The sequence below is a fragment of the Micromonospora sp. WMMD812 genome, assembly GCF_027497215.1.
GTDB lineage: Bacteria > Actinomycetota > Actinomycetes > Mycobacteriales > Micromonosporaceae > Micromonospora.
The window spans coordinates 5886108-5942421 of sequence record NZ_CP114904.1 but is presented as its reverse complement, the minus strand read 5'-3'; the positions used below and the strand labels follow the sequence as shown (position 1 = coordinate 5942421).

The 56314-nt window shown below is 74.4% G+C and carries 52 protein-coding genes, 1 tRNA gene and 1 pseudogene (1 of these 54 running past the window's edge); 24 read left to right on the top strand and 30 right to left on the bottom strand.

What is annotated here, in order from left to right; translation table 11 throughout:
- The 3 genes from O7603_RS27515 to O7603_RS27505 form a co-directional block, all read left to right on the top strand.
- Positions 1–290: the 3' end of a mechanosensitive ion channel family protein gene (locus O7603_RS27515; protein ID WP_281576834.1), read on the top strand. The gene continues 733 nt to the left of window position 1, outside the view; only the last 290 of its 1023 coding nucleotides appear in the window; its start codon lies beyond the left edge, outside the window; it ends in the stop codon at positions 288–290.
- A gap of 237 nt (positions 291–527) precedes the next feature.
- Positions 528–1949 carry an MFS transporter gene (locus O7603_RS27510; protein ID WP_281572638.1) on the top strand — a complete coding sequence of 474 codons (1422 nt, stop codon included), beginning with the start codon at positions 528–530 and terminating at the stop codon, positions 1947–1949.
- 108 nt (positions 1950–2057) lie between these two features.
- Complete coding sequence (locus O7603_RS27505) at positions 2058–2477, top strand: globin (protein WP_281572637.1); 420 nt, start codon at positions 2058–2060, stop codon at positions 2475–2477.
- Between the two features lie 61 nt (positions 2478–2538).
- Here the strand turns inward: O7603_RS27505 and O7603_RS27500 are convergent, their stop codons facing one another.
- The 4 genes from O7603_RS27500 to ettA form a co-directional block, all read right to left on the bottom strand.
- Complete coding sequence (locus O7603_RS27500) at positions 2539–3123, bottom strand: YbjN domain-containing protein (protein WP_281572636.1); 585 nt, start codon at positions 3121–3123, stop codon at positions 2539–2541.
- A 131-nt stretch (positions 3124–3254) separates the two neighbouring features.
- Positions 3255–3989, bottom strand: a complete 735-nt coding sequence (locus tag O7603_RS27495; protein WP_281572635.1) for a hypothetical protein — start codon at positions 3987–3989, stop codon at positions 3255–3257.
- 134 nt (positions 3990–4123) lie between these two features.
- Positions 4124–4570, bottom strand: a complete 447-nt coding sequence (locus O7603_RS27490) for a thioesterase family protein (RefSeq protein ID WP_281572634.1) — start codon at positions 4568–4570, stop codon at positions 4124–4126.
- 2 nt (positions 4571–4572) lie between these two features.
- Positions 4573–6249, bottom strand: coding sequence for an energy-dependent translational throttle protein EttA (gene ettA / locus O7603_RS27485; RefSeq protein WP_281572633.1), 1677 nt, complete (start codon positions 6247–6249; stop codon positions 4573–4575).
- 410 nt (positions 6250–6659) lie between these two features.
- Between ettA and O7603_RS27480 the strand changes: the two genes are divergently transcribed.
- Together O7603_RS27480 and otsB are read left to right on the top strand one after the other, a co-directional pair.
- Positions 6660–8060, top strand: coding sequence for a trehalose-6-phosphate synthase (locus O7603_RS27480; RefSeq protein WP_281572632.1), 1401 nt, complete (start codon positions 6660–6662; stop codon positions 8058–8060).
- A gap of 41 nt (positions 8061–8101) precedes the next feature.
- Positions 8102–10666 (top strand): trehalose-phosphatase, encoded by a 2565-nt coding sequence (gene otsB / locus O7603_RS27475; RefSeq protein WP_281576833.1) that lies wholly within the window; start codon positions 8102–8104, stop codon positions 10664–10666.
- A 124-nt stretch (positions 10667–10790) separates the two neighbouring features.
- Here otsB and cobA read toward each other — a convergent pair whose 3' ends face one another.
- Genes cobA through cobC form a run of 3 tightly spaced genes read right to left on the bottom strand, consistent with a single transcriptional unit; the run spans position 10791 to position 14163 of the window.
- Positions 10791–12020, bottom strand: coding sequence for a uroporphyrinogen-III C-methyltransferase (gene cobA, locus O7603_RS27470; protein ID WP_281572631.1), 1230 nt, complete (start codon positions 12018–12020; stop codon positions 10791–10793).
- Positions 12017–13102, bottom strand: coding sequence for a nicotinate-nucleotide--dimethylbenzimidazole phosphoribosyltransferase (cobT, locus tag O7603_RS27465; protein WP_281576832.1), 1086 nt, complete (start codon positions 13100–13102; stop codon positions 12017–12019). Before cobT ends, cobA begins: the two co-directional genes overlap by 4 nt.
- Positions 13102–14163 carry an Rv2231c family pyridoxal phosphate-dependent protein CobC gene (gene cobC, locus O7603_RS27460; RefSeq protein ID WP_281572630.1) on the bottom strand — a complete coding sequence of 354 codons (1062 nt, stop codon included), beginning with the start codon at positions 14161–14163 and terminating at the stop codon, positions 13102–13104. The genes cobT and cobC overlap by 1 nt, the downstream gene beginning before the upstream one ends.
- 132 nt (positions 14164–14295) lie before the next feature.
- Here cobC and O7603_RS27455 point away from each other — a divergent pair, with 132 nt between their 5' ends.
- A complete protein-coding gene (locus tag O7603_RS27455) occupies positions 14296–16428 on the top strand; it encodes a transglycosylase domain-containing protein (protein ID WP_281572629.1) in 2133 nt (710 codons plus the stop codon).
- Between the two features lie 40 nt (positions 16429–16468).
- Here the strand turns inward: O7603_RS27455 and O7603_RS27450 are convergent, their stop codons facing one another.
- Together O7603_RS27450 and O7603_RS27445 are read right to left on the bottom strand one after the other, a co-directional pair.
- On the bottom strand, positions 16469–17038 hold the full coding sequence (locus tag O7603_RS27450; RefSeq protein ID WP_281572628.1) for a GNAT family protein: 570 nt from the start codon (positions 17036–17038) through the stop codon (positions 16469–16471).
- Positions 17035–18438, bottom strand: coding sequence for a cobyrinate a,c-diamide synthase (locus tag O7603_RS27445; RefSeq protein ID WP_281572627.1), 1404 nt, complete (start codon positions 18436–18438; stop codon positions 17035–17037). The genes O7603_RS27450 and O7603_RS27445 overlap by 4 nt, the downstream gene beginning before the upstream one ends.
- Before the next feature lie 166 nt (positions 18439–18604).
- On the opposite strand from O7603_RS27445, the gene O7603_RS27440 reads away from it, so the two are divergent.
- The gene (locus O7603_RS27440; RefSeq protein ID WP_281572626.1) at positions 18605–19426 is read left to right on the top strand and encodes an SURF1 family protein; all 822 of its coding nucleotides are present in this window, start codon (positions 18605–18607) and stop codon (positions 19424–19426) included.
- A gap of 62 nt (positions 19427–19488) precedes the next feature.
- On the opposite strand, the gene O7603_RS27435 is transcribed toward O7603_RS27440, so the two are convergent.
- The 4 genes from O7603_RS27435 to O7603_RS27420 form a co-directional block, all read right to left on the bottom strand.
- On the bottom strand, positions 19489–21072 hold the full coding sequence (locus O7603_RS27435; RefSeq protein WP_281572625.1) for an ATP-dependent DNA ligase: 1584 nt from the start codon (positions 21070–21072) through the stop codon (positions 19489–19491).
- 124 nt (positions 21073–21196) lie between these two features.
- Positions 21197–21403, bottom strand: a complete 207-nt coding sequence (locus O7603_RS27430) for a hypothetical protein (protein ID WP_281572624.1) — start codon at positions 21401–21403, stop codon at positions 21197–21199.
- A 126-nt stretch (positions 21404–21529) separates the two neighbouring features.
- Positions 21530–22882, bottom strand: a complete 1353-nt coding sequence (locus O7603_RS27425; RefSeq protein WP_281576831.1) for a dipeptidase — start codon at positions 22880–22882, stop codon at positions 21530–21532.
- A 271-nt stretch (positions 22883–23153) separates the two neighbouring features.
- Positions 23154–23780, bottom strand: coding sequence for a hypothetical protein (locus O7603_RS27420; protein WP_281576830.1), 627 nt, complete (start codon positions 23778–23780; stop codon positions 23154–23156).
- 290 nt (positions 23781–24070) lie between these two features.
- On the opposite strand from O7603_RS27420, the gene O7603_RS27415 reads away from it, so the two are divergent.
- A complete protein-coding gene (locus O7603_RS27415) occupies positions 24071–24472 on the top strand; it encodes a rhodanese-like domain-containing protein (RefSeq protein WP_281576829.1) in 402 nt (133 codons plus the stop codon).
- 133 nt (positions 24473–24605) lie between these two features.
- Here O7603_RS27415 and O7603_RS27410 read toward each other — a convergent pair whose 3' ends face one another.
- The 3 genes from O7603_RS27410 to O7603_RS27400 all read right to left on the bottom strand — a co-directional run bounded on the left by O7603_RS27410 (position 24606) and on the right by O7603_RS27400 (position 28182).
- Positions 24606–26147 carry a cobyric acid synthase gene (locus O7603_RS27410; RefSeq protein ID WP_281572623.1) on the bottom strand — a complete coding sequence of 514 codons (1542 nt, stop codon included), beginning with the start codon at positions 26145–26147 and terminating at the stop codon, positions 24606–24608.
- Positions 26144–27157 (bottom strand): cobalamin biosynthesis protein, encoded by a 1014-nt coding sequence (locus O7603_RS27405; protein WP_281572622.1) that lies wholly within the window; start codon positions 27155–27157, stop codon positions 26144–26146. Before O7603_RS27405 ends, O7603_RS27410 begins: the two co-directional genes overlap by 4 nt.
- A gap of 137 nt (positions 27158–27294) precedes the next feature.
- Positions 27295–28182, bottom strand: a complete 888-nt coding sequence (locus tag O7603_RS27400; RefSeq protein WP_281572621.1) for a single-stranded DNA-binding protein — start codon at positions 28180–28182, stop codon at positions 27295–27297.
- Between the two features lie 288 nt (positions 28183–28470).
- On the opposite strand from O7603_RS27400, the gene O7603_RS27395 reads away from it, so the two are divergent.
- Together O7603_RS27395 and O7603_RS27390 are read left to right on the top strand one after the other, a co-directional pair.
- Entirely contained in the window at positions 28471–28884 is a 414-nt protein-coding gene (locus tag O7603_RS27395; RefSeq protein WP_281572620.1) for an HPF/RaiA family ribosome-associated protein, read from the top strand.
- 106 nt (positions 28885–28990) lie between these two features.
- The gene (locus tag O7603_RS27390; protein ID WP_281572619.1) at positions 28991–30079 is read left to right on the top strand and encodes an alpha/beta hydrolase; all 1089 of its coding nucleotides are present in this window, start codon (positions 28991–28993) and stop codon (positions 30077–30079) included.
- Between the two features lie 261 nt (positions 30080–30340).
- Here the strand turns inward: O7603_RS27390 and O7603_RS27385 are convergent, their stop codons facing one another.
- Complete coding sequence (locus tag O7603_RS27385; protein ID WP_281572618.1) at positions 30341–31045, bottom strand: hypothetical protein; 705 nt, start codon at positions 31043–31045, stop codon at positions 30341–30343.
- A 203-nt stretch (positions 31046–31248) separates the two neighbouring features.
- Between O7603_RS27385 and O7603_RS27380 the strand changes: the two genes are divergently transcribed.
- The 3 genes and pseudogenes from O7603_RS27380 (at position 31249) to O7603_RS27370 (ending at position 32467) form a co-directional block, all read left to right on the top strand.
- Positions 31249–31324 (top strand) — tRNA-Arg (locus O7603_RS27380).
- Positions 31325–31436: 112 nt separating this feature from the next.
- Positions 31437–31787, top strand: a pseudogene (locus tag O7603_RS27375) (hypothetical protein); the annotation flags it as partial.
- A 113-nt stretch (positions 31788–31900) separates the two neighbouring features.
- Positions 31901–32467, top strand: coding sequence for a hypothetical protein (locus O7603_RS27370; RefSeq protein WP_281572617.1), 567 nt, complete (start codon positions 31901–31903; stop codon positions 32465–32467).
- Positions 32468–32569: 102 nt separating this feature from the next.
- Here O7603_RS27370 and O7603_RS27365 read toward each other — a convergent pair whose 3' ends face one another.
- On the bottom strand, positions 32570–33307 hold the full coding sequence (locus O7603_RS27365) for a class I SAM-dependent methyltransferase (RefSeq protein WP_281572616.1): 738 nt from the start codon (positions 33305–33307) through the stop codon (positions 32570–32572).
- 135 nt (positions 33308–33442) lie between these two features.
- On the opposite strand from O7603_RS27365, the gene O7603_RS27360 reads away from it, so the two are divergent.
- Both O7603_RS27360 and O7603_RS27355 read left to right on the top strand, forming a co-directional pair.
- Positions 33443–33988 carry a peroxidase-related enzyme gene (locus tag O7603_RS27360; RefSeq protein WP_281572615.1) on the top strand — a complete coding sequence of 182 codons (546 nt, stop codon included), beginning with the start codon at positions 33443–33445 and terminating at the stop codon, positions 33986–33988.
- Positions 33989–34213: 225 nt separating this feature from the next.
- Positions 34214–35107: a septum formation family protein gene (locus O7603_RS27355; RefSeq protein WP_281572614.1), complete on the top strand. Its 894-nt coding sequence runs from the start codon at positions 34214–34216 to the stop codon at positions 35105–35107.
- Positions 35108–35197: 90 nt separating this feature from the next.
- On the opposite strand, the gene O7603_RS27350 is transcribed toward O7603_RS27355, so the two are convergent.
- Complete coding sequence (locus tag O7603_RS27350) at positions 35198–36184, bottom strand: hypothetical protein (protein ID WP_281572613.1); 987 nt, start codon at positions 36182–36184, stop codon at positions 35198–35200.
- 329 nt (positions 36185–36513) lie between these two features.
- Between O7603_RS27350 and O7603_RS27345 the strand changes: the two genes are divergently transcribed.
- From O7603_RS27345 to O7603_RS27330, 4 genes are all read left to right on the top strand, one after another.
- The gene (locus tag O7603_RS27345; protein WP_281572612.1) at positions 36514–37692 is read left to right on the top strand and encodes an ATP-binding protein; all 1179 of its coding nucleotides are present in this window, start codon (positions 36514–36516) and stop codon (positions 37690–37692) included.
- Positions 37693–37777: 85 nt separating this feature from the next.
- A complete protein-coding gene (locus O7603_RS27340; protein WP_281572611.1) occupies positions 37778–38962 on the top strand; it encodes a hypothetical protein in 1185 nt (394 codons plus the stop codon).
- Positions 38935–39648, top strand: a complete 714-nt coding sequence (locus tag O7603_RS27335; RefSeq protein WP_281572610.1) for a response regulator transcription factor — start codon at positions 38935–38937, stop codon at positions 39646–39648. Before O7603_RS27340 ends, O7603_RS27335 begins: the two co-directional genes overlap by 28 nt.
- A gap of 73 nt (positions 39649–39721) precedes the next feature.
- Positions 39722–40450, top strand: coding sequence for a hypothetical protein (locus O7603_RS27330; protein WP_281572609.1), 729 nt, complete (start codon positions 39722–39724; stop codon positions 40448–40450).
- Here O7603_RS27330 and O7603_RS27325 read toward each other — a convergent pair.
- The 3 genes from O7603_RS27325 to O7603_RS27315 all read right to left on the bottom strand — a co-directional run bounded on the left by O7603_RS27325 (position 40335) and on the right by O7603_RS27315 (position 42804).
- Entirely contained in the window at positions 40335–41312 is a 978-nt protein-coding gene (locus tag O7603_RS27325) for a DJ-1/PfpI family protein (RefSeq protein WP_281572608.1), read from the bottom strand. The genes O7603_RS27330 and O7603_RS27325 overlap by 116 nt on opposite strands.
- A 4-nt stretch (positions 41313–41316) precedes the next feature.
- Positions 41317–41925, bottom strand: coding sequence for an isochorismatase family protein (locus O7603_RS27320; protein ID WP_281572607.1), 609 nt, complete (start codon positions 41923–41925; stop codon positions 41317–41319).
- Between the two features lie 141 nt (positions 41926–42066).
- Positions 42067–42804 (bottom strand): lysophospholipid acyltransferase family protein, encoded by a 738-nt coding sequence (locus O7603_RS27315; RefSeq protein ID WP_281572606.1) that lies wholly within the window; start codon positions 42802–42804, stop codon positions 42067–42069.
- A 202-nt stretch (positions 42805–43006) separates the two neighbouring features.
- Between O7603_RS27315 and O7603_RS27310 the strand changes: the two genes are divergently transcribed.
- Complete coding sequence (locus O7603_RS27310) at positions 43007–43654, top strand: alpha/beta hydrolase (RefSeq protein WP_281572605.1); 648 nt, start codon at positions 43007–43009, stop codon at positions 43652–43654.
- A 95-nt stretch (positions 43655–43749) separates the two neighbouring features.
- Here the strand turns inward: O7603_RS27310 and O7603_RS27305 are convergent, their stop codons facing one another.
- The gene (locus O7603_RS27305; RefSeq protein WP_281572604.1) at positions 43750–45807 is read right to left on the bottom strand and encodes a glycogen debranching N-terminal domain-containing protein; all 2058 of its coding nucleotides are present in this window, start codon (positions 45805–45807) and stop codon (positions 43750–43752) included.
- Positions 45807–46178, bottom strand: a complete 372-nt coding sequence (locus O7603_RS27300) for an SCP2 sterol-binding domain-containing protein (RefSeq protein WP_281572603.1) — start codon at positions 46176–46178, stop codon at positions 45807–45809. Before O7603_RS27300 ends, O7603_RS27305 begins: the two co-directional genes overlap by 1 nt.
- Before the next feature lie 322 nt (positions 46179–46500).
- Between O7603_RS27300 and O7603_RS27295 the strand changes: the two genes are divergently transcribed.
- Positions 46501–47583, top strand: coding sequence for a crosslink repair DNA glycosylase YcaQ family protein (locus tag O7603_RS27295; RefSeq protein ID WP_281572602.1), 1083 nt, complete (start codon positions 46501–46503; stop codon positions 47581–47583).
- Positions 47584–47636: 53 nt separating this feature from the next.
- On the opposite strand, the gene O7603_RS27290 is transcribed toward O7603_RS27295, so the two are convergent.
- The gene (locus O7603_RS27290) at positions 47637–48053 is read right to left on the bottom strand and encodes a CBS domain-containing protein (RefSeq protein WP_281572601.1); all 417 of its coding nucleotides are present in this window, start codon (positions 48051–48053) and stop codon (positions 47637–47639) included.
- Between the two features lie 171 nt (positions 48054–48224).
- Here O7603_RS27290 and O7603_RS27285 point away from each other — a divergent pair, with 171 nt between their 5' ends.
- Positions 48225–48806: a nucleotidyltransferase family protein gene (locus O7603_RS27285; RefSeq protein ID WP_281572600.1), complete on the top strand. Its 582-nt coding sequence runs from the start codon at positions 48225–48227 to the stop codon at positions 48804–48806.
- Positions 48807–48845: 39 nt separating this feature from the next.
- Here the strand turns inward: O7603_RS27285 and O7603_RS27280 are convergent, their stop codons facing one another.
- From O7603_RS27280 to O7603_RS27265, 4 genes are all read right to left on the bottom strand, one after another.
- The gene (locus O7603_RS27280) at positions 48846–49286 is read right to left on the bottom strand and encodes a PPOX class F420-dependent oxidoreductase (protein ID WP_281572599.1); all 441 of its coding nucleotides are present in this window, start codon (positions 49284–49286) and stop codon (positions 48846–48848) included.
- 118 nt (positions 49287–49404) lie between these two features.
- On the bottom strand, positions 49405–50430 hold the full coding sequence (locus O7603_RS27275; protein ID WP_281572598.1) for an aspartate-semialdehyde dehydrogenase: 1026 nt from the start codon (positions 50428–50430) through the stop codon (positions 49405–49407).
- Positions 50431–50773: 343 nt separating this feature from the next.
- The gene (locus O7603_RS27270) at positions 50774–52120 is read right to left on the bottom strand and encodes a pitrilysin family protein (protein ID WP_281572597.1); all 1347 of its coding nucleotides are present in this window, start codon (positions 52118–52120) and stop codon (positions 50774–50776) included.
- The gene (locus O7603_RS27265) at positions 52117–53409 is read right to left on the bottom strand and encodes a pitrilysin family protein (protein ID WP_281572596.1); all 1293 of its coding nucleotides are present in this window, start codon (positions 53407–53409) and stop codon (positions 52117–52119) included. The genes O7603_RS27270 and O7603_RS27265 overlap by 4 nt, the downstream gene beginning before the upstream one ends.
- A 185-nt stretch (positions 53410–53594) precedes the next feature.
- Here O7603_RS27265 and O7603_RS27260 point away from each other — a divergent pair, with 185 nt between their 5' ends.
- Positions 53595–54347, top strand: coding sequence for a phosphodiesterase (locus O7603_RS27260; RefSeq protein ID WP_281572595.1), 753 nt, complete (start codon positions 53595–53597; stop codon positions 54345–54347).
- Here the strand turns inward: O7603_RS27260 and O7603_RS27255 are convergent.
- Positions 54314–54526 carry a hypothetical protein gene (locus O7603_RS27255; RefSeq protein WP_281572594.1) on the bottom strand — a complete coding sequence of 71 codons (213 nt, stop codon included), beginning with the start codon at positions 54524–54526 and terminating at the stop codon, positions 54314–54316. The two genes, O7603_RS27260 and O7603_RS27255, sit on opposite strands and share 34 nt — an antisense overlap.
- A gap of 280 nt (positions 54527–54806) precedes the next feature.
- Between O7603_RS27255 and O7603_RS27250 the strand changes: the two genes are divergently transcribed.
- Entirely contained in the window at positions 54807–55901 is a 1095-nt protein-coding gene (locus O7603_RS27250; protein ID WP_281572593.1) for a 3-deoxy-7-phosphoheptulonate synthase, read from the top strand.
- Positions 55902–56314: the final 413 nt, after the last annotated feature.

Below are 56314 nucleotides of genomic sequence, written 5' to 3'. Positions count from 1 at the left end.
GTACGGCGGCGGCCTCGGTGGCGGTGGACCCGGAGTTGGCGCCGGAGATCGTCGAGGCGCCCGAGGTGCTCGGCGTGGAACAGATGACGGTGGACGGGGCGGTGATCCGGACGGTGGTGAAGACGACCGCGGACGGCCAGTTCTCGGTCGGCCGGGAGCTGCGCCGCCGGCTGGCGGAGGCGCTGGAGAACTCGGGGATCACCGCTCAGATCGCCGCCGCTCGGCTGTTCCCGGGCATGCCGTCCCGGCCGCCGGCGGCCGGTGAGACCGGCCGGGGCGGCGCCACCTGACGGGCGGCGAACCAACCGTCGATCCGGGGGGTCGCGGCCGCGCGGCCCCTCAGGTATCGTCCGTTCGTTCAGTCGGAGATGCGACGATCTATCCGTTCGCCCTAGCCAGTTGTCAGACGATCGGGCAGAATCCGGGGCACGCGTTCCCGCCGGAGCGTGCTGGCGTCCTCGCTGATCGGCAGATCTGACGACAGTTCCCGGGCCGACGCCGTCACGAGTGGCTCGCCCTGGGGAACGATGGAGGCGACGGTGTCCGACGAGCGACCCTCACCGGAAGGGCCGGCCACCTTCCGCGAGGTCTTCGCCCAGCGGGAGTTCCGGGCCGTCTTCACCGCGGGTGCGCTCTCCTGGGTCGGCGACTACCTCGCCAAGGCCGCGGTCACCCTGCTGGTCTACCAGGAGACCAAGTCGGTCGCGCTCTCCGCCGCCGCCTTCGCGGTCAGTTACCTGCCCTGGTTGACCGGCGGCCCGTTGCTCGCCGCGCTCGCCGAGCGCTATCCGTACCGGCGGGTGATGGTGGCGTGCGACGTCATCCGCATGGCGCTGATGCTGCTCATCGCCATTCCGGGCCTGCCGGTTCCGGCCGTGCTGGCGCTGCTCTTCCTCACGACCCTGGCCAACCCGCCGAGCCAGGCCGCCAAGTCCGCGCTGCTGCCGCAGATCCTCGCCGGCGACCGGCTGGTCGTCGGGTTGTCGCTCAACGCCAGCGTCGGTCAGGCCTGCCAGGTCGTCGGCTATCTCATGGGCGCCGCGATCGCCTCCCTCGACCCGGTGGCCGCGCTGCTGATCAACGCGCTCACCTTCGCCGCCTCGGCGGTGCTGGTCCGCGTCGGCGTACAGGACCGGCCGCCGGCGCTGAGCCCGGCGCACCGCACCCACCTGCTGCGGGAGACCGCCCAGGGGTTCGAGATCGTGTTCGGCACGCCGGTGCTCCGGGCGATCGCCGTGCTGGTCTACAGCGCGATGCTCTTCTCGATCGTGCCGGAGGGCCTGGCCGCGGCGTGGGCCAACGCCGACGCCGGCGAGCACCTGAACCCGGGCGCCGCGCAGGCCGTCATCATGGCCGCCAACCCGGTCGGCTTCATCCTCGGCGGGCTGCTGGTCGGGCGGGCGGTGGCCCCGGCCCGGCGGCTGGCCCTCATGCGCCCGCTGGCGGTGGTTGCCCCGCTGACCCTCGTGCCCGCCCTGTTCGACCCGCCGCCGCTGGTGGTGGCCCTGCTCGCCGCCGCCTGCGGGTTCGCCGTCGCGGGCATGCTGCCGACGGCCAACGGCCTCTTCGTGCAGGCCCTGCCCGACGCCTTCCGGGCCCGCGCCTTCGGCGTGATGGCCACCGGGGTCCAGGTGATCCAGGGCCTGGCGGTGCTGGTCACCGGGCTGCTCGCCGAGCGCTTCGCGATCCCGACGGTGGTCGGTGTGTGGAGCGCCGCCGGAGTCCTGCTGATGCTCGTGGCCTCCCTGCGCTGGCCCAGCCCGCAGTCCGTGGACGCCGCCGTGGCGGCCGCGGAGGCGTCGAACGCGGGCTCCGGCACGGGGCCGGCGAACGCGCCCGCCGGCACGGGGACGGCCGACGACCCGGCGGCCGTACGGCCGCGCCCGGCCGTCGATCCGGTCAGCGGCCCGCCCGGCGACGGCGGGCGGCGCCGGCACGCGGTCACCTGAGGCCGCGGGCGAGGGCGACCCGGGCGCCGGCCGCGCGGTGACCCGAGGCACAGCCGCGCCGGGTCCTCCCGTACCGCCGCCCCGGAGGGCGCCTGGCAGGATGGAACGGTGAACCCCGCAGGCGGATCCGACAGTTCCCAGCCGTCGACGACCCTCTTCGACGCGATCGGCGGCGAGCCCACCTTCCGCAAGCTGGTGGACGAGTTCTACGCCGGCGTCGCCACCGACCCGCTGCTGCGACCGATGTATCCCGAGGAGGACCTGGGCCCGGCCGCCGACCGGTTCGCCCTGTTCCTGATGCAGTACTGGGGCGGCCCGAACACCTACTCGGCGCAGCGCGGGCACCCGCGGCTGCGGATGCGGCATGCGCCGTTCCGCATCGGCGCGGCCGAACGGGACGCGTGGCTGCGGCACATGCGCCGGGCGGTCGACCGGCTGGACCTGCCCGAGGAGCACGCCACCGCGCTCTGGGACTACCTGGAGCGGGCCGCGTTCTTCATGGTCAACGTGATGGAGGACCCGGCCTGACGGGTCGGCCGGCGCCACCGGGCGCCCGTGGCCACCGCCCGGCCCGGGGCGGGCGGGCGGTTCAGAGCAGGGCGCCCTCGTCGTGCAGCCAGTCCACGAAGCTGGTGGCCACCGCGGCTCCGCAGTCGAGCATCTCGACCAGGAGCGCGTCGTGCGTTCCCGCGCCCAGCGGCACCTGCAACTCGGCGTAGATCGGCAACTGCCCCCGCTCGGTCGGGTCGCCGATGTAGGCCTTGCAGAACCGGCGGGTGTGGTTCCACTCGTTGACCACCCGGTAGGCGCGGTCTGCCCAGTCCGGCGGGACCGTCGCGTGCGGACGCGCCCGCATCACCAGGATCTCGTCCTCCGGCCCCTCGAGGGTGACCAGGACCGCGTGCCGCTCCCACATGGCCAGCAGGTTCCCGTCGCCGTCGGCCAGGTAGCGCACGTCGAGCAGGTCGAGCGCGTCGCAGACCCGGCCCAGGGAGACCGGCTCGACGGTGGCCGGCATCCCGGCGATCACGGGGCGGTCGTTGGCCGTGCAGTCGTCTCCGGGCTGGCGCGGGGTCGGTGGTCCGACCCGGACGGTGCCCTCCACTGTGATCCCGCTTCGACTTTCCGAATCGCCGCCGCCGGCCGTACCCGGGCGCCATGACCACCACGGCATCGCTCGCGCACCTCACTCCCCAGCGGATCCAGTCGCCTACGGTGCGTTGGATCCGAGGATGGACGGTACCCGGACAGCCGGGTTGAAGCATCCCCCCAACGACCGCCCCAAACCAGAAGGATGACCACTGGTCATCCGTTCGGACGACCCCCTAGGGGCGTGAGGGCAAGATCCGTGGCCTTCTGCGACCAGACCGCTCCGTAAGGTCCCACCAGACCGACCCAACGGCCGGCGACCCGCACCTGGACGTCGGCGGGCGGGCGGGGCGCCTCCGGCGGGCCCACGAACCCCATCCGGACCAGCCCCTGGACCAGCCGTTGGGGCACCTCGACCGGCGCGCTCGGCGCATCGTCCGGAGTGACCAGCACGGCAACGTGGTCGAGCAGGGCGTCGCGCAGGGCCCGCTGGCCCACCGCCCGGCCGGCCACGCCGTGCTCCGTGGCGTCACGCAGGGCGCCGGCCGCCGCGTGGGCGATCCGCCACAGTTCGACGGCGGGCAGCGCCTCCACCGGCCGGCTCACCGACGGCGGCAACGGCCACCGCCACTGCGCGTCCCGGCGCGGCGGCAGCGCCGGACCGGACCGTTCCAGCTCGGCCAGGAGTTCGGCGGCCGCGACACTGACGTCGCCCGCCCGCGGCCCCGGCCCAGCGACCGTCCGCACCACCAGCACCTGCCACGGCAGCCGTGCCCAGAGCGCGACGCGGCCGGCGTCGACCGGGCGCAGCCGGACCGGCGCGGCCGGCTCCAACCGGACCAGCCGGGCCAGGAACGCGCCGGCGTCGGCCACCCCGACGATCCCGTGTCCACCGGCCGGAGCCTCGGCGCCGCCCGGCTGGGGCCGGTCGCCGGGCGTCTCGTCGCCCACGCCGGGCGTCGGGACGGCGCTCCGACCGGCCGGGGCGGGCACGGGCCCCGCACCGGCCGCGTCGGGCACCGCGCCCGGACCGGCCGTGTCGGGCGCCGCCGGGACGGCCCCCGGACCGGCCGGATCCGGCCGGGTCACGCGGGCCCGCCGGCCACGACGTAGGGCGACAGGAACTCGCGCTCGGGCCCGGTGAGCCGCCGCGGCAGCTGCCGGTCCAGGTCGAACGGCACCAGCACCGAGCGAGCCCGGCTGGCCAGGACCTCGCCGTCGTACAGCTCGTAGGCGACGGTGAACCGGGACGGCCGGATCTCCTCCACCCACAGCTCGACACGGACCACCGGCGCGGCGTCGACCACGCCCGGGCCCACGTCGTAGCCGACCGGGCGCAGGTAGTCGACCTCGTGCCGGCGGATGACCACACCCTCGCCGAACGAGTCCACCCCGGCCGCCCGGGCACCGGCAAACATCAACGCCACCCGGGCCTCCTCGTACAGTGTGAGGAAGCGGGAGTTGTTGACGTGGCCGAACGCGTCCAGGTCGGACCACCGCAGGGTGCAGTGGTAGACGAACCGGTCGGACATGCTCAGTCGCGGGTCAGCTTGCGGTACGTCACCCGGTGCGGGCGGGCCGCCTCCGCACCGAGCCGGTCGATCTTGTTCTTCTCGTACGCCTCGAAGTTGCCCTCGAACCAGAACCACTTCGCCGGGTTCTGGTCGTCGCCCTCCCAGGCCAGGATGTGCGTGGCGACCCGGTCCAGGAACATCCGGTCGTGCGAGATGACCACGGCGCAGCCGGGGAACTCCAGCAGCGCGTTCTCCAGGCTGGAGAGCGTCTCCACGTCCAGGTCGTTCGTCGGCTCGTCGAGCAGGATCACGTTGCCGCCGATCTTCAGGGTCAGCGCCAGGTTGAGCCGGTTGCGCTCGCCGCCGGAGAGCACCTTGGTCGGCTTCTGCTGGTCCGGCCCCTTGAAGCCGAACGCGGCGATGTAGGCGCGAGACGGCATCTCGACCTTGCCCACCAGGAGGTGGTCCAGCCCGTCGGAGACGGTCTCCCAGACCGTCTTGTCACCGGCCAGGCCGGCTCGGCTCTGGTCGACGTACGACAGGGAGACGGTCTCGCCGACCCGGACGGACCCGTCGGTCGGCTGCTCCAGCCCGACGATGGTCTTGAACAGGGTGGTCTTGCCGACGCCGTTCGGGCCGATGATGCCGACGATGCCGTTGCGGGGCAGCGAGAAGCTGAGGTTGTCGATCAGCACCCGGTCGCCGAACGCCTTCGTCAGCTTGTTCGCCTCGATGACGGTGCTGCCGAGCCGGGGGCCCGGTGGGATCTGGATCTCCTCGAAGTCCAGCTTGCGGGTGTTCTCCGCCGCGGTGGCCATCTCCTCGTAGCGCTCGAGCCGGGCCTTGGACTTGGTCTGGCGGGCCTTGGCGTTGGAGCGGACCCACTCCAACTCCTCGTCGAGGCGCTTCTTCATCTTGGCGTCGCGCCGGCCCTCGACGGAGAGCCGGGCGGCCTTCTTCTCGAGGTAGGTGGAGTAGTTGCCCTCGTAGCCGATGGCCCGGCCGCGGTCCAGCTCCAGGATCCAGCCCGCCACGTTGTCGAGGAAGTAGCGGTCGTGCGTGATCGCCAGCACCGTGCCGGCGTACTTGGCCAGGTGCTGCTCCAGCCACTGCACGCTCTCCGCGTCCAGGTGGTTGGTGGGCTCGTCGAGCAGCAGCAGGTCGGGCGCCTCCAGCAGCAGCTTGCACAGCGCCACCCGGCGGCGCTCACCACCGGAGAGCTTCGTGACGTCGGCGTCCGGCGGCGGGCAGCGCAGCGCGTCCATGGCCAGCTCGAGTTTGGAGTCGATGTCCCACGCGTCGGCGTTGTCCAGCTCCTCCTGGAGCCGGCCCATCTCTTCCATCAGCTCGTCCGAGTAGTCCGTCGCCATCTGCTCGGCGATCTTGTTGAACCGCTCGAGCTTGGCCTTGGTCTCGGCGACCGCCTCCTCGACGTTGCCGAGGACGGTCTTCGCGTCGTTGAGCGGCGGCTCCTGGGCGAGCATGCCGACGGTGTAGCCGGGCATCAGCCGGGCCTCGCCGTTGCTCGGCCGGTCCAGCCCTGCCATGATCTTGAGGAGGCTGGACTTACCGGCGCCGTTCGGCCCGACCACGCCGATCTTGGCCCCGGGCAGGAAGTTCAGCGTCACGTTGTCCAGCACGACCTTGTCGCCGTGCGCCTTGCGCGCCTTTTCCAGGACGTAGATGAACTGGGCCACGGTGCGGGCTACCTCCGTCGGTTGCGATCGCGAGCTTGCGGGCGTGGCGCGGGCCGCGAACTCCGCCCGCCGCCGCCGGCCGGGAGCCGGCCGCACGCACGCCGTCGTCAATCCTGACAGGTACGGCCCGCTCCGCCCACATCACCCCGCCCCGGGGCGTACGTGGCGAGCCGCGCACACCCGGCGGGCGGTGGTCGTCCCACCGGTGAAGCACCACCCGCCGCACGGCGCGGCGCCGTCGGCGCGACGGCTGCTCAGCGGCGCCCCACCAGGCGGTTGTTGGCAAGATCACGATGCGGGTTCGACCGACGTGGGACGGGTAGGGAACTCCGGCACGGGGCCCCAGACGCCGCAGCTACGCTCAGTACGCTCATCGCGGTTGACCCGTCAGCACCCGGAGGTGGCCGAACGTGACCGTCCGCAGCTCCTTTGTCGTAGTGGCGAACCGCCTGCCGGTCGACGAGGTGAGCACACCCGACGGGCGGCAGTGGCGGCGCAGCCCGGGCGGGCTGGTGACCGCGCTGCACCCCGTCCTCGCCGAGCACCAGGGCACCTGGGTCGGCTGGGCCGGTGGCACCGGCGCCGCTCCCGAGCCGTTCGACCTGGAGGGGATCCGGCTGCACCCGGTGCCGCTCAGCGCCGAGGAACTGGAGCGGTACTACGAGGGGCAGTCCAACGCGACGATCTGGCCGCTCTACCACGACGCCGTCGAGACACCGGCCTACAAGCGCCGCTGGCGGGAGGCGTACCGCCTGGTGAACGCCCGGTTCGCGGAGGCCGCGGCGGACGTGGCGGCCGAGGGCGCCACCGTCTGGGTGCAGGACTACCAGCTCCAACTGGTACCGGCGATGCTCCGCGAACTCCGGCCGGACCTGCGGATCGGCTTCTTCCTGCACATCCCGTTCCCGCCGATCGAGCTGTTCATGCAGATGCCGTTCCGCACCGAGATCCTGCGCGGTCTGCTCGGCGCCGACCTGGTCGGGTTCCAGCAGCGGCTGGCCGCGCAGAACTTCGTCCGGCTGGCCCGGCACCTGCTCGGGCTGCGCTACGAGGGGCAGATGATCCAGGTCGACGGCCGGCAGGTGAAGGCCGGCGCCTTCCCCATCTCGATCGACACCCGGGAGATGGAGCGGATGGCCGCCGACCCGGCGGTGCAGGCCCGGGCCAAGGAGATCCGCGAGGAGTTGGGCAACCCGAAGACCATCATCCTGGGCGTGGACCGGCTCGACTACACCAAGGGCATCGAGCTGCGTCTCAAGGCCTTCCGCGAACTCCTGGCTGACGGAAAACTGACAGTGCCGGACGCGGTAATGGTGCAGGTCGCCACCCCGAGCCGCGAGCGCGTGGAGCACTATCAGGCACTCCGAGTCAAGGTCGAACGCGAGGTTGGTCGGATTAATGGCGAATTCGGCAGGGTTGGCGTACCGGCGGTGCATTATCTGCATCAGTCGTACAGTCGCAGTGAGCTAGCCGCGATGTACGTTGCTGCCGACGTGATGATGGTGACCCCGCTGCGAGACGGGATGAATCTGGTGGCCAAGGAGTACGTCGCATCGCGCGCCGACCAGGGCGGTGCGCTCGTGCTCAGCGAGTTCGCCGGTGCGGCCACGGAGCTGCGCCAGGCGTTTTTGTGCAACCCGCACGACCCGGACGCGGTCAAGGACGCCCTGCTGCGGGCCGTGCACGTGGAGAAGCCGGAGGCCCGCCGCCGCATGCGGACGATGCAACGCCATCTGCGTACCAATGACGTCGGCCACTGGGCCAAGTCGTTCCTCACCGAGCTCGGCGTGCCGGAGGCGGAGGCCGCGTGAACACGCCCGTCCCCGGTGGCGCCGCCATCGCCACCGGCGTCATGGACCCGGAACTGCGGGCCGCCATCGGCCGGATCGCCCGGGTCCCCCAGCTCCTGATCGCCTGCGACTACGACGGCACCCTGGCGCCGATCGTCGAGGATCCCAGCAAGGCCGTGCCGCTGCCCGAGTCGGTGGCGGCGGTCCGCGCGCTGGCCTCGCTGCCGCAGACCACCGTGGCGGTGGTCTCCGGCCGGGCGCTGCGCGACCTGGCCGCGCTCTCCCGGCTGCCCAGCGAGGTGCACCTGGTCGGCAGCCACGGCTCCGAGTTCGACATCGGCTTCGTCGAGCGGCTCTCCCCGGAGCTGATCGCCGTGCGCACCCGGCTGCGCGACGCGCTCCGCGAGATCGCCGCGGCCCACCCGGGCGTGCGCCTGGAGCGCAAGCCGGCGAGCGTCGCTGTGCACACCCGCGGGGTCGACCCGCAGGTCGCCGCGGGCGCCATCGAGGCGGTGCGCACCGGCCCCGCCACCTGGGACGGCGTGACCGTCACCCAGGGCAAGGAGGTCATCGAGCTGTCGGTGGTCGCCACCCACAAGGGCACCGCGGTCGACCAGCTGCGCACCCAGCTCTCCGCCAGCGCCGTGCTCTTCATCGGCGACGACGTCACCGACGAGAACGCCTTCGGCAACCTGCACGGGCCAGACGTCGGCATCAAGATCGGCCCCGGCGACACCCAGGCCCAGTACCGGGTCGCCGAGCCGCTCGAGGCCGCACGGGCCCTCGGGCTGCTGCTGGAGACCCGGCGGCACTGGCTCTTCGGCGAGCGGGCGGTGCCGATCGAGCGGCACTCCATGCTCGCCAACGGCCGCACCGTCGCGCTGCTCACGCCCGACGCCAAGGTCACCTGGCTCTGCCACCCCAAGCCGGACTCCGCCGCGATCTTCGCCGACCTGGTCGGCGGCAGCCCGGCCGGCCACTTCACGGTCTCGCCCGAGCGCGAGGGCATCCCGCTCGGCCAGCGCTACCGCAGCGGCACGATGACGGTCGAGACCCGGTGGTCCGGCCTGACCGTCACCGACTGGCTGGACAAGCCGGCGCGGGAGACCACCCCGGACGGGCCGGCGATCATGTCCGGCGACTCGACCCTGGTCCGGGTGCTCACCGGGACCGGCCGGGCCCGGATCGACTTCGCCCCGCGACCCGAGTTCGGCCAGGTGGCGGTGCAGTTGCAGCCGCTCGGCGACGGCCTGCTGGTGCTGGGCTCGAACGAGCCGATCGCGCTCTACTCGCCCGGGGTCGAGTGGGAGATCGTCAGCGACGGTGGCGTATACGAGTCGGCCAAGGCGGTCGTCGACCTCCGGGCCGCCGGCGGGCAGGTCGTCCTGGAGCTGCGCTTCGGCACCCACAGCCTAGAGCACCACGAGCTGCCGGTACACGAGCGCCAGGCCGCGGCCGAGCAGCCGTGGAAGGACTGGGTGGCCTCGCTCCGGCTGCCCACCACCGCCCGCGACCTGGTGGTCCGCAGCGCGCTGACGCTGCGGGGGCTCTGCCACGAGCCCACCGGCTCGATCCTGGCCGCCGCGACCACCTCGCTCCCGGAGGAGCTGGGCGGCGTCCGCAACTGGGACTACCGCTACTGCTGGCTGCGCGACGCCGCGCTGACCGCCCGGTCGCTGGTCGACCTCGGATCAACCGAGGAGGCCGAGGGGTTGCTGCGGTGGATCGACGGCGTCGTCGAGCGCACCGGTGGGCACCCCGAGCGGCTGCACCCGCTCTACACGGTCGACGGGTACGAGCTGGGCGCCGAGGCGGTCATCGACACGCTGCCCGGCTACGCCGGCTCCCGGCCGGTCCGGGTGGGCAACCTGGCCAACCACCAGCTCCAGCTGGACGTCTTCGGCCCGGTCGCCGACCTGATCGCCGCCGTGGCCGACCTGCGCGGTTCGGTCCGGGAGACCGAGTGGCGGGTGCTGGAGTCGATGGTCGAGGCGGTCAACCGCCGCTGGCACGAGCCCGACCACGGCATCTGGGAGGCTCGCCTCCCACCGCGGCACCACATCTTCTCCAAGGTGATGTGCTGGCTAACCGTCGACCGGGCCCTGCACGTCATGCGCCAGCACGGCGGCGAGGACCGGCCGGAGTGGGTGGAGCTGCGCGACCGGATCGCCGACAACGTGCTGGAGCACGGCTGGCACGAGCACGCCGAGGCGTACAGCGTCGCGTACGGGGACGAGGACATGGACGCCTCGTCGCTGTGGATCGGCCTCTCCGGGCTGCTCCCGGGCGACGACCCGCGCTTCCTCTCCACCGTGTTGAAGATCGAGGCTGATCTGCGCAGCGGCCCGGTCGTCTACCGGTACCACTGGGACGACGGCCTGCCCGGCCGCGAGGGCGGCTTCCACATCTGCACGGCCTGGCTGATCGAGGCGTACCTGCGCACCGGGCGGCGCACCGACGCCGAGGAGCTCTTCGTGCAGATGATCGACACCGCCGGCCCGACCGGGCTGCTCCCCGAGCAGTACGACCCGCTGGCCGAGCGCGGGCTGGGCAACCACCCGCAGGCCTACAGCCACCTCGGCCTGGTCCGCTGCGCCCTGCTCCTGGACAACATGCTGAAGCAGTAACCCCCGACCCCTCCCCACCCCCACCCCTCCCCGTCGATCTCGCACTGTCGGCCCTCGACTCGCGGACCTTGTCTGGAACGTCGGGGCACAACCTGCAAGATCGCGGGAAGGGTGGGGGTCAGGGTCAGGGGGTCAGGGTGTTGACCACGTCGCCGACGACCACCACGGCCGGCGGGCGCAGGCCCGCCGCGACGACGTCGGCGGCCACCGCGCCCAGGGTCGACCGGAGCACCCGCTGGGACCCCGTCGTACCCTCCTGCACGACCGCCGCCGCGGTGTCCGCCGCCCGTCCGTGCGCGACCAGGGTGGCGGTGATCGCGGCCAAATTCTTCAGTCCCATCAGGATCACCAGGGTGCCGCGCAGGCCGGCGAGCGCGTCCCAGCGCACCAGGGAGGCCGGTGAGTCCGGCGCGACGTGCCCGGAGACCACGGTGAACTCGTGCGCCACCGCCCGGTGGGTGACCGGAATGCCGGCCGCCCCGGGGGCCGCGATCGAGCTGGTCACGCCGGGCACCACGGTCACCGGGACGCCGGCCTCGGCACAGGCGAGCAGCTCCTCCCCGCCACGGCCGAAGACGTACGGGTCGCCGCCCTTGAGCCGGACCACGAACGCCCCGGCCCGCGCCCGGTCGACCAGGATGCGGTTGATCTCCTCCTGGGCCCGGGCCGGCCCGTACGGGATCTTGGAGGCGTCGACCAGCTCCACGTCGCCGCGCAGCTCGTCGAGGAGCAGCCCGGGCACCAGTCGGTCGGCGACCACCACGTCCGCCTCGGTGAGCAACCGCCAGCCCTTCACGGTGATCAGCTCGGGATCACCCGGCCCCGCGCCGACCAGCGCCACCCGGCCGCCCGTCCTGGCACCGGCGATCGCCTCCGCCGCCGGCTCCGTCAACGGGCCCCGCCGGGCGTCCAGGAGGTCGCGGACGGCGTCGCGGACGGTCATCGCGCGGCGCGGGTCGCCGCCGCCGAGCACGGCGACGGTCACCGGCCCGTGCCGGGTCACCGCCGGGGTCCAGGCGGTCGCGGCCGCCCGGTCGTCGGCGCGTACGCAGAAGACACGCCGCTCGGCCGCGGCGGCGCTGACCGACGCGGCGGCCAGCGGATCGTCCACCGCCACCTGGACCAGCCAGGCCCCGTCCAGGTCGCCGGGCGCGAACCGCCGCGCCGCCCAGTGCAGCCGCCCGGCGTCGGCGTGCGCGCGCAGCGCCGGGGTCAGCTCGGGTGCGACCAGCAGGACGTCCGCGCCGGCGTCCAGCAGCGCCGGCACCCGCCGGGTGGCCACCGCTCCCCCGCCGACCACGACCACCCGTCGCCCCGCGAGCCGCAGACCGAGGGGGTACGGATTCGGGGTCACTTCTCGGCCACCCCGGCGGAGTCGAAGGTGGCGACCTCGTGCAGCACCCGGACCGCGCCGGTGACCACCGGCAGCGCGAGCAGCGCGCCGGTGCCCTCGCCGAGGCGCAGCCCGAGGTCGATCAGCGGGTCCAGGCCGAGCCGGCGCAGCGCCAGGGTGGCGCCGGGCTCGGCCGAGCGGTGCCCGGCGACCATGGCGCCCACCGCGTCCGGGGCGAACGCCGCGGCGGCGAGCGCGGCGGAGACCGCGATCACCCCGTCCAGCAGCACCGGGATCCGGCGCGCGGCGGCGCCGAGGATCAGCCCGGTCAGCGCGGCGTGCTCGAGACCGCCGACGGCGGCCAGCACACCCAGGGGATCCGCCGGGTCCGGCCGGTGCCGGCCCAGCGCGGTCCGCACCACCTCGATCTTGCGCCGGTACGTCGGGTCGTCCACACCGGTGCCGCGTCCGGTCGCCGTGGCCGGCTCCGCCCCGGTGAACGCGGCGATCAACGCGGCGGCCGGCGTGGTGTTGCCGATGCCCATGTCCCCGGTGAGCAGGATGCCGGCGCCGGCCGCGACGAGGTCGTCGGCGATCCGGATCCCGGTCTCCACGGCGGCCCGGGCCTCGTCCCGGGTGAGCGCGGCGGTCACCGCGAGATCCCGGGTGCCGGCCCGGACGGTGGCGTTCACCAGCCGGGGCGCGGCCGGGTCGAGCACGGCCGGGGCGTCGCCCGCCGGGGCGGGGACCGGGGTGGCCACGCCGACGTCGACCACCGTGACAGCGGCGCCGGCCTGCCGGGCGAACGCGTTGACCACCGCGCCGCCGGCCAGGAAGTTGCCGATCATCTGCGCGGTGACCTCCTGCGGCCAGGGCGTCACGCCCTGGGCGTGCACGCCGTGGTCGCCGGCGAAGATCGCTACGGCGGCCGGCTCGGGCAGCGGCGGGGGACACTGCCCGGCGAGGCCGGCGAGGCGTACGGACAGCTCCTCCAGGGCGCCGAGCGACCCGGCCGGCTTGGTGAGCCGGCCGTGCAGCTCCCGGGCGGCGGCCATCGCGGGCTCGTCCAACGGCCGGATCGCCGCGATCGTGGTCTCCAGCATCATGCCTCCAGAATCTCGCCCAGTACCCGGATGAACGCGTCGGTGGTGGCCGGGTCCCGGACCGCCACCCGCAACCAGTCCGGCCCGAGGCCGGGGAAGGTGTCGCCCCGGCGCACGGCCCAGCCACGCTCCCGCAGGGCGGCGCGGAGGGCGGCGGCGCCGGGCCGGTGGATGAGCACGAACGCGCTGGCCGGTCGTCCGGCGACGCGTACGCCCGGCAGGTCGGCGAGGCGGGCGACCAGGTGGTCGCGGTCGGCGGCGAGTTGCGCGGCGATGGCGCGCTCGGCCTCGACGGCGACGGGCGTGGCGCACGCGGCGGCGGCCGCCAGCGCGGGCGTGGAGACCGCCCAGAGCGGCTGGACGGCGGCGAGCCGGGTGAGCAGCTCCGGCGCGCCCAGCAGGTAGCCGATCCGCAGCCCGGCGAGCCCCCAGGTCTTGGTGAGGCTGCGGACCACCAGCAGGCCGGGCAGGTCCCGGCGGCCGGCGAGGGACTCCGGCTCGCCGGGGCGGCCGGGGGTCGCGGTGGTGTCCGCGAACGCCTCGTCGACGACCAGCACCCGACCGGGCCGGGCCAGCGCGGCCAGGGTGTCCGCCGGGTGCAGGACGGAGGTGGGGTTGGTCGGGTTGCCGATCATCACCAGGTCGGCGTCGGCGGGCACCCGGGCCGGATCGAGGCGGAAGTCGTCCGCGGCGTCGAGCAGGACCCGCTCCACTCGGTGGCCGGCGGCCCGGAGCGCGGCCTCGGGTTCGGTGAACTGCGGATGCACCACCACCGGCCGGCGTACCCCGCGCAGGGCCTGGGCGAGCAGCACGAACCCCTCGGCGGCGCCGGCGGTCAGCAGTACCTCGTCCGGAGTACGGCCGTGCCGGGCGGCGACGGCGGCCCGGGCGGGCGCCGGGTCCGGATAGCGGGCCAGGTCGGTCAGGGTGGCGGCGATCGGCCCGGCCAACCACGGCGGCAGCGGCGCCCGGCGGACGTTGACCGCGAGGTCGACCAGCCCCTCCCCCACCTCCGCGTCGCCGTGGTGGGCGAGGTCGGGCTCGCTCGGCTGACCACGCATGTCCGCGATCCTGCCGGGAAGGCGGCGTGCGGGACAGCGGATCACGGCGTGGGACACGTCACGGCCGGACGCCCGTCCGCCCGTTTATGAATTCTTCTCATTTCCGAATCGGAAATGTCATAGCTTGACCTTGTGAGCAACCGACCCCTTGCTGCCGCTGGTCGTCTCGTTCCTCTCCTCCGCGCCGGGCTGATCGCCGGCATCGTGATCGCCGCCGTCGCTTATCCCCTGGTCGCCTTCACCGGGTTGGGCGCGAAAGCCACCGCGCACGCCGTGGAGCACAAGACCAAGCTGTTGACCACCGCCCTGCCGGCGGAGACGTCCTATCTCTACGCGCCGGACGGCAAGACCGTCCTGACGATGTTCTACGAGGAGTACCGGCAGTACACCAAGCTGTCGGACATGTCCCCGAACATCCAGCAGGCCATCGTGGCGGCCGAGGACTCCCGCTTCTACCAGCACAAGGGCGTCGACCCGAAGGGTGTCGCCCGTGCGTTCGTGGCCAACGCCCGCTCCAGCGGGGTGTCCCAGGGCGCGTCCACGCTGACCATGCAGTACGTCCGGATGGCCCTGCGGGACAGCGCGACGACTCCGAAGGAGGTCCAGGAGGCCACCCAGCAGACCAGCCTGCGCAAGGTCAAGGAGATGCGCATGGCGCTGGACCTGGAGAAGGAGTTGAGCAAGGAGGACATCCTCGAGCGCTACCTGAACTCCGCGTACTTCGGCCACCGGGCGTACGGCATCTACGCGGCCAGCGAGATCTTCTTCTCCAAGACTCCGAAGGACCTCACCCCCGTCGAGGCGGCCACCCTCGCCGGGCTGGTCAAGTCCCCCAGCGAGTACGACCCGGCCTCGTCGGACCAGAAGGACGCCACCGCGCGGCGCAACTACGTGCTGGACCGGATGAGCCAGCTCGGCTACCTGTCACCGGACGCCGCCGCGGCGGCCAAGGCGGAGCCGATCCGGCTGAAGCTGACCGACCCGCCGAACGACTGCGCCGCGATCCCGGAGAAGTTCAACAGCTGGGGCTTCGCCTGCGACTACCTGAAGAACTGGTGGAGCTCGCAGCCGGCGTTCGGCGAGAACCGGCTGGAGCGGATGGACAAGCTGCGCCGCGGCGGCTACCGGATCGTGCTCAGCATCGACCCGAAGATCCAGGACGCGGCGGAGAAGAACGTCGGCGCCAAGGAGGCCACCGGCAGCCCGTTCGCCAACGGCATCGTGGTCTCCGAACCGGGCACCGGGCGGGTGAAGGCCATGGCGGTCAACCGGACGTACTCGCTGGACCTGAGCGAGAACCCGCAGAGCTCGAACCCGGAGGCCGGGCCGAAGGTGAAGGCGAACTACCCGAACACGGTGGCGCCGCTGCTCGGCGGCGGCGACCTGCCGGGCTACCAGGCCGGGTCGACGTTCAAGATGTTCCCGATGCTGGCCGCGCTTAACTCGGGGATGACCCTCTCCACCTCGTTCAACGCCCCGTACCGCTACCAGTCGAAGGTCTTCGACAACTGGGCGCCGTCCAACGCGAGCGGGGCGATGAGCGGCCAGCAGACCATGTGGTCCGGGTTCGGCAAGTCGGTCAACACGTACTTCGTGTGGCTGGAGGAGCAGATCGGCGCCGAGGCGGGCGTCCGGCTGGCCGAGCAGCTCGGGCTGCGCTGGCGCACCGACGTCGACCGGGACCAGGCCTCACCGGCGAAGGTGAAGAAGTGGGGCGCGTTCACCCTGGGTGTCTCCGACGCGACACCGCTGGAGATGGCGAACGCGTATGCGGCCATCGCCGCCGACGGCCGGTACTGCGAGGCGATCCCGGTGCAGGCGATCATGAACCGGGACGGCACGCCGACGACGTACACCACCGCCGGGGGCATCGCCCGCGAGGTCGCCAAGCCGCGCTGCCGGCAGGTCGTGAGCGCCGACGCCGCCCGGGCGGCCACCGACGCGGCCCGCTGCCCGACCGGCGACACCCCGGCCCGCGGGGGATGCGGTGGTTGGTCGACGGCGGACAGCGTCCGGGGCACCGTCGGGCGGCCGGTGGCCGGCAAGACCGGTACCACGGACAGCACCCGGTCCGCCTGGTTCGTCGGCTACACCCCGGAACTCGCCGCGGCGAGCTTCATCTCCGACCCGGACAACCCGTTCAACGCGGTCGGTGACGGTCAGTCCCAGGTGCCGATCGCCGCGGTCTCCGAGACGCTCCGCGACGCCCTGAAGGGCAAACCCACCCGCCAGTTCACCCCACCCTCCGACGCGATAGTCGGCTGACCCGGCCGGGTCGGCGGAGGCCTCCGCCGACCCGTGCGGGTCAGCGGAGGTCGGCCGCCACGAAGGACCAGAGTTCCAGGTCGGCCCGGGCACCCCGGACGTAGCCGGCGTTGCGGAGCAGGCCCTCGTAGCTGAAGCCAGCCTTCTCGGCCACCCGCCGGGACGCGGTGTTGCCCGGCGCCACCCGCAGCTCGACCCGTTGGAATCCATGTTCGAGGATCAGCGCGATGGCCACCGCGTCCACCGCCTCCGCGGTCAGCCCGAAGCCGCGGGCGTGCGGGGCCATCGCGTACGAGATCTCGGTGAGCCGGGCGCCCCAGTCGGTACGCCGGGTCCACAGGCAGCCGACGAGGGCGCCGTCCTCCCGGCGGACCACCCCGTAGTGGTCGCCGTCCCCGCTGTCCCGGCGCTGCCGCGCCAGGTCGGTGCACCAGGCGTGGCCGTCGATCGGGCCGGAGTCGTCGGCCAGCGGCAGCCAACGCCGGGTCAGCTTGTCGGCGAGGATCTCCCCGGCCGCCGCGGCGTCCGTGGCCGCCAACTGCCGCACCTCCGTGCGCGGGGTGGAGACGGTCAGCGTCGGGAAGCGGCGTACCGCGACCTGACCGGTCACGCCGGCACCCCGCCGGGCCCGGCCGGCACCGCCTCGGGCGCGGGATCGCCGAGCGCCGCCGACACCAGCCGGCCGGCGATGTCCGGGTAGCCGGCCCAGTGCACGGTGAGCTGGGAGGCGTGCACGTTGCGCCAGACGAAGCCCTCCGGCGTGCCGCCCTCCCAGCTCCACGCCGGCCGCTGACCGGCCCGCGGGTTGAGCACGGCACGGTGCTCCTTGTGCCCCACCAGCACCGCGCCCTGCGGGGCGAGAACGCTGTCGGTCTGGGCGGTCGCCTCCCGGTAGCCGACCACCACGCCGTCGCGGCTCGCGCCCACCGCGTCCAGCACTCCGCACATCGGCAGCCCGTCCAGCTCCCGAGCCAGCCAGAGCAGCCCCGTGCCCTCGGCGACCACCGGCCGGCCGGTGCGCGCCAGTTCGGCCACCGCGATGCAGAGCTTGCGGTTGGCCGACAGCTGCTCGGCGTACGACTCGGGGAGCCCGCCGCCGACGACCAGCGCGCGAGTGCCGGCGGGCAGCGCCTCGTCGCGCAGCGGATCGACGGTGACCACCTCGGCCCCGGCGGCCCGGAGCAGCTCGGCCGTCTCCGGTGGGCTGTAGCTGCCGCCGGGCGCGCCGGCGAGCGCGATCAGCGGCGGCGCCGCCGCGGCCACCGGGGCGCCGAGCGCGTCCTCCGGCGACCAGGCGGTGCCCGGCAGCGCCGGGGCGGAGCGGGCCAGCCCGAGCAGCCGCTCCAGGTCGACCGTGGCGGCGACCGCCTCGCCCAGCCGGCGGACGGCGCGGGCCGCCTCGGCGGAGCCACCGATGGCCGGCACCACGCCGAGCCGGCGGCTCGGGAGCACCGGGGGCAGGTCCTGGCGGCGCAGGGCGCCGTAGACCGGCACATCGATGTCGTCGAGCGCCTCGCGCAGCATCGCCTCGTGCCGGGAGGAGGCGACCCGGGTGAGGATCACCCCGCCGAGCCAGAGCTGCTCGTCGAACGAGCGGAAGCCGTGCACCAGGGCGGCGGCCGACTGGCCCATCGCGCCGACGTCGACGACCAGCACGACCGGACTGCGCAGCGCGGTGGCCACGGCCGCCGTCGAGTCGCGCTCGGGGTGGCCGGTGACGCTGTCGTACAGGCCCATGCTGCCCTGCACCAGGGCGAGTTCGGCGCCCGCGGCGCCGTGCGCGACCAGCGGGGCGAGCCGGTCGGCGCCGACCAGCCGGGGGTCGAGGGTGCGCCCGGGCCGGCCCGAGGCCAGCCCGAGGTAGCCGGCGTCGACCTGATCCGGCCCGATCTTGAACCCGGCGACCGCCATGTCGCGGTCCGCGAGCGCGGCGAGGAGCCCGATCGCCAGCGCGTTCTTGCCGTGCCCGGAGGACGGCGCGCTGAACACCAGGCGCGGCACGACGGTCATCATCGACTCCTCGTGGGCGGCGGGGGTACGCGGCAGAGGACCGCGGCGGCGGTCCGTCCGGTGACCATACCGGTCCCCGCCGATACGCGAGCGGTACGGCGTGCGCCTGTCGCGCAGGTGGACCCGGGCCGTCGCGGACAGTGGTTCCGGTCATACGGGTAGCCTCGTGGCTGTGTACCGGTTCCTGCTGACGCCGCGCTGGCTGGGCATCCTCGCGCTGACCCTGGTCGCCGCGGCCGTGATGGTGTGGTTGGGCAACTGGCAGCTGGACCGCTACCACGGACGCACCGAGGTCAACGAGCGGATCGACGCCGGCCTGCGGATGGCGCCGGTGCCGATGCGCGACGCGCTGTCCGCCCCGAGCGGCGGGCCGGGCACCGCCGGCCCGGCCCCGGCGGAGGAGAAGGTCTGGACCCGGGTCACCGTCACCGGGCGGTACGACCCGACGAACACGGTCCTGGTCCGCGGCCGGACGGCGGACAGCAAGGTCGGCTTCGAGGTGCTCACCCCACTGGTGCTGAGCGACGGCACCGCCGTGCTGGTCGACAGGGGCTGGATCCCGCCGGCGCCGGGCGGGGCGACCGCCCAGCCGCAGGTGCCCGCCGCCCCGTCCGGTGACGTGACAGTGGTCGGCCGGGTGCACGAGACCGAGAGCGGCGCGGACGCGGTGAACCGCCGCGACGGTCGGCTGGAGACCCGGCGGATCGGCGTGCCGCGGCTGGCCCGCGAGCTGCCCTACCCGGTCTACGGCGCGTACCTGCTGCTGGACGAGCAGACCCCGGCGGCCGACCCGACCTTCGTCGCGGTGCCGGTCGGGCACGCCAACAACTGGCAGAACTTCGGCTACGTCGTGCAGTGGTGGCTCTTCGCCGTGATGACGCTCGTCGGCTACGGCTGGGCGGCCCGCCGGGAGGCCCGCCGGGCCGCCGGCATCGAGCCCCGGCCGGTCGACCGGGCCGCCGAACCAACGCCGAGCACCCCGGCCTGACCCGCCTCGGGCCTGATCGCGCCGCCGGCGCGGCGACGCCCTGATCCCGGCTCGAGCGCCGCTCAGCCGGTGGGCCGGCCGGCGTGGAGCGCTCGCACCGCGTCGATCGTGTCCGCCTCGGCGGCCGTCTTGTCATCGCGGTAGCGCACCACCCGGGCGAACCGCAGCGCCATCCCACCCGGGTAGCGGGTGCTGGTCTGCACCCCGTCGAACGCGATCTCGACGACCTGCTCGGGACGGACCCGGACCACCCAGTCGCCCTTCTCCACGGCCAGCTCCAGGAACCGTTCGGTCTGCCAGCGCAGCAGCTCGTCGGTGAGGCCCTTGAACGTCTTGCCGAGCATGACGAACTCGCCGGTGCGCGGATCGCGGGCGCCGAGGTGGAGGTTGGAGAGCCAGCCCTGGCGCCGGCCGCTGCCCCACTCGACCGCGAGGACGACCAGGTCGAGGGTGTGCCGGGGCTTGACCTTGACCCAGGCCGCGCCGCGCCGCCCGGCGTCGTAGGGCGCGTCCAGCGCCTTGACCACGACCCCCTCCTGGCCGGCGTCGACCGCCGCGGCGTACGCCGCGCCGGCCTGCTCCGGACCGTCGACCTCGATCCGTCCCACCAGCAGCGACTCGTCGACCGCGCCGGCCAGCACGGCCCACCGCTCCCGGCCGGGCCGGTCGATCAGATCCTCGCCGTCGAGGTGCAGCAGGTCGAAGAAGTAGGGCGTCAGCACCGCCTCGCCCGTCGTCTCGGCGGCGGCGAGCACCGCCGGGGCGACCGGCGCCCGGCCCGTGGTGCTCGGCGTGGTGCGCCGGGCCGCCCGGCTCGACGTCTGCTGGAACGGCAGCGGCCGGCCGGTCTCGTCCAGCCCGATCGCCTCACCGTCGAGCACCAGCTCCCGGGCGGGCAGCGCGCGCACCGCGGCGACCACCTCGGGCACCCGGGCGGTGATGTCGTCGAGGCTGCGGGTGAAGACGGCGATGTCCTGGCCGGAGCGGTGCACCTGGATCCGGATGCCGTCGAGCTTGACGTCGACCATCGCCGGCACGCCGGTCGCGGCGAGCGCCTCGTCGACCGAGGGCGCGCTCTGCGCCAGCATCGGCGCGAGCGGGCGCCCCACCCGAAGGCCGAACCCGGCCAACGCGGCGGCACCCCCGTCGAGCGCGGCCACCGCGACCGCCCGCAGGTCGCCGGCGAGCAGCAGGGCCCGCCGGACGGTGGCCACCGGCACGTCGGCGGCCCGGGCGACCGCGTCGGCCAGCAGCCCGAACTGGGCGCCCTGCCGCAGCTCGCCACTGAACAGCCCGGTGAGCAGTCGCTGCTCGTCGGCGGTGGCGGCGCCGTAGAGCGCACCGAGCAGCGCCCGGCGGCGGGCCTGCGAACCGGGACCGTGCACACCGGCGATCTCGTCGATCGCCGCGTCGACAGCGGCCACGGTCAGCGTCGACTCGTCGGCCGGCGGCGGCAGGTCGCGGAGACTCGCGTAGCCGACGCCGGTCTGCCGCTGGCGCAGCTCGCCGGCGAGCCAGCCGGCGCCGGCCGACACCTCGGCCGGGTCGAGTGCCCGCAGCGCGCCGGCCAGCAACTCCACCTTGGCCCGTCGGCCGCTGGTGGCGGCCACGGCGGCGGAGGTGGCTGCCAGATCGAGGAACCGCACGGGTTCATCCTGCCAGCCACCCCCGACACCTCCGGGGCATTGCGGTGCCCGGTCGCCGGAGTCGCCCGTCCCCCGACGGACGCCGACCCGCTGGCCGGGGGCCGCCGGGGCGGGTGCGCCGCGGTCAGGCCGAGACCGGCTCCTCGATCCGCAGCCCACGGGCACGGACCTCGTCGGCGACTCGCGTGAGCGTCGAGTCGAGCGTGACCAGGGCGGCGGAGAGCTCACCGAGCTGTTCCTTGAGCGTGTCCTCGGGCCACGCGGAGACGTCGACGTCCCCCAGAGCGCTGACGGCGGCCTGCAACCGGGCCATCACCTCGTTCGTACTCATGTTCGAAAGGCTATAACAGCCCCGCGCCCGACACACCGCAAACTCCCAGATCGACCGGGACGTTACGGTTCCGACGCACGGGGCGTGTGTCGACGTCCCGGCCGAGGCGAGTCGAGCAGGCGAGCCCTAGCTCCGGCCCGCGCCCGCCTCGGCCACCTTGCCGAGCAGCAGCGCCTCGGCGAGGCACACCTTGGCGAACTCACCCAGGTGCAGGCTCTCGTTCGGCCCGTGCGCCCGGGCGTGCGGGTCCTCCACGCCGGTCACCAGGATCGCCGCCTCCGGGAACATCTCCTGGAAGGTGGCGATGAACGGGATCGAGCCACCCACGCCCATGTCGATCGGATCGGTGCCGTCCCACGCGGTCCGGAAGGCCGACCGGGCGGCGTCGAACATCGGGCCGGTCGCGTCGATGACACACGGGTCGCCGTCGTGCTCGATGCTCACCGTCACCTGCGCGCCCCACGGCGCGTGCTTCTCCAGGTGCGCGCGCAGGGCCGCGTACGCCCGCTTCGGGTCGTCGCCCGGCGCGAGCCGCACGCTGAGCTTGGCCTTCGCGGCCGGAACCAGCGCGTTCGGCGCCTCACCGGTGGCCGGTGCGTCGATGCCCAGCACCGACAGCGCGGGCTTCGTCCAGAGCCGGTCGGTGATCCGGCCGGTGCCGATGAACGAGACGCCCTCGGCGAGCCCCGCCTCGACGCGGATCCGGTCCTCCGGGTAGTCGACGGTGGCGCCCTCCCGCCCGACCAGTCCCTCGACGGCCACGTCACCGGCCTCGGTGTGCAGAGTGGCGAGCAGCCGGACCAGCGTGGTCAGCGCGTCCGGGACGGCGCCGCCGAACATCCCGCTGTGCACCGCGTGGTCCAGGGTCCGGACCTCCACGAAGCTGTTGACGATGCCGCGCAGCGAGGTGGTCAGCGCCGGTACGCCGATGTCCCAGTTGCCGGAGTCGGCGATCACGATGACGTCCGAGGCGATCTCGTCGCGGTGCTCGGCGAGCAGCCGCTCCAGCGAGTCGGAGCCGTACTCCTCCTCGCCCTCGATGAACAGGACCACGCCGACCGGGAGGCGGTCACCGTACGCGCGCAACGCCGCCACGTGCGCCATGATGCCGGCCTTGTCGTCGGCCGCGCCCCGACCGTAGAGCCGGCCGTCCCGCTCCACCGGCTCGAACGGGTCGGACTCCCACAGCGACAGGTCACCGACCGGCTGGACGTCGTGGTGGGCGTAGAGCAGCACCGTCGGCGCACCGGGCGGGGCCGCCTTCTTCCCGATCACCGCCGGCTGCCCGCCGGAACGGGCGATGGCGACCTCCAGCCCGCAACCGCGCAGCAACTCCGCCACCGCCTCGGCAGAGCGCTCCACGTGTGAGTGGTCGAAGCCCTCGAACGCGATGCCGGGGATGCGGACGAGGCGTTCCAGGTCGGCGCGGACCCCGGGCAACTCCCGCTCGACGGCGGCCCGGATCTCGGACTCGGACATGATCGGTGTGGTCATGACCGGCATCGTATGCCGGCCTTACCCGACGAGGGCGCCCTGGTCACGGATCCGCAGGTGGCCCGTTCGGGGCGGCGCGGTCGACGAGCGGCCCGGTCGACGGACGGCCCGGTCAGCGGACGGCCCGGTCAGCGGACGGCCCGGTCGACGGACGGCCCGGTCAGCGGACGGCCCGGTCGACGGACGGCCCGGTCGACGGACGGCCCGGTCGACGGACGGCCCGGTCGACGGACGGCCCGGTCGACGGACGGCCCGGTCAGCGGATGCGCACGTAGTAGCGGGTGCGGTCGTGCGGCAGTCCCGGCGCGCCGTCGACCACCAGGTCGGCGCGCTCCGCCGTACCGTCGGCGGCGAAGTGCGCGGACTCCCCCGCGTGCCAGCGGCGCAGGTCCGGCAGGATCTCCGGACCGTCCCGGGCGACCGCGCGGGCCAGCCGCAGCGGCGCCGGCGCGGTGACGAAGACGGCGAGGCTCAACTCTGGCCGGGCCGCCGCGCGGGCCGCACTCACCCCCTCGACGACGAGCACCGGGCCGACCGGCACCGGCACCACCCCGGGCAGGAAGCACCGCCGCACCCAGCTGTACCGGTGATACGCCCCGGGCCGGCCCGCGCGCAGCGGCGCCAGCACCGACTCCTCCAGCCGCGACCAGAAGGTGAGTTGGTCGTCCCAGCCGTCGAGCAGGTCGTCGGTGTGCACCACCGGCGGCCGTACGCCGCCGGGCAGCGCGGCGAGGGCGTCCGCGAGGTGGGTCGCGAACCGGCTCTTGCCCGCGCCGCTCGGCCCGTCCACCGCCACCAGTCGGGTACGCCCCAACCGCGCTGGGCCGGCCAACACCCGCCGGGCCAGATCGGCGTACGGCTCGACGACCGCGACCGGGATCATCCCCACCGGACGGCCGGATCCCCGGACCACCGCAACCCCACCGGGCGCACGGATCCGGACCGGCGCACGGGTCGGGATCCGGTGATCGTCAGCACCGCGCCAGTATGCCGCGACGGTGCGGCTTCTCCCGCCGGGCGGCGGCGGGAGGTCGCCGGACCCGTTCGGGGTACGCGGGACGGCGGTCACCGATCACGTCCGGGGGAATCGTGTCGCCCGGCGGCGTCCACGTACCCGTTCACCCGGCGGGCCGCCCGGGCGGTGGGCATGATCGGGAGGTGCTCCGTGACGTGATGAGCCCCGGCGTCGAGGCCCTGCTGGAACAGGCCCGCGCCGGGCTGCACCGGTTGACTCCGCACGAGACCGCCGAGGCGGTACGCGGCGGCGCGTTGCTGGTCGACACCCGGACCGAGCGACAGCGCCGGGAGCAGGGTGAGCTGCCCGGTGCGATCGTCATCGACCGGACGGTGCTGGAGTGGCGGCTCGACCCGGCCAGTGCCTGGCGCATCCCGGAGGCCACCGGGTACGACCGGGAGATCGTGCTGGCGTGCCGGCACGGCTACAGCTCCAGCCTCGCCGCGGCCAGCCTGCAGGCGCTGGGCCTGCGCCGGGCGACCGACATGATCGGCGGCGTCCAGGGCTGGATCGCCGCCGGCCTCCCCCTCTCCGAACACCCCGCCGACGTCCGCCCCTGACCCACCCCCAACCCACCCCGCCGCCCCCGCCCCACTCCGGTCGATCATGCAGTTGTGGTGCCTCGTTCGTCCACAATGGCGTCCTTTGTCACCCACCACAACTGCATGATCGACGCGCCGGTGGGGTGGGGTGTCACGGTGTGGGGGCGCCGGGAGGGATGAACGGGAGGGTGGGGGGTGCGCCTTCCTCGATGAGGCGCCAGAGCGCATCCGTGTCCAGGTGCTCCTCGATCAGGTCGCCGAGCAGGTCGAGCGAGCGTTCGCGGGCGGCCGCGAAGCCGGTTGCCGGCGCGACCGTGAAGCCGGGCCGGCCGGCCAGCCGAGCCGCCTCGGTGAGGAAGCGCCGCCGGAACTCGTCGGACTCGAACGCGCCGTGCCAGTGCGTACCGTGCACCGCGCCGACCACCGCACCCTCGCCGGTGCCGTCCTCGCAGGTCAGCAGCGGGGTGAGCGCGGGGTCGGCGGAGGAGACGTACCCGTGGTGGATCTCGTAGCCGCGGACCGGCACGTCGCCACCGAGGCTGCCCACCGACTGCCGGACCGTCTTGCGCGGGTCGAAGGTGATCTCGATGGGCAGCAGGCCCAGGCCGGGAACGCTGCCCTGCCGGCTCTCCACGGAGTCGTGGATCGCGCGGGCGAGCATCTGGAACCCGCCGCAGATGCCGAGCAGCGGCTTCCCGGAGGCGGCGTGGGCGAGGACCGCGTCGGCCAGGCCGGTCTCCCGCAGCCAGGCGAGATCGGCCACGGTCGACTTCGATCCGGGGAGCACCACGAGGTCGGCGGCGGCCAGTTCGGCCGGCTCCACGGTGAGCCGTACCCGGACACCGGGCTCGGTGGCGAGCGCCTCGACGTCGGTGGCGTTGCTGATCCGGGGCAGCCGGACCACGGCCACGGCCAGCCACTCGGTGCCGTACGGGGCGGCAGGGCGGCCGAGCACCCGCCCGTAGGCGAGCGAGTCCTCGGCGTCGAGCCAGAGGTCCAGTTCCCAGGGCAGCACCCCGTACGTGGGCCGGCTGGTGACCCGGTGCAGCATGTCCAGCCCGGGCCGCAACAGACCGAGGTCGCCCCGGAACTTGTTGATCACGAAGCCGGCGATCAGCGCCTGGTCGGCCGCGTCGAGCAACGCGACCGTGCCGAACATCGACGCGAAGACGCCGCCGCGGTCGATGTCGCCCACCACGATGGTGGGCAGGCCGGCGTGCCGGGCCAGGCCCATGTTCACGTAGTCGCCGGCCCGCAGGTTGATCTCGGCGGGGCTGCCGGCGCCCTCGCAGATCACGACGTCGTACGCGGCCCGCAGTTCGGCCAGCGCCGCGTACGCGGTCTGGGCCAGTCGCGGCCGCAGCTCGCGGAAGTTCCCGGCGGTTACCGTGTCGACCGCCTCGCCGAGCAGCACCACCTGACTGGCCAGGTCACTGCCCGGCTTGAGCAGGACGGGGTTGAAGCGCAGGTCGGGGGCGAGCCCGCAGGCGGCTGCCTGCATCGCCTGCGCCCGGCCGATCTCGCCGCCGCGCCCGTCCGGCCCGACCACGACCGCCGAGTTGTTGGACATGTTCTGCGCCTTGTACGGCGCCACCTTCACGCCCTGCCGGTGCAGCCACCGGCAGATGCCGGCGGTGAGCACGCTCTTGCCGGCGTCGGACGTGGTGCCGGCGACCAGCAGCCCGCCGCTCACCGTCGCCGCCTCCGACCGAGCGGGCCCAGCCCCCGGAGGCCGCGCCGACCGGCGGCGGACACCAGGCGGCCGGCGGTCAGCGGGTAGGCCGCCGCCACGGCGAGGGCCGCCAACCCGACCGCCCCGGAGATGCGGGCCGCCCGCCGGAGGTGCCGCGCCTGCGGCCGGGGGCCGTCTCCGAGGAACGGCCGCACCTCCGACCGCCCGAAGTAGACGTTGCGCCCACCCAGCCGCACGCCGAGCGCCCCGGCCATCGCCGCCTCGCACTGGCCGGCGTTCGGGCTCGGGTGGTCGTTGCGGTCACGACGCCACACCCGCCACGCCCGCTCCCGGTTGCCGTTACCGACCGGAGCCAGCGCGACGGTGAGCACTCCGGTCAGCCGGGCCGGCACGAGGTTGAGCAAGTCGTCGAGGCGGGCGGCCGGGGTGCCGAACCGGGCGTACCGCGGGGAGCGGTGCCCGATCATCGCGTCGAGGGTGTTCGCCGCGCGGTAGCCGAGCAGGCCGGGCAGGCCCGCGACGGCACCCCAGAGCAGCGGGGCGACGACCGCGTCGGACGTGTTCTCGGCGACCGACTCGACGGTGGCCCGGGCCAGCTCCGGCTCGTCCAGCGTCGACGGATCCCGCCCACAGAGGTGGCCGAGCCGCTGCCGCGCGGCCGGCAGGTCGCCGTCACGCAGCGACCGGCCCAGCACCTCGGCCTCGTGGCGCAGGGTGCGGCCCCCCAGCACCGTCCAGGTGCCGGCCGCGACCAGCGCCGCCCGGGCGAGCGGCCGGCGCCGGGTGGCCACCGTGGCGGCCGCGCCGAGCAGCACCGGCACGCCGACGGCCAGCGCGGTGAAGGCGACGCCGGCGCGCTGCTCCGGCCGGTAGACCCGTCGCTCCAGGGCACCGGCCGCGCGGCCGAACCCGGCCACCGGGTGCCAGCGGCGCGGATCGCCGAGCAGCCTGTCCAGGGCGTACCCCGCCACAAGTCCCGCCGCGTTCGCCACCGGCGCCGACTGCCGCACGCGCACCACCTCCGGCCGGCCAGCCTAGACGAGCCGGCCCGCGGACCGGCCCGGCCGCGGCCCGGAGCCGGCCGGCACGGGGTGACGTCGGCGTCGCCGCCGCCACCCCGCCCCCGTCGGGCCGGCCGTGCGTGGGCTCACGCCGGCTGGGGCACCCGCCCCCGACCCCGCCTACCGCGGCCGGCCGGCGCCCCGGGTCCCGGCACCGGGTCCAGCTCGCCGTCACCCTCGGGCTCGCCGGGCAGCGGCGCCACTTCGTCGCCGCCCGCCGGTTCGCCGGCCTCGTCCGGGCCCTCGTCGTCGGCGCCCGCTCGCGCGGACGAGCCCTCGTCGCCGACCGCTCGCGCGAAGGAGTCCTCCTCGCCGACCGCCCGCGCGAACGGGTCCTCGTCGTCACCGCTCGCCGCCCCGAACGGGGCCTCGTCGTGGCTGCCCGCGCCGGCGAACGGGTCCACCGGACCCGCGGCCCCGACGAACGGGGCGGCCGAGGGCACGGCGCGGCCGGCCCGGGGGCCGCTGAAGTCGGGCAGGTCGAAGTCGTCGTCGAGCGAGCGGCGGTCGGGCAGCGCGGGGGCCTGCCCGTCGGGCACCGGTTCGGTCTGCTCGCCGTGGACCCGGCTCTCGGCCTCGGCGTCCTCGACGGCGCTGGTCGCCATGCTCGGCCGGTTGCGCAGGAACCGGGCCCGGCCGCGGGACAGGTCGTGGCCGACGGCCACCGCCTCCAGCTCGTAGAGCGTGCGGTGGTTGCCCGCGTCGTCGGTCCAGTCGCGGGTGTAGAGGCGGCCGCAGACCACCACCGGGTCACCGACCATCACCGAGGCGGCCACCCCCTCGGCGAGCTTCCGCCAGCAGTTCACACGGACCCGCAGGCTGTTGCCGTCGACCCAGCGACCGCTGTCCCGGTCGAGCCGCCGGGCCGTCGAGGCGACCTTGAAGTTGGCCACCAGGGTGTTGCTCTGGGTGGTGCGTCGCCACTCGGGCGCCGTCAGAATATTTCCGACAATCGTGACGTACGTGTCGAACATCTTCCCTCCAGGGGTTGGGGCCTGCATCGCGAGTCGACTCGTGCCGAGCCTGGCCCGCCCCGGCCCGCCGGGACCACCACCGCCGGTCGGTCTGTGGACGACGCGGCCACCGTGGACAACGCCCTGATCAAGCTCACATCTGCTAGGCGCGCGGCACCGGTTCCGGAGCCGGCCGGGCTGGGTATGGATTTGATCAACCGCACCGCCGACCATCACGTCGAACGAGGGGGCAGCGCCCATGATCACGACTACCACCGGCCCGACCCGCGTCCCTGGCCAGGTGCGGCGATGAGCGCCGTGACGAACCCGGCGACCGTGGCGGAGTGCCTGCGCGTCGGGGCCGGCTTCTCGCAGGGCGACCGCAACTGGATCGTGGACCAGTTCGCCCCGCTGGACGCACGGCTGGCCGCGTTCCACGCCGACGCCACCGAACTGGAGGTGTCGGTCAAGGACCGGGACGCGCGCGGGCAGAAGGTCACCCTGGAGTGCTGGATCGCCGGCCGGCAGAAGATCGTCACCACCTCGGCCGAGGAGGACCTGCGGGCCGCGCTCAACGACGCCCGCGACGACCTGCGGCGGCGACTGAACGACGCGAAAACCCGGCAGGAGCCGCGGCACAACAAGCACGTACGCGAGATCGGCCAGCCGGGCGGCCAGGCCGCGCCGGCCGACCAGGAGCGCGCGGACGCCGAGACCGCCTGACCCGTACGCCCGTGGCCCCCGCCGGCAGGTGCGGCCGGGTGGGGGTCGCGGCGTCGGCGGCGCTCGGGGCTACCGCCCGGTAGCTTGCCGGCGTACCGTCGCGTTCGTGGAACCGGACGTGCTGGGGCCGCCCTACGAGCGGCACACGATCGACCTGGGCACCGACGACGAGGGGCCGGTGGTCGCCACGCTGGTCCGGCGGCGCGCCGACCGGCCCACCCGCCGGGCCGTGCTCTACGTCCACGGCTTCGTGGACTACTTCTTCCAGACGCATCTGGCCGACTCCTTCGCCGAGCGGGGCTGGGACTTCTACGCGCTCGACCTGCGCAAGTACGGCCGCAGCCTGCTCCCCCACCAGACCCCGAACTTCTGCCGCGACCTGGCCGACTACTTTCCCGAGCTGGACGCCGCGGCCGAGATCATCCGCGCCGACGACGGGCACGACACCGTACTCGCGATGGGCCACTCCACCGGCGGCCTGATCATCTCGTTGTGGGCGCACGCCCGACGCGACGCCGGGATCGTCGACGGCATCTTCCTCAACAGCCCGTTCTTCGACATCAACGCCCCCTGGGCGGTACGGCGACCCCTCGCGGCCGCCGTCTCCCGGCTGGGCCGCCGGGCGCCGCACCGCGTCCTCCCGTTCGGCCTGGGCACGGTGTACGGCGAGAGCATCCACGCCGACCACCGCGGCGAGTGGAGCTACGACCTGACCTGGAAGCCGCTCGCCGGGTTCCCCGTCCGGGCCGGCTGGCTTGGCGCGATCCGCACCGCCCAGCGGCAGCTGCGCGCCGGGCTGGAGATCCCGGTGCCGGTGCTGCTGGCCTGCTCCACCCGGTCGTTCAAGGGCCGGAGCTGGCACGAGTCCGCCGGGCTGGCCGACGCCGTCCTGGACGTCGAGCACATGGTCCGGTACGCGCCCCGCCTCGGCCGGCACGTGACCCTGGCCCGCTTCGACGGGGGCATGCACGACCTCACGCTCTCCGGCCCCGCCGTACGGGAGAAGGTCTTCACCGAGGTCGGCCGCTGGGCCGAGGCGTTCCTCGGCGCCGGGCCGACGGCCCCGGCGGACGGCAGCGACACGACGGTCGCGGCGGGCGGCAGCGGCCCGGACGACGCGGACCCGGCGGCGGTCCCGACCAGCCGGCGCGCCGCGGACGCCGACCCGGCCGGTGCGACCCCGACCGGCAGCTGATCCGGTGGGCGCGTGAGCTCGTGCGGCGTCGGCGCCACACGAGCGCCGGCCTGATGCCCGACCAGACGGATCGCCGCGTGCGTCGGACCACGCCTCTCGCGCCCTCCAGGGTCATCCGGATGGGCACGATGACTCTGCGGCATATTTATGACTCTGCGTCATAACGCCTATCCAGGTCCCACCCGCCGAACCGCCGCCGGAACGAGTGGCACCCGAGGAGCGCGCAGGCCCTCCGGTCGGCCGGGTGCCGAACGGGCCGGATCAGTCCGTGCCCGCCCCGGCCGGGGGAAGGGCCGCCCGGATCTCGTCGAAGGTCGCCACCTGGTGTCCGCCGTCCGTGCCGGGCAGCACCAGGCCCAGGCAGTGCAGGGTCAGCGCCCCGTCCGCGTCCGCCTGCACGCCGAACACCGGCGCGCCGACGTACCCGGCCGGCAACGTCGTGGTGATCCGGACCTCGTCGTCCGCGCGGACAACGCGTTCGATCGCCACCTCCAGCGGCCGCGACCCGTCCTCCCGCACCCCGTGGGCGAGCACGAAGGCGGAACCCGGCGTGGCGTCGATCCGCCCGATCACGTCCCCGTCGGCCGCGATGACATCGGCCACCGGCTGGGTCCGCCACGCCCAGCCGCCGTCGCGCGCCTGCCGGTGCAGGCCGGTGGTGGGCAGGATCGCCACGCCGCTTCCCGGCTGGCAGACCCACCCCGTCGCGCCCCCGGCGACCGCCACCGAGTCCGGGGCGACGCCGGCCGGCTCGGTGACGCTCCCCCGCAGCCCGAGCTCACCGAGCGTCGCGCCGGTCAGCGCGTCGGCGGTCAGCAGGTACTCCCCGCTCCCGGTCCGGAAGAAGAAGGCGGTGCCGGCGCCGTCGCGGTCGTCCTCGCCACGGGAGTACGGGAGGATCGCGCGACCGACGATCTGGCAGAGCTCGTAGGCGACGTCGTTCTCGGCGTCCGGGTCAAGCAGCACGTCGCCGAGGGTACGCGGCGCGACCCCCCGGCCCGCGCGATCCAGCACCCGGTCATGACGAGTCCGGCAGGACGGGCTGGCTGCGGAAACCTGTCGCCGGGTGCCGGCGCAGCGTGCGAACCTGATCGGCAGCACGGCCCGACACCCGTTGCCTCGATCAGCGGGCGGGCGGGCGGTACCCTCTTGGCGCGACACCACGCCACGCGCCCGTAGCTCAGCGGATAGAGCAGGGGACTTCTAATCCCAAGGCCGCAGGTTCGAATCCTGCCGGGCGCACCACCGTCGCCGCAGGTCGACGGGTTTGTCGATGCCCAGCCCAGCGGAGCAGTGACGCCAGCGCCCGTGCGCGGCGGGGGCTGGTGACAGCCAGAGAGGCGGCGACAGGTCCAGCGCGCAGTTGTACGACACCATCGGAGCCACGTACACCGTGACGCGGCGCACCGAGCCGCGGATCGCCGCACGGGTCTGGGCCGCGCTCGGCGACACGCGGACGGTGTTGAATGTCGGAGCCGGTACCGGCTCCTACGAGCCATCCATCACTGGCGGACCCGATCGCGGGCCTGCGCGAGATGCGGCGCGTCGCTCGTCGCGTGGTGGTGTTCACGCACGACAGCAGTGACACCGCATGGCTGCGTCGGTTCTGGCTTACTCGCGACTCGCCTCGGGTCGGTGGGCGGAACGCAACCGCGACCTCGTTGATCTCGACGCGGCAGAGCTTGGCCTTCGCCTGCTCATCGCCTGAAAACCCTCTCCGGTCGTGTCGCAGAACCCGACGTGGGGTACGCGAAAGCGGCTCCCTGCCGATATCGTCTGCTGTCACACCGTCCACTGCCGACACAGAGGGGTGCCGGGACAATGTCCGACGAGGTCCTGTTCTTCTCCGGTGCCGTCCTCGTGCTGTTGACGGGTGCGGCACTGCTGGGCGGGTCGCTGGCCGGCCGGGTGCGTCTGGCACCCGTACCCCTGCTTGCCGTCCTCGCGGCGGCGGCCGTGCTGTTGACGGTGCTCACCGGGCCGCTCGGTGGCCGGTCGGCCGCGGTCGGGCTGGCCGTCCTGCTGTGGGGCGTCCTGTTGCTGGCCACCGTCCTCGTAGCGCAGCGGCTGCGCCCGGCGCTGGCCGTCGCGGTCGCCGTGCTGGGCGGAGTCGCCGCGACCCAGGCCGCGATGGTGGCGTTCGTGGTCGCCAGGTTCAGCGCGACCGAAGCCCCGCGGGAGTACGCGCTGCTGTGGCTGCCCGCCGCCATGACGGGTGGGGTGACGGATCTGGGCGAGCCGGGCAGCGGGGTCGAGACGCCGTTGTGGGTGCGGATGTCGGAGGACGCCGGCCTGCTGCCGTTCCTGGTCCTCCTGTTGTCGGGATTCGCGGTCGCCCTCGTGATCCGGCGGCGTGCGCTCGCCCGCCGGGCCGACGCGCCGGCCTGATCGGCACGTCGCCCCTGGCCGGCCACGTCGGTCGACAGCCGGCTGCTGACCCGGTAGCCGGGCCGCGCAGTCGGACAGCCCGGCTACCACGATCAGCCGCCGCTACTTCTCCAGGCGGTAGACGGACACGTGGGACCGGCAGTCGGCCGTGAACTCGGTCCCCGTCCAGTCCGCGTGCCGGGACTCCAGCGCGAACCCGCCCAACTGGGCCATCAGGTCCAGCTCGGCGGGCCAGATGTAGCGGTGCGGGCTGCGGGTCAGCCGCGCCTGCTTCGTGTCGTCGAACCGGACGTGGTGCGACACCACCTGCTGCCGCAGGACGTCGTACGTGTCGAGGCCGATGTAGCCGGGCTCGGACCGCCAGACCACCGCCTCCGAACCGGGTGGGAGCTTGCGCAGCTCGGGCACCCAGAGTTCGATCACGAAGCGGCCGCCCGGCGCGAGGTGCCGCGCCGCGTTGCGGAAGCACTCGACCTGCTCGGCCTGGGTGAGCAGGTTGGAGATCGTGTTGTAGACCAGGTACACGAGGGTGTACTCGCCCGGGGCGGTGGCGGTCGCCATGTCGCCGACGACCACCGGGATCGCGGCCTCGTCCACCTTCTCCCGCAAGCGCTCGATCATCGGACCGGACAGCTCGATGCCGGTGACGGGCACCCCGCGTTCGGCGAGCGGGACAGCCACCCGCCCGGTGCCGATGGCGAACTCCAGCGCCCGTCCGTCGCCCGCCAGCTCGGCGAGGCGGTCCACGGTCGGCCCCAGGACCTCGGGCGCGAACATGCCGGCGTCGGGTGTGTCGTAGCGCTGGGCGGCGTCGACGTCCCAGATCTCCTCCTGCTGCATGCCGCCAACGATCACCGTCGACGGCCGCCGCCGTCCATCGATTTACGGTCGCCCCACGGAGGGAGGCGCGGACGGCAGCGCTGTGGCAGGGTGCGAGGCACCCTTCCGCGCGAGACCTGACCGGAGTGTGACGACATGGCGCACATCGACCTCGGCGTCGACGAGCAACGGTTTCCCGGCATCACCGGCCTGATGCGGTTCCGGCCCGAGACGGCCGGGCCACTGAACCAACTGGCCGAGGTCCTCCTGCGCACCGAGCCTCACCCGTTGAGCCGGGGTGAGCGCGAGCTGATCGCCGCCTACGTCTCCGGCCTGAACGAGTGCGCCTACTGCCGCTCGTCCCACTCGGCCTTCGCCGCCGCGCAGTTGGACGACGGGATGCCGCTGGTCGACCAGGTTCGGGCGGACCCGGACCGGGCGCCGATCTCCGGAAAGCTCCGCGCCCTGCTGCGCATCGCCGCCGCCGTGCAGCAGGACGGCCGGAAGGTCACCGCCGACCTGGTCGAGGCCGCGCGCGACGCGGGCGCGACCGACGTAGAGATCCACGACACCGTTCTGATCGCCGCCGCCTTCTGCATGTTCAACCGGTACGTCGACGGCCTGGGCGCCGTCGCCCCGACCGCTCCTGAGGCGTACGCGGCCGCGGCGCGCCGGATCGTGAGCCACGGCTACGCCGGCTGAGCGATCCCGGCGCGATCGGCGGTCGGACCGCGGCGCCAACCGAGAGCGGTGTGGGTGCGGCACCGGCGAGCGTGACGGATGGGGCGCCATCCGCGAGCGTGTCGGACTGCGGCGCCGGCGAGCGAGGCGGGTGCGGCGCCGGCGGTAGCGAGGCGGGTGCGGCGGGCAGTCGCACCCGTGTCCTATGCTGCGCCCGTTGTCACGGGGGACCCACGGGAGGGTGACATGCGACGCCGATGGCGCGCGGCGATCGGGGCTGCGCTGACGACGTTGGTGCTGGCGGGTTGCGGCGCCCCGGGAGCGGGCGACGGCGACCTGACCGACGACTGGCGGCCGGCCACGCAGGCGCGGCAGTTCGCCCCGCAGGCCGGCGAGTGTCACGTCGTCGCCGAGCCGACCAGCTATCTGACCAGCTACCAGCCGGTCGACTGCGCAAGCTCGCACCTGGTCGAGACGTTCCACATCGGCACGTTCACCGGCGACGTGGCCCGGCGCCCGATCCCACCCCGGGTGGGGTCGGCGGCGCTGCGCCCGGCCTTCGCCGAGTGCGACGCCCGGGCCAGGGAGTTCGTCGGCGGCGACTGGCGCGCCGCCCGGCTCTCGGTGCAGGTGTCGCCGACCTCGCCGGTCGGCTGGCAGGGTGGCAGCCGGTGGTTCCGCTGCGACATCTTCGAGCTGAACTCGGTGAGCGGCGCCAACGGCGAGGACGACGCGGCGGTCACCCATGTCGGCAGCCTGCGGAACGCGGTGCGGAGCGGGTCGCCGGTGCTCCTCGGCTGCATGAACGAGGACAACTGGGGCCGTCTGCTCAGCACGCCCTGCGCCACCCCGCACCAGTTCGAGTACGCCGGCGTCTGGACCGCTTCCGATGTGCCGTACGAACAGGCGCAGCGCGACGAGGACGGCATCCACGCCCGCTGCCGCACGGTCATCGCGCACTACGCGAAGCTGCCGGTCGACGGGAGGCTCCGCTACCGCACCGGCACCACCTACCGGTTCCCCTCCGGCGAGGCGTGGGCGCGCGGCGACCGGGGGGTGCGGTGTTACTTCTGGTCCGGGGGCCGGCCGATGACCCGGTCCGTCGCCGGCGGCGGACCGGCGGTGCTGCCGGTCAACTGAGCAGCCGGGGAGCGTGGGGTCGGCTCGACCGAGCAGGCCAGGGAGCGTGGGGTCGGCTCAACCGAGCAGGCCAGGGAGCGTGAGGTCGGCTCAACCGAGCAGGCCAGGGAGCGTGGGGTCGGCCTGGCCGAGCGACGGCGGGCCGCCGGGCGGCGTGACCAGCACCCGCCGGCAGCCGTCGAGCTCCACGTACACCTCGGGCCCGGTGCCGTCCACCGGACGGAGCAGCGCGAAACGACCGGCCGGCGTGGCGCACGCGGCCACCGGCCCGGTCGTCGCCAGCGCGCGGGTCACGGCGGCCGTCCGGTCCGGCGGCAGCACCCGGCCGTACGCGAACTCACCCGCCGGCTTCCCGCTCCCCCGCTCGGCCGCGGGGACGTCGTAGACGCAGAGCCGCAGGGCGGTCCCGGCCGCGATCGACGGCGCGGCGCTCACCGGAGCCGTCGTCTCCCCGAAACCCGCCTGCACGGCGACCATGTCCGCCCACCGCTGGACACAGCCGGCGGCGGCCGCCTCCGCCGACTCGATCTCTCGAATGGGGCGCGTCGCGACGGTGGTCATCCGCAGACCGTCGAGTGCCTCGCCGACCTCCGTGCGGGGCTTGCCGCACGGGCCCACCGGGATCCCGGGCCGCACCCACCGGCCCTGCTGGTCGAGCAGCGCGAGCCACGGCGGGATGACCATGTCGAGGGTGCAGGGACCGGCCGCCCGTCGCTCGTCGGGCAGCCGGAGCGCGGCGACCAGGGCGCCCACGTCGTCCGCCCGGCGCTCGGTCGCCACCATCTCCTGCCCGCCGTCGGGACGCCGCTGTACCTGCTGCCCGCACAGCACGGCGGCGACCGGAGTGAACGAGTCGTCGAGCAGGGGCAGGCTCGTCGCGTCGGAGCCGCCCGGCGGCAGCAGGCCGGCCGCGGGTGCCTCGTCCGCACAGGAGGTCCACCGGTCGACCACCCGCGGCGGTTGGTCGCCGCGGAAGCGCTCCTCCGCCGGCCCTCCGGCGAGGCATCCGGCGAGCACGACGGCGAGGACGCCGATCCCCGCCGCGGTCACCGGCACGGTCGATGCTGTTCCCGCCATGTCGATGGGACGGGCGGGACACGGGCCCGGTTCCGACGGGAGGGCAACCTGCGGCCCGTCCCGCGACCGACCCGCCGACGCGACCAGCGCGCGGGCGGCCTCGAACGCGGGACGCCGGCGGGGGACGTCGAGGGCGGGCGGTCGACGTGCGGTAACCAGCCGGTTGCGGCAGACGGACGGCTGACCTGCGTCGATGGGGCATCTGTTCACCTGTCGGCAATACGTCGCACACAGTGTGTGATCGCCCACTGGATACCATGTTATTCTCCTTTGTCGATCTATGCCCGCAGGGACCCGGACGGGTCGTTGTCGGAAGGACGCTTCTCCCGATGCCGGCCGTTCCTGTTCGGACCGCGCCGTCCGCCGTGCTGGACAGCCCGGCCGGCGGCGCGCTCAGCCTCGTCTTCACCACCCTGCCGGCCCTCCTCCGGCTGACCTGCGGGCTGTTCGGCGCGGTGGTGGCGCTCTCGGTACGTACGGCGCCGGTGCAGGTGGCGCTGCTGCTCCCGGCCGTGGCGGTGCTGACCGCCTGGTCGCTCTCGTACGCCACGCGCGCCCTGCGCGGCGGCGTCACGCCGGCGCTGGTGGCCGGCGACGTGGCGATCACCACGGCGGCGTGCCTGCTCATTCCCCGGCTGGTGGCGCCCGAGGTGCTGCCCGGCGAGGGGAGCTGGATCGCGGTGCTGGCCAGCACCACCGTGATCAACACGCAGGCCACCGCTCCGGCGCGCTGGTCGATCCCGGCCGGTCTGCTGGTCACCGCCGGCTACGCGACCGGCGCGCACGCGGCCGGCAACCCGCGCGAGGCCAGCGCGCACGCCGCGACCCTGCTGGTGCAGACCGCCTGCACGGCGATGATGACCGGAGTGATGCGCCACCGGATCGGGCGCGCCGACAGGGCCTTCGCCGCGCACCAGCGGCTGTCCCGGGAGGCGTTGGTGGCCCGCACCGCCCGGGAATCGGAGCGGCGGCAGAACCGCGACCTGCACGACACCGTCCTCGGCACCCTGACCATGGTCGGGCAGGGGGCGGTCTCCGGCCCGTCCGCGGCGCTGCGCCGACGGTGCGCTGCGGACCTGCGTACCCTCACCGCCCTGGCCGACGCCCGCGCGCTGCCCGGCGACGGCCCGGTGTCCCTGGACGACCGGCTGCGGACGGTCCGCGAGCGGCTGCCCGACCTGCCGGTGACCGTCGACCTGGCACCTTGCGCGCTGCCCGCCGCGGTGGTGGACGCGGTCGCGGAGAGCGTCTACGCGGCGCTGTCCAACGTGGTCCGCCACGCGCCCGGGGCGACGGCGGCGCTGCGGCTGCGCCGGGACGCCGGCGGCGTCGCGGTCGAGGTGGTCGACGACGGTCCCGGCTTCGACCCGGCCGCCGTTCCCCCGCACCGGTACGGGCTGCGCGAGTCCGTCCGCGGCCGGATGGTCGCCGTCGGCGGCAGCGCCCGGGTCGAGTCGGCGCCCGGCACGGGCACCCGCATCCGGCTGGAGTGGCCCGGTGTCGGCTGAGCTGAACGCCGCCCTTCCCACGCCGACCTACGGCACGGCCGTGGCACCCGGCGCAACCACGCCGGCAGGTGGGACGACAGGCGGCATGGCGGTGCCACCGGGCCGGCCCAGAGCCCGTACCCCGGACGAGTCCCCCGCGGCCGGGGTGCGCCAGGCGGTGGCCGCCGTGGCACGCGCCTCGGACCGCGGCGCCCGGTTCGTGTCGGTCGTCATCGCGCTGGCCTGGCACACCGCCATCGCGCTGCCGGCGGCGCTGGCCGCCTGGTCGGAGCTGGCGGCGCCGGCGGTGGTGCTCGCCGGCTGGGCGGTCGTGGCCGTGGCCGGCGTGCTGGCCGGGGTCCGGCTGCTGCACGGTGTGCCGCTGCCGGCGTGGCGGCTGGCCGGCCTGCTGCTGGCGGTCGACGCGACGGTTTTCGCCGCCGCGGGCGAGCGGCAACTGTTCACCACGGCGAACTGGGTGTGGGGCACGCTCGGCTGGTTCTTCGTGCTGGCGCTCTGGGGCCGCCGGGTGGTGGGGCTGCTCGCCCTGCTGGTCGCGCACTCGCTGATCGCGCTGGTCGCGGTCGTCGGATACGGCGCGACCACCTCCGCCGACCTGGCCCGTTTCGCGATGTACGTCTACGGCACGGCGTCGCTGCCGGTGGCCGTGTTCGTCGGCGGCGCGGCGATCGCCGCCCTGGCCCGGGAGCGGGCCGCCACCGCCGCGGCGACCCACGCGATGGCCGCCGAACGGGACGCGGCCGAGCGGGCCCGGCAGGACCGGCGCGCCCGGCTGGCCCTGGTCAGTGGCACCGCCGAGACGGTGCTCGCGGAGTTGGCCGACGGGCGCGCCGATCCGACCGACCCGGCCGTGCAGCGCCGCGCGGTCCTGGCCGCCGCCCGCCTGCGCCGGTTGATGGCCGAGTCCGACGACGTGCCCGACCCGCTGCTGCACGAGTTGCGCGCCGCGGCCGACCTGGCCGAGCGGAACGGGCTGCCGATCGACCTGGTGACCGTCGGCACGCCGCCGCCGTTGCCGGTGCCGATCCGCCGGCGGCTCGCCGACCCGCTCGCCGCGCTTCTGGCCGACGCGCGCGGCTGGGCCCGCCTCACCGTGGTGTCCGGCCCGGACGAGGTGGTGGTCAGCCTCGTGACGCCGGACCGGGACGGCCCGGACGCGACCGGTCCGCCGGCCGGCCAAGGGGACGGCGCCGGGGACGACGGTCGGGTGCAGTGGGTGTACGAGCGGGACGGGGAGATCAGATGGGCGCAGACCCGGTGGCGGAGATGAGCGACGAGCGGCCGGTCGGGGTGGCCATCGTGGACGACCACCCGGTGGTGGTCGACGGCGTACGCGCCTGGCTCGCCACCGAACCCCGCCTCACCGTGCTGGCCACCGGGGACGACCCGGACGAGGTGCTGCGGGCCGCGCCGGACGCCGACGTCGTCCTGCTCGACCTGCGGCTGCACGGCCGGATGGCGCTGGACAAGTTGGCCGAACTCAGCGCGGCCGGCCGCCGGGTGGTCGTCTACTCCGAGCACACCGACCCGGAGACGATGCTCGCCTCCCTCGACGCGGGCGCGGTGGCCTTCCTCGCCAAGCACGAGGGACGGGAGCACTGCGTGGCCACCGTGCTCGCGGCGGCGAGCGATCGGCCGTACGTGCCGCCGGCGCTGGCCGGTGCGATGGTCGGCGACCCGCGACCGGACCGGCCGGTCCTCTCCGACAAGGAGCGCGAGGCGCTGCTGCTCTGGTTCCAGTCGATGTCGAAGGCGTCGGTGGCTCGTCGGATGCGGATCAGCGAACACACGGTCAAGCAGTACGTCGACCGGGCGCGGATCAAGTACACCCGAGCGGGGCGGCCGGCCGCCACGAAGGCGGCGCTGCTCGCCCGCGCGATCGAGGACGGCCTCGTCCGGCCGGAGGAGATCGGCATCTACCGGTCACAGGCGAGGTACGACCGGCCGACCCCCTAACGGGTGTCATGACACCTGGACTGCGGATAAGCCACTCTCGACGGCGAGGTCAGCTGCTCGGGAGGTCGTGACGATGCACGGTGACGCGTCCCCCTTCTTCATCGGTCCGCACCGCTTCGACGCGCCGGACGATGAGGTGGGACCGGTGCTCGACCGTCGGTACCAACTGGTGCCGGCGGGCGACGAGCGGGTGCTCTGGCGGCACCGGCTGCTGGTGGCGGGTCACCTGCTCGGCCCGACCGAGACCCGCCGGGCGTGGACGCTGCCGGGGCCGGTCTCGGTGACCGTCACCGACCAGCGGATCGTCTGGGTGGGCGAGGGGTCGCAGCTGGCCGTCGTGGCCGGTGGGCGGGCCGAGGCCGCACGCCACCGTCCGCCGGTCCGGCACCCCGGCCTCGTCAGCGGTCAGATCCGCTGGCAGTGGCCCTCCCGGCTGGAGCTGCTGCCGGCCGAGGCGGGCCGGCCGGCCCAGCTGATGATTGTTTGCGACGCGCTGCGGACCATCCAGCAGCCGGCGCTCGCCCTGGGCGGCCCCGGCGACCAGGTCGTCGAGCTGGCCCGGCAGGTGTGCCGCACGGTGGCCGCGTTCCGGCTGACCCGCCCGCAACTGGTGGATCTGTCCCCGCAGGAGCGGGACGTGCTGGCGCTGCGGTCCACCGTCGCGTTGATCGCCGACGACGCGAGGATCACCCTGCCCGGTTCGCTGCCGGTGGAGTTCCGGTCGCGCGACGACTACTACCGGCGTGCGGTGGCACCCGACCTGCCCGGGCGCGCAGGCGACGCAGCATCCGGGCATCGGTGAAGCCGACGCTCCGCGCGGCCGCCTCCACGGTGGCGCCGTGCCCGATCAGGTGTTCGGCCCGCTCGACGCGGAACAGTTGCTGGTAGCCGAGTGGGGTGAGGCCGGTGGCCTGGCGGAACAGCCGGTTCAGGGTCCGTTCGGCGACGCCGCCGGCGGCGGCCAGCTGCGCCAGGGGCAGCGACTCGTCGTACCGGCTGTCGATCAGGTCCTGCACGTGGTGCACCGCGTCCGACAGGTGCGAGCGATGCCGCATCATCGCGCTGGCCTGCTGCTCGTGGCCGTTGCGCCGGGCGTACACCACCATCGTGCGGGCGATCCGCGCGGCGGCGGCCGGGCCGTGCCGGGTGGCCACCAGGTGCAGCGCGACGTCGATGCCGCTGGCGATGCCGGCCGAGGTCACCACCCGGTCGTCGACCACGTAGAGCACGTCCCGGACCACCCGGGCGGCCGGGTGCCGCCGGGCCAGGTCGTCCTGCACCTCGTGGTGGGTGGTGCAGCGCCGCCCGTCCAGCAGCCCGGCCCGGCCGAGCGCGTACGCGCCGGCGCAGACGCTGGCCACGGTGCCGCCGGCCGCGTGGTGGGCGGCGAGCCGCCGCAGGTCGTCGGCCCCGACCGGCCCCTGCGGCCGGTGCGCGCGGGGCCGCCAGCCGGGCACCACGACCAGGTCGTCGGGGCCCAGCTCGGGCCAGTCGGTGTCGGCGACCAGCGGTACGCCCTGCACGGTGGGCACCTGTTCCCGCTCGGCCACGTAGTGCAGCCGGTAGTCGTGGCCGAGGTCGGCGGCGGCGGAGAAGACCTGGGCCGGCCCGGCGAGGTCCAGCAGGTGCAGCTGCGGGACCAGCAGGAAGACGACCCGGGTCATCGAGTCAGCTCCGGGCGCCGGCGCGGGACGCGCCGGTCACCTCGTCCACCGTGCGTACGGTGGCGAACCCGCCGGCCAGGGCGTACTCGGTGCGGGCGATGATCTCCTCGTTCGACAGGGTGCGCGGGTCGGCGAGGATCTCCGCCAGCGTCGCGGTCTCCGGCAGGTCCCGGTGCGGGATCGGGAAGGTCGTCGTCGCGTCGGTCACGAAGGTCACCCGGTAGCCGAGGTCGCTGCCCACCCGGGCGGTGGTCTCGACGCACTGCTCGGTGCGGATGCCGCAGACCGTGAGGTCGCCGACGCCGGCGAGGGTGAGCACCTGCTGGAGGTTGGTGGTGGTGAAGGCGTTGTGCGCGGTCTTCACCAAGGTGGGCTCACCGTCGGCCGGCGTCAGGCCGTCGATCAGCCGGACGTGCCCGCTGGCCGGGTCGAACACCCCGCCGGTGCCGGGCTCGGCGTGCAGGACCCAGACCACCAGGTCGCCGCGTTCCCGGGCGGCGGCCACCAGCCTGTCGACCTGCCGGACGATGTCGGGGTTCGAGCCGTACGCCCAGATCGGGCGCTGGCGGAAGGACTCCTGGACGTCGATCACGACGAGTGCTGCTCTGCTCATGAGAGGGATCCTGGCGGGACGGAGGCCGGGAGGGCAGACACCATCCTGCCCGGATGCGGAACGATCCGGCCATCGCCCGGCCCGGCCAGGCGCGCCCCGGCGGCCAGGCGTGCCTCGACCGGGTAGGCGTACGTGGTCCGGTCAGGCGTGCCCGGCCCGGTCCAGCCCGGCCGCCTCCTCCGGTGTGGGCGCGGTGCCGCCGAGGTGGGCGGGCAGCCACCAGCGGTCGTCCGGCCCGCCGGGCTGTTCGGGATACGCCCGCTGGGCCCGATCGACCAGCGCGGTGAGCCGCTCCCTGAGCGCGACCGTCATCGCGGTGGCGTCCGGCCAGCCGGCCGGGTCCATCGGCTCGCCGACGAGGATCGTGATCGGCGTGTGCCGGCGGGTCAGGGTGCGCGGGCGTCCCTTCGTCCAGAGCCGCTGGGTGCCCCAGAGCGCGACCGGGAGCACCGGCGCACCGGCCTCGCAGGCCATCCGGGTGGCGCCGCTCTTGAGGTCCTTCACGGTGAACGACCGGCTGATCGTGGCCTCGGGGAAGACACCGACCACCTCGCCCCGGCGCAGCGCGCCGACCGCCGTCGCGTACGAGTCGGCGCCGGCCTGCCGGTCGACCGGGATGTGCCGCATTCCGCGCATGAGCGGGCCGGACACCTTGTGCGAGAAGACCGACTGCTTGGCCATGAACCGGACCAGCCGGCGGGATTCGTTCGCGCCGAGGCCGCAGAAGATGAAGTCCAGGTAGCTGACGTGGTTGCTGGCCAACACCGCCCCGCCGGTCCGCGGGACGTGGTGGGCGCCCTCGATGCTGATCTTCAGATCGAGGACCCGGAACATCGTCTTGGCGAAGGCGATCACGGGCGGGTACACGAGTTCCGGCATCCGCAGAATCTACCCTCCCCGGCTGGGATCAACCTGGGAGCGGATCGACGGATCGGTCGACCAGGAAACGTCCTCGACGGTCAGATCCCCGCACCCCGCTCCGCCAGCGGTGCGGCCGAGCAGCTGACGGCGAATGTCAAGATTTTCTGCCGACGGCGGAGCGGTGTGGCGGTTCCCGGCGGGCCGCAGGAGCATGGCGGGTATGAACGAACGGGGTGTACTGCTCTGGATCCACGGCGGCGGCTGGCGGGCCCAGGCGACCGAGGACGGCGCGGCGCTGGCCGGGCACGGGCTGCGGGTGGTGCCGGCGCGCTACCGGTTCGCGCACGAGGCGCGCTGGCCGGCGCAGCTCGACGATGTACGCGCCGCGGCCCGCCGGGCCCGTGCGGAGTCGGGCGGGCTGCCGCTGCTCGTCGCCGGCGACTCGGCCGGCGGCATGCTCGCCCTGCACCTCGGGTTACGCGGGGTCGACCGCCCGGACGACGTGGCCGGCGTGCTGGCGTACTGGCCACCGGTCGACCCGCTCGAGCCGGACTGGAAGCGGCTGCGCGACGGCGACGACCCGTGGGCGGACCTGATCGGGCAGCCACCCGCCGCCGGCGATCCGACGACCACCGACGCCACGGTCACGACGCACGTCGGCAACCGGGTCCCGGTGCTGCTGGTGCAGGGCACCGAGGACCGGTCGGTGCCGGCGAGCCAGACCGCCGGGCTGACCGCCGCGCTGCTCGCGGCCGGGCACCCCGTACACAGCTGGCTGACCCACGGCGGGCACGCGCTGCCCCTGGACCGCCCGGACCTGTGGGCGGTGGCGGCCGCCTTCCTCGACACCGTCCTGCCGCCCGGCTGAGGCGACGCTCCGGCCCGGCCCGGCGCGCACGTCGCGTACCCGCTCGACCGCCTCCGGCCCGGCGCGCCACCGCCGTGGGCGGTGGCGCGCCGTCGTCAGTCGGCCAGCTTGTGCAGGTCGAGCCGCCCCCGGGCGAAGGCGTCCACCCGACCCCACCGGCCCGGGATGTCCAGCACCTCGATCCGGCCCATGCCGACCGGCAGCCGCGGCTCGACCGAGAGGTGTCCCTCGTGCGGTTCCAGCCCCAGCATGGTGCGCAGCAACAACAGCGGCGTGCCCGTCGACCACGCCTGCGGGCTGCACGCCGTCGGGTACTCGACCGGGAACTTCGTCAGCTCCCGCGGGTAGCCACCGAAGGCCTCGGGCAGCCGCCCGTCGAAGTACGTGGCCGCGTCGAGGATGCCGCTGGCGATGATGGCGGCCTCCTCCGCGAAGCCGTACCGGCGCAGACCCCAGGCGATGAAGGAGTTGTCGAACGGCCAAATCGTGCCGTTGTGGTAGCCGATCGGGTTGTAGCGGACCTCGCCCTCGGCCAGCGTCCGCACCCCCCACCCGGTGAAGAGCCGGGGGCCGACCAGGTGATGGGCGATCTTCTCGGCCCGCTCGTGGTCCACGATGCCGCTCCACAGCAGGTGGCCGATGTTGGAGCTGAGCACGTCGCACTGGCGACCGTCCGGGTCGAGCCCCAGGGCGAAGTACTCGCCGTCCTCGACCCACCAGTCCCGGTTGAACCGCTGCTTCAGCTCCGCGGCCTCCCGCTCCAACTTGTCGGCGTACGCCGGGTCGTTCCAGAACTCCCGCGCAAGACGGGCGGCCCGCGTCTTCGCGTCGTACGCGTACCCCTGCACCTCACAGGTGGCCCGCGGGAACGGTGGCAGCCGCCCGTCGGAGTAGGAGATGGAGTCCCAGGAGTCCTTCCAGCACTGGTTCTCCAGGCCGGTGTCGGTGTTCCGCCGCTCGTACCAGATGTAGCCGTTGCCGACGAGGTCCGCGTAGTCGTCGATCCACTTCAGGGCGGCCCGCGACTCCTGCTCCAACTCCTTGACGAGCGCGACGTCGCCGGTCCACTTCTCGTACTCGTCCAGCAGCACCACGAAGAGCGGAGTGGCGTCGACCGAGCCGTAGTACGGCGAGTGCGGCTGCTCCTCGAACGCCGCCGTCTCGCCGTAACGCATCTCGTGCAGGATCCGGCCCGGATCCTCGTCCCGGAAGTCGTCGAACCGGGTGCCCTGAAGGGAACCCAGGATCCGCAGCGTGGTCTTCGACAGCTCCGGCGTGAACGGCAGCGTCTGCAGGCAGGTCAGGATGCTGTCCCGGCCGAACATGGTCATGAACCAGGGCAGGCCGGCGGCGGGCAGCGTCGCGCCGCCGAGCGAGAGCGGCGAGAAGCGCAGCGCAGCCAGGTCGATGAGGCTGCGCCGGTAGGTCGACGCGACGCGGCCGTGCTGGCTGTTCACCTTGGGCGCGTCGGCGATCCACTTCTCCAGGTCGTGCTGGAGCGCGAGCCGCTCGGTGCCGTGCGAACGCAGCCCGATCCGCAGGTCCCGGCCGCCCGGCCCGAGAGCCATGGTCCGCACGTCGATCCGGGTCTCCCACTGCTCGTTGGGCTCCAGATGGACGGTGTACGTGAAGCCTTCGCGGTCGTATCGGGCCGGCGCGGACGAGGAGATGACCGTCTCGCGGGTGTAGTTGCCCCGCCGGTAGCCCAGCCGGAGCTTGTCGGGCTCGACGGTCGTGTATATCTCGCCCTTCTTGTTCAGGATCTCGTCCTTCACCTGGAACAGGTCGGCGAAGTCGGACGCCGCCGCCATCCGGATCTCGAGGTCGACCGGCTCCTCGTCGTGGTTGAGGATGGTGACCTGCTCCCAGAAGCTGCCGCCAACCGCCCGCTCCCGGATGATGGACAACTTCGCGTCGATGTAGTGCGTCGCCATCCCCGGCACGAGAAAGAACCGCGCCTCGTAGTACTGAAGGTCGTCGTAGGAGAGCGCGTTCAGCCGCTCCCCGTTCACCGTCAGGATCCACTTCGACAGGAAGCGGGTGTCGATGGAGAAGAGGCCGCTCGGTTCGCTCGGTGTCGCCTCGATGTCGCCGGTGTCCTCGGACACCACGAAGGTGTTGCCGTCCAGGATCCGGACGGTGTTCTTCGCCATCACCGCACCTCCTGCTGAAGCCGCCGGCGGGGCCCGGTGGAGTCCGGGTCACCGGGGAACACCCGATCCACCTGCACCACCAACCGCAGGTCGCCTGTCACGGTCATGTCGCCGCGCAGCAGCGCCGCGAGGCCGTGCTCGCGGCCGGTCACGATCTCCTCGAAGAGCGCCGGGCTGGTCCCGATCACCGTGTCCGCTTCCCGGCCCTCCTGGCTCACCGCCACTCGTCCCCGGTCGATCCGCAGCAGCCAGTGGCTGGTGCGGGGCCCCTCGTGCAGGTCGACCCGGAGGGTGCCGGCGGCCTTGGCAAGCCGCGGCTCGTACCCCTTCCGGTCGAGCTCCTCGAAGAACCTCGTGGTCGCGTCCATCATCGGGTCCTCCCCTCCCGGTCAGTCGCGCACGCTTTCCGGCCGGGCCCTGGATCGGCGTGCTCCGGGCGGCCGTGTCGACGTCGGAGAAGGGGTCCCCGCCCGGCACGCGGTCAACCTCGCCCGGATCGGGTGAGCGGCGGCACCCCGACCGCGGCTCCCCTTCCGGGTCCCGCGCCGCGGCGCGGCGGCCCGGCGACGCGGCGGCCCGGCGGCCCGGCGGCCGGCGGCGCGGCGGCGCGGCGGCCCTGTCGGGTCCGGGCGGTAGCGTCCGGGGAGTACCCGCGGACGAAGGGACGGCACGATGGCGGCGAGCGGGTTAGCGGTGAGCCGGGAGCAGGTGCTCGCCTACCGGGTGGCGGCCCAGCAGTTGGACCGTCCGGGGCTGCGCGCGGCCGACCTCGCCGTGCTGGCGCTGGGCGTGCAGGACACGCCCTACGGCTCGGCCCGGCTTGCCCTCGCGGCGCGGGGCGCGGCACTCCCGGACGACCGGCTGACGCTCGCCTGGTCGCTGCGTGGGGCCCCGCACCTGCACCGCCGCGCCGCGTTGCCGGCGCTGGCCGCGGCGAGCTGGCCGCTGAGCGACGCGGACGCCACCCGGCGGATCGCCGGCCAGATCGGCTCCGGCGCCCGGCTCGGGCTCGCCGCGTTCCGCGCCACCGCCGACGCGTTCCGGTCGGTGGTCACCGCCGAGATGGAGAAGGGCGAGGTCAGCCGCGCGGTCAGCGACCGGGTCCCGGCCGAGCTGAGCTACGACTGTCGGGCCTGTCAGGCGCGGCACATCTCCGGCGCGCTGTTCCAACAGGCCGGGCTCGCCGGTGGCGTACGGCTCGAGGTGGCCGGCCGAGCGGCCCGGCTCGCCCCGCTGCCCGACTGGTCCGGGCCACCGGCCACGGCGGCCGGCACGGCCGACCTGGTCACCACCTACCTGCGGCTGCTCGGCCCGGCCACCCTGACCGACGCCGCGGGCTTCCTCGGCACCACCGCCACGGCGCTGCGCCCGGTCTGGCCCGGCGGGCTGGTCGAGGTCAGCGTCGACGGGCGGGCCGCCTGGTTGCCGGCCGACCGGCTGGCCGCGCTGACCGGCGCGCCGCCGGCCCGGCTGGTCCGGCTGTTGCCGCCGGGTGACCCCTACCTGGCCGGGCGCGACCGCGGCCTGCTCGTCCCCGAGCGGGCCCACCAGCGGGAGCTGTGGCGGATCCTCGGCAGTCCCGGGGCGCTGCTGGTCGACGGCGAGGTGGCCGGCACGTGGCGGGCCCGGCAGGCCGGCCGGGGCCGGTTGGACGTGACGGTCGCCCCCTTCGGCGCCCTGCCCGCGCGGGTCCGCCGGGCGGTCGACGCGGAGGCGGTCGGGGTCGCGCAGGCGCGCGGCGCCACCGACGTGCGGGCCCGCGTCGAGCCGGAATGACACGCCGGCTCCCCGGGGGATCCGGGGAACCGGCGCACGTCCGCGGCGGACGGTCAGTTGTTCGGGTCGTCGGCGCTGATGTCCGCGAGCACCGACTGGGGCTCACGCTCGACGGCGAGGTCACCCATCGAGACGAGGCCGACCAGGCGCCCGTCGTCGATAACCGGCAACCTCCGCACCGCGTAGGTGCGCATCAGGTCGGCGGCGGCCACGGCGTCGTCGTACTGGCTCACGGTGACCACGTCCTTGGTCGTGATCTGGTTGAGCCGGGTGGAACTGGCGTCCATGTTCTCCGCCACGGCCCGGACCGTGATGTCCCGGTCCGTCACGATGCCGACGACGTTGTCGCCATCGGTGACCACCACGTCGCCGATCGCGCTGTCGCGCATCTCCTGCGCCGCAGCGGTGAGTGTGTCGTTGCCGTCCATCGTCACCAACCGGGTCGTCATGAACTCTCCGACCGTTGTCATGGTGCTCCCCTCTCGGTGTCGGCACCGGCCGTCTACCCGCCGTCCGGGGCGGGGTAACGCCGACCGCTCCCCCGTCCGGGCCGGGCACGCCGCCCCCCGTTCCGCCCTGCTGATGACCCGAGCGGCGCCCGCAGGGACGGCCGCCGGACCGGCCCCGGTTAGCGTGTCCGGATGCGGGACGACGAGCGGGAGCTGTGCCAGCTGGTCGACGGGAGCCCGTGGCTGACGCGCGCGTTACGGGTGGTCCGGGACTCCGGACTGCCGGACGCCTGGATCGGCGCGGGGGCCCTGCGCGACCTGGTGTGGGGGCAGCGGTACGGGGCCGGGTTCGACCCCGGCGCGGTCCGGGACGTGGACGTGGTCTTCTTCGACCCGTCCGACCTGAGCCGGGAGTACGACCACCGGGCCACCGCCCGACTGGTGTCCGCCTGGGCGGAGCCGCCCTGGGAGGCGCGCAACCAGGCGGCGGTGCACACGTGGTACGCGGCGAAGTTCGGCGGCGATCCCATCGCGCCGTACCGCGGCGTCGCCGAGGCGGTGGCCACCTGGCCGGAGTACGCGACCGCGGTGGCGGTCCGGCTGGACGCCACCGGGCGGATCGAGGTGTGCGCTCCGTACGGACTGGGCGACCTGCTCGGTGGGGTGTGGCGGCACAACCCCGCGCGGGTGCCGGTGGCGCTCTCCCGGCGCCGGCTGGCGCGGCACCGCCCGGCCCAGCGTTGGCCCGGCGTCACCGTGGTCGACCCGGGCTGACGGAGTCGGCCACCGGCCCGACGTCGGGCACCGCGAGCGTCAGCCGCGCGGCGGCGCCCCGTACGTCCGCTCGACGTGCAGCCGCAGCACCAGCCGCCGCTCGGCGACCATCGCCCGCCGGTAGTCGTCCCAGTCCGGGTGCTCGCCCTGGATCGACCAGTAGACCTCGACCAGTTCCTCGACCGTGGCGTCGGTGGTGTCGGCGGCCACCGGGGTCAGCTCGGCACGCCCCTCCGCCACCGCGTACGCCCAGCCGTCCTCGCTGCTGACGTGGAAGCTGGCCCGCGGGTCCCGGCGCAGGTTGACCGTCTTGGCCCGGTCGTCGGTCACCGACACCCGGATCAGGCCCGCCGCCGGGTCGAACGAATAGATCACAGTGGACAGCTGTGGCCGCCCGTCCCGCTTGATGGTCGCGAGGACCCCCAGCCGGCGGCCGGCGATCAGATCGGTCAGCGCGCGTTGTGTCCGCTCGTCCGCCACGGTCTCCTCCACTTCGCCCGGTCGAGTCCCATCCAAGCACGCCGTCAGGGGCCCCACGACGGATCCGGGCACCACGCCGAGGCTCGGCGGGGTGCCCGGAGTGCGGCGACCGGTCCGTTCAGCGGCGCTCGGCGGCGACCAGCTCGGCGATCTGCACCGCGTTGAGCGCGGCGCCCTTGCGCAGGTTGTCGTTCGAGCAGAACAGGGCCAGCCCGTGCTCGACCGTCTCGTCGGCCCGGATCCGCCCGACGTAGCTCGGGTCCTGGCCGGCCGCCCGCAACGGCGTCGGCACGTCGGTGAGCGCCACCCCCGGCGCGCCGTCGAGCAGCTCCCGGGCCCGCTGCGGGGTGATCGGCCGGGCGAACCGGGCGTTGATCTGGAGCGAGTGGCCGGTGAAGACGGGCACCCGGACGCAGGTGCCGGAGACCCTGAGGCCCGGGATTTCGAGGATCTTGCGGCTCTCGTTGCGCAGCTTCTGCTCCTCGTCGGTCTCGAACGAGTCGTCGTCGACGATCGACCCGGCGAGCGGGAGCACGTTGAACGCGATCGGCTCGGCGAACGAGCGCGGGGCGGGGAACTCGACCGCGTCGCCGTCGAAGGCCAGCCCGGCGGCGTGCTCGGCGACCTTGCGGACCTGCTCGTCCAGCTCGGCGACCCCGGCGAGGCCGGCGCCGGAGACCGCCTGGTACGTCGAGACGACCAGGCCGACCAGCTCCGCCTCGTCGTGCAGCGGGCGCAGCACCGGCATCGCCGCCATCGTGGTGCAGTTCGGGTTGGCGATGATGCCCTTGGGGCGTACGGCGGCGGCGTGCGGGTTGACCTCGGCGACCACCAGCGGCACGTCCGGGTCCATTCGGAACGCCGAGGAGTTGTCGATCACCACGGCGCCGGCGCCGGCCACGCGGGGGGCGAGATCCTTGGCGGTGCCCTTGCCGGCCGAGAAGAGCACGATGTCCAGCCCGGAGTAGTCGGCGGTGGCCGCGTCCTCCACGACGACCTCGCCGTCCCGCCACGGCAGCGTGCGCCCCGCCGACCGCGCCGACGCGAACAGGCGCACCTGCTCCGCCGGGAACTCCCGTTCCGCCAGCACCCGCCGCATCACGCCACCGACCTGGCCGGTGGCCCCCACAATGCCGATCCTCATGCCCGCGAGGCTACCCAGCCGGGACCCCGGCCCGGGAACCCTTTCCCGGCCCCCGGGCCGACGTCACACCCACCCCTGCGCCCCCGGGATGACCGTCCGGCCGCAAACGCCACCGCCGATCGCCCGGCCGTCCGCAAGATCCCGGGCCACGAGGGCGTCCGACCGCAGCCGTTCACGCCGTGTCGGCCACCCTCCGACACCTGGACACCCGCCCTGCGATCCCCGTCACACGTGGTGTGTCCACCGGACTCCTCCACACGCACGGTCCCGGAGAGCGTGGCGTTCCGTCGGGAAGCGGCCACTCTCTCCGGGAACGGGTGCGGGGTCGGGGTCCGGCCGGGAGTCAGCGGGCGACGTCGACGATGTCGCCGAGGCCGCTCGCGACGAGTTCGTCCCGGATCACCGCGGCATCGCCCTCCACGACCAGGGTGAGCGAGTCCGGGTGGAGGTGCGTCGCCGCCGCGGCGCTGACCTGCTCGACGTCGGCCGCGAGCAGCGCCTCGCGCAGCTGGGCGTGGTAGTCGTCCGGTAGGTCGTGCACGACGAGGGTGGTCAGCGCCGAGGCGATCGCGCGGGGGCTCTGCAGCTCCACCGACAGCTGCCCGGCCCGCCAGGACCGGGCCACCGCCAGCTCCTCCTCGGTCACCCCGCCGGTCCGGGTGCGGCTGATCTCGCCGACCGCCTCGACCAGCGCGGGCGCGGTGACCGCGGTCTGCACCCCGGAGCTGACCGCGAACCGGCCGAAGCGGCGGGACGAGGCGAAATCGCCGCGGATCCCGTACGTGTAGCCGCGCACCTCCCGGATCAGGTGGTTGAGCCGCGAGGTGAACGCGCCCCCGAGCACCGTGCCGGCGAGGCTCATCGGCACGTGGTCGGGGTGGGCGCGGTGCGGGGACGGGTGCCCGAGCCGCAGGGTGGACTGCACCGACCCGGGCCGGTCGACCAGGATGATCCGCCGGGTGTCGTGCAGCGGCACCTCGATCGGACCGCCGCGGTCGACCGGGCCGCCGCCGGCGCCGGCGAACGCCGCCGCGCCGAGCGCGTCCAGGTCGATCCGGTCCAGGTCGCCGGCGACGATCAGCGTGCCGGGGCGGATGAACCACTCGGAGTGGAAGACCGTGACGCCGTCGACGTCGACGCCGGCGACCGAGTCCGGATCGCCGTACATCGGCCGACCCCACCGGTTCTCCGCGCCGAACAGGTCGGCGCGCAGCGCCGCGTCCGCCCGCGGGCCGGGGTTGGCCCAGTCCATCCGCAGCGCGGTGGCCTCGTCGTCGCGGACCCGGCGCACGTCGGCCGGGTCGAGCCGGGGGGTGCGGACGGCCTCGGCCAGCAACTCGACGGCGGCGGTCAGCCGGTCCACCGGTACCTGCACGCTGACCTGGAACGAGTCCCAGTCCAGCCCGATCACCAGCTCGGTGCCGAGCCCCTCGACGGCGAGCGCGTACGCGGCGGCGTCCCGCTGGGCGGTGCCCTCCTCGAGGGCCTTGGCGAGCACCCCGCCGAGCCCCTCCTTGCCGGTGGGCTCGCGGCCGGCGCCGGCGTCGAGCAGCAGCAACGCGACCGCGAGGGTCTGCCCGGGCAGGTGCGCGGCGACGACCTGACCACCGGCCACGGTGCGGCGGACCACCGGCGGGAACCGGTAGGGGCGGGCGGCGCCCGGGCCGGGGCGGGAGGCGATCAGGGTCACGGCGTCTCCTCGGCGTGGTAGGTCAGGGTCACCCGGTCGTCGGCGGCGAGCACCTCGGCGGCGGTCTCGGCGATCTGCTCGGCGGTCACCGCGAGCAGGGCGGGCAGGCGTTCGGCGGCCCGGGCCGGGTCACTGAACTGGGTGGCGTACCGGCCCAGCGTGTCCGCCCGGCCGTCGACAGTGGACATCTGCCGCCACCAGGCCGTGCTGAGCAGGGCCTTGGCGCGGTCCAGCTCGCTGGCGGTGACCGGCACGGTGGCCAACTCGTCGATCACGGCGTGCAGCCCGGCGGCCAGCCGCTCGGCGCCCACCCCGGGTCGGGCGGTGGCGGTGGCGATCAGCGGCGCCGGCGCGTGCGCCAGGTCGACCCCGTACGCCCCGACCAGGTCGGGCTGGGCGATCCGCTCGCCGTCGGCCAGCCGTTGGTAGAGCCGGCTGCCCCGGCCGCTGCCCAGCACGGTGGCCAGCACCGTGACGACGTCGTAGCCGGTGCTGCCGAACGGGTGGGTGCGGTGGGCGACGTACACCCGGGGGGCCGGGACCTCGGCGGTCACCGTCTCCACGGCCGGCCGACCGGTGGCCGGCACCGTCCGGCCGTCCGGCGCGGCCGGGATGTCGGGCCGCGCCGGTATGGCCCCGAAGTACTTGTCGGCCAGCGCGAACACCTCCGCGGCGGCGGCGTCCCCCACCACGGTGAGCACGGCGTTGTTGGGCGCGTAGTAGGTCTGGTGGAACGCCTGGAAGGTGCCGAGGGCGGCGGCGTTCAGGTCGGCCATGGAGCCGATCGTGGCGTGGTGGTACGGGTGCTTCGGCGGGTAGAGCAGCGGCAGCAGCCGCAGCCAGGCGTCGCCGTACGGCACGTTCTCGTACCGCTGCCGCCGCTCGTTCTTGACCACGTCACGCTGGTTGTCCAGCGTCTCCTGGGTCAGCGCCGGGACCAGGCCGCCCATCCGGTCGGCCTCCAGCCAGAGCGCCAGTTCCAGGTGCTCCGCCGGGACCGTCTCGAAGTAGTTGGTCCGGTCCGGGTTGGTGGTGGCGTTGAGCGAGCCGCCGGAGCCCTGGATCAGCTTCATGTGCTCGGTCTTCGCGACGTTCAGCGAACCCTCGAACATGAGGTGCTCGAAGAGGTGGGCGAAGCCGGTCTGCCCCTCCGGCTCGTGCCGGGAACCGACGTCGTACCAGAGATTGACCGCGACCGCCGGCGCGGTGCGGTCCTCGCTCACCACCACGCGCAGGCCGTTGTCCAGTCGGGTCGTCTCGATGGGCCAGGGGTAACCGCTGTCGGGCATGAGCACGACGCTATCCGATCGCGCGGGCGGAAAGGTGACGTGCGACCGCCGGGCGAGCCGGAGCGGGCGCTCACGGCGGAGGCCGGCGGCGGCCACGGGCCAGGCCGGAGCCCGGATCCCACGGGGGCCCGCCGCCGGGCGGCCGGGTCGACGCATCGACCGCGCCGGCCGGGGTACGGAGGGGCATGCCCGCGCCCAGCGCCCGCCCGTCCGCGTCCGCCGCGCGAGCGGGCCGCGCCGTCCGTCGCTCCGCCGCCGCCCTGACCCGCCTGCGCGGGGCGCGGCTGCTCCATCCGGCCGGCCGCTCGTTCGCCGGCGAGGTGACGGTCTGGGGAACGCCCGGCCCACCGACCGGCGTCGCGCTCATCGACGAGCCGGGCCGGTACCCGGCGACGGTCCGGCTCTCGAAGGGGATTCCCACGCCGGGCAGCTGGCCGGACGTGCTGGGCCTGGCGATGCGGGTGCACGTGGACGACGAGCGGCCCTTCGACCTGCTGGTCAGCTCCAGCGGCGCGGCGCCGGTGCTCCGCGCCCTGCCGCTACCCCGGCGGCACTTCGCCGGGACGTACAGCACGATCATGCCGTTGCGCATCCGCCGCCGGCGGGTCTGGCTGGCCGCGCTGGCCGACCCGGACTCGGCCGACCTCGGCCGCAGCCTGGCGGAGGTGGCCGCCGCGACCCGGGCGGACGAGCCGAGGCTGGTGCTCGCGGTCGCCTCCGGCGTGGGGCCGTGGCGGCCGTTCGGGCAGGTCAGCATCGGCACCCAGCTCAGCGCCCGGCAGGACGCCACGCTGGCCTTCGATCCGATCGGCAACCTGCCGGCCGGTCTGTCCGCCGCGGGGCCGATGACGTGGCTGCGGGCCCAGGCCTACCGGGGATCCCGCGAGGCGCGTGGTGCCCGGGTTCAGTCCGGCGGCTCGCTCGGGGTCACCGTCTGATCCGAGGTCCGATGCTCCAGCACGGTGTCCGGCGCCACGTTCCGGTCCTCCCGGAGGTCGGACTCGGTGAGGATCGCCTCCGCCTGCGCCTCCGGGTCGTCGCTGCCCACCACCTCCTCCTCCGGCAGCAGGTGGGCACGGGACTCGACGCGGTCCAGGTCGCTCTGCTCGTCGCTCATGGCACCCCTCATACCCGGGCCCCGCCGCCGGCACGCCCGCGCTACGCCGGACGTGGGTCGCCGACGTCCGGGTGAACCGCGGCCGCGCCGTCGGGTACGCTGGTCCCGTGACGCGGTCGTATCGATGGTTTAGGCAGCCGGCTGGAGGAGCCGGTGACTTCACCATGATCTGACGTCACTCCTCTTCGAGCCGGCTGGGCAGGGCCTTGGGTCCCTGCCCTTTTGCGTACGAGCAGCCGGCTCGACCCGGGCACCGGCCCCGGGCGCGGTCGGCGAAAGGATGCCCACCGTGACGACCCCGGAGACCGATCGGGTCAGCGACCAGCGGATCGACCGCGTCGTGCCGCTGACCACCCCGGCCCTGCTGCACCACCAACTGCCCCTGGACGACGCGCTCGCCTCGGCCGTGCTGACCGGCCGCCGCGCGGTCGGCCGGGTGCTGGACCGCGCTGACGACCGCCTGCTGGTGGTGGTCGGCCCGTGCTCGGTGCACGACCCGGCCGCCGCCCTGGACTACGCCCGCAGGCTGCGCGAGGCGGCCGACCGGGTCGCCGACGACCTGCTCGTCGTCATGCGGGTCTACTTCGAGAAGCCCCGCTCCACGGTCGGCTGGAAGGGCCTGATCAACGATCCGGGGCTGGACGGCTCGGGCGACGTCAACACCGGCCTGCGGCTGGCCCGTACGCTGCTGCTCGACGTGCTGCGCCTCGGCCTGCCGGTGGGCTGCGAGTTCCTCGACCCGATCACCCCCCAGTACATCGCGGACACCGTCGCCTGGGGCGCGATCGGCGCGCGGACGGTCGAGAGCCAGGTGCACCGGCAGCTCGCCTCGGGCCTGTCCATGCCGATCGGCATGAAGAACCGCCCGGACGGGAGCATCAGCACGGCCGTGGACGCGATCCGGGCGGCCGGCGTACCCCATGTGTTCCCCGGCATCGACGTCTCCGGCACCCCGGCGATCATGCACACCCGGGGCAACGCCGACGGGCACCTGGTGCTGCGCGGTGGCGGCGGCCGGCCCAACTACGACGCGGAGTCGGTGGCCGGCGCGCTCGACCTGCTGCGGGCCGCCGGCCTGCCGGAGCGGGTGGTGGTCGACGCCAGCCACGCCAACAGCGGCAAGGACCACCGCAACCAGCCGCTGGTGGCCGCCGACGTGGCCGCCCAGCTCGCCGCCGGGCAGCGCGGCATCGTCGGCATCATGCTCGAGAGCTTCCTCCGGCCCGGCCGCCAGGACCTCGACCCCACGCGGGAGCTGGAGTACGGCAAGTCGGTGACCGACGCCTGCATGGGCTGGGACACCACAGACGAGGTGCTCGACCGGCTCGCCGCCGCCGTCCGGGCCCGCCGCGCCACCCTCCCCACCCCCGCCTGACCCCACCCCCACCCCCGCCCCCGGCCCCTCGCCCCGGTGATCACGAGGTTCGCGTCGGGATTCGCGCCGAACCTGACGCAAACCTCTTGATCAACCGCGACACACGGCCGGACGTGGGCGGCGTGGGAGCGGTGGGTGTGGCGCGGGGTCGGTGTGGTGCGGGGCACAGTGGTTGGCGGAAGACCCGGCGGGTGCGCATGGTTGTGTGCAGTGTCGGTGTGTCCAGTGTCCCCGGGCCTCACCCAACTGCCTTCGCGGAATACCGTTCGGCTGGAGCCGCGTCGAGCCACTCGCCGAGAGGCGACCTGCACACCGACACCAGCGGCGCCCCCGGCCATCCGGCCGGGGGCGCCGCTGTGCTCAGGCGTGTCGATCATGCAGTTGTGGTGCCTGGAACGCCCCGGATCGCACGT

Coding starts and splice junctions, on each gene's coding strand:
- O7603_RS27355 (WP_281572614.1), top strand. CDS start 34,214: ATGCGACGCCGATGGCGCGCGGCGATCGGGGCTGCGCTGACGACGTTG.
- O7603_RS27370 (WP_281572617.1), top strand. CDS start 31,901: ATGTCCGACGAGGTCCTGTTCTTCTCCGGTGCCGTCCTCGTGCTGTTG.
- O7603_RS27430 (WP_281572624.1), bottom strand. CDS start 21,403: ATGAGTACGAACGAGGTGATGGCCCGGTTGCAGGCCGCCGTCAGCGCT.
- O7603_RS27425 (WP_281576831.1), bottom strand. CDS start 22,882: ATGTCCGAGTCCGAGATCCGGGCCGCCGTCGAGCGGGAGTTGCCCGGG.
- O7603_RS27335 (WP_281572610.1), top strand. CDS start 38,935: ATGGGCGCAGACCCGGTGGCGGAGATGAGCGACGAGCGGCCGGTCGGG.
- O7603_RS27395 (WP_281572620.1), top strand. CDS start 28,471: ATGAGCGCCGTGACGAACCCGGCGACCGTGGCGGAGTGCCTGCGCGTC.
- cobC (WP_281572630.1), bottom strand. CDS start 14,163: ATGCGTGGTCAGCCGAGCGAGCCCGACCTCGCCCACCACGGCGACGCG.
- O7603_RS27365 (WP_281572616.1), bottom strand. CDS start 33,307: ATGCAGCAGGAGGAGATCTGGGACGTCGACGCCGCCCAGCGCTACGAC.
- O7603_RS27400 (WP_281572621.1), bottom strand. CDS start 28,182: ATGTTCGACACGTACGTCACGATTGTCGGAAATATTCTGACGGCGCCC.
- O7603_RS27510 (WP_281572638.1), top strand. CDS start 528: ATGGAGGCGACGGTGTCCGACGAGCGACCCTCACCGGAAGGGCCGGCC.
- O7603_RS27265 (WP_281572596.1), bottom strand. CDS start 53,409: ATGCCCGACAGCGGTTACCCCTGGCCCATCGAGACGACCCGACTGGAC.
- O7603_RS27310 (WP_281572605.1), top strand. CDS start 43,007: ATGAACGAACGGGGTGTACTGCTCTGGATCCACGGCGGCGGCTGGCGG.
- otsB (WP_281576833.1), top strand. CDS start 8,102: ATGGACCCGGAACTGCGGGCCGCCATCGGCCGGATCGCCCGGGTCCCC.
- O7603_RS27305 (WP_281572604.1), bottom strand. CDS start 45,807: ATGGCGAAGAACACCGTCCGGATCCTGGACGGCAACACCTTCGTGGTG.
- O7603_RS27260 (WP_281572595.1), top strand. CDS start 53,595: ATGCCCGCGCCCAGCGCCCGCCCGTCCGCGTCCGCCGCGCGAGCGGGC.
- O7603_RS27490 (WP_281572634.1), bottom strand. CDS start 4,570: ATGTCCGACCGGTTCGTCTACCACTGCACCCTGCGGTGGTCCGACCTG.
- O7603_RS27325 (WP_281572608.1), bottom strand. CDS start 41,312: ATGACCCGGGTCGTCTTCCTGCTGGTCCCGCAGCTGCACCTGCTGGAC.
- O7603_RS27315 (WP_281572606.1), bottom strand. CDS start 42,804: ATGCCGGAACTCGTGTACCCGCCCGTGATCGCCTTCGCCAAGACGATG.
- O7603_RS27250 (WP_281572593.1), top strand. CDS start 54,807: ATGCCCACCGTGACGACCCCGGAGACCGATCGGGTCAGCGACCAGCGG.
- O7603_RS27345 (WP_281572612.1), top strand. CDS start 36,514: ATGCCGGCCGTTCCTGTTCGGACCGCGCCGTCCGCCGTGCTGGACAGC.
- O7603_RS27290 (WP_281572601.1), bottom strand. CDS start 48,053: ATGACAACGGTCGGAGAGTTCATGACGACCCGGTTGGTGACGATGGAC.
- O7603_RS27350 (WP_281572613.1), bottom strand. CDS start 36,184: ATGGCGGGAACAGCATCGACCGTGCCGGTGACCGCGGCGGGGATCGGC.
- O7603_RS27285 (WP_281572600.1), top strand. CDS start 48,225: ATGCGGGACGACGAGCGGGAGCTGTGCCAGCTGGTCGACGGGAGCCCG.
- O7603_RS27360 (WP_281572615.1), top strand. CDS start 33,443: ATGGCGCACATCGACCTCGGCGTCGACGAGCAACGGTTTCCCGGCATC.
- O7603_RS27275 (WP_281572598.1), bottom strand. CDS start 50,430: ATGAGGATCGGCATTGTGGGGGCCACCGGCCAGGTCGGTGGCGTGATG.
- O7603_RS27445 (WP_281572627.1), bottom strand. CDS start 18,438: ATGACCGTCGTGCCGCGCCTGGTGTTCAGCGCGCCGTCCTCCGGGCAC.
- O7603_RS27420 (WP_281576830.1), bottom strand. CDS start 23,780: ATGATCCCGGTCGCGGTCGTCGAGCCGTACGCCGATCTGGCCCGGCGG.
- cobT (WP_281576832.1), bottom strand. CDS start 13,102: ATGCTGGAGACCACGATCGCGGCGATCCGGCCGTTGGACGAGCCCGCG.
- O7603_RS27415 (WP_281576829.1), top strand. CDS start 24,071: ATGAGCCCCGGCGTCGAGGCCCTGCTGGAACAGGCCCGCGCCGGGCTG.
- O7603_RS27330 (WP_281572609.1), top strand. CDS start 39,722: ATGCACGGTGACGCGTCCCCCTTCTTCATCGGTCCGCACCGCTTCGAC.
- O7603_RS27300 (WP_281572603.1), bottom strand. CDS start 46,178: ATGATGGACGCGACCACGAGGTTCTTCGAGGAGCTCGACCGGAAGGGG.
- O7603_RS27255 (WP_281572594.1), bottom strand. CDS start 54,526: ATGAGCGACGAGCAGAGCGACCTGGACCGCGTCGAGTCCCGTGCCCAC.
- O7603_RS27320 (WP_281572607.1), bottom strand. CDS start 41,925: ATGAGCAGAGCAGCACTCGTCGTGATCGACGTCCAGGAGTCCTTCCGC.
- O7603_RS27500 (WP_281572636.1), bottom strand. CDS start 3,123: ATGCCGTGGTGGTCATGGCGCCCGGGTACGGCCGGCGGCGGCGATTCG.
- O7603_RS27340 (WP_281572611.1), top strand. CDS start 37,778: ATGGCGGTGCCACCGGGCCGGCCCAGAGCCCGTACCCCGGACGAGTCC.